The following is a 57671-nucleotide window of genomic DNA, read 5'->3' on the forward strand; positions in this document are numbered from 1 at the left end:
GGAATTAGTGACGCAGGCGGTGGACTCTATAACGAAAAAGGATTGAACATAGCGGAATTGATTGACCAAAAAGATTCGTTTGGCATGGTCACGCCCGCTTACCAAAACGTACTTAGCAACGAAGATTTTTTACTTCAACCTTGTGATGTTTTAATTCCTGCTGCACTTGAAAACCAAATTCACTCAGGTAATGCAGACCAAATCAAAGCTTCGATTATTGTCGAAGCGGCCAACGGACCGACTACTCCGAAAGCTGACGAAATTCTCATGCACAAAGGTGTTTTACTGATTCCAGACGTACTTGCCAATGCGGGTGGTGTGACAGTTTCCTATTTTGAATGGGTACAGAATAACCAAGGATGGTATTGGACAGAAGAAGAGGTTAATCAGCGAATGGAAGATTTGATGGTCAAATCTGTACACAATATCCTCCAGACAGCTGAACGATACCGTGTATCCACTCGTCTAGCAGCGTATATGGTTGGTATGCGTCCCTATGCAGAAGCCATGCGCTGGCGTGGTTGGATGTAATCCGGCTTAATCCGGCTGGTTTTTTGAAACTCAAATTGACTGCTATTTGCTAATATAAAAGTCTGCTGCCGAAACGACGTTCGGACAGCAGGCTTTTGTCATGCTCCTCTACATAAATTTAAACATAGTGTTCAGGAGCTTTACGCCAATGTTCTAATCTGTCTTTATCTTGGCTGGATAAAATCCCTAATTCTACCGCTGCAGAAATCAATTGAGAATAATGAACCAACGCCACATAAGGAATGCGGGTTTCCTGTGACTTTTCCGTGATTTGCTCAAAATCATAAGAAAAGATACTGACAATACCTATCGTCTCCATTTGTTCAACCTGCAAAGCTTTAGCAGCCGAAAAAGCGGATCGGCCAGTAGATAACGTGTCTTCAATCACCACTGCTTTTAAGCCTGGTTGTACACGTCCCTCGACTTGCCGCCCCATCCCATGCTCTTTCGCACTCGAGCGAACATAAGCCATGGGCAGGCGCAAATTGGCTGATAAACGAGCTGTGTGAGGAATTCCCGCAGTCGCTGTACCTGCAATTACATCAACCGCAGGAAAAAACGTGCGAATCATTTTTTCCATAGCCAAAATAACGCTATCCCAAAAAAGGGGATACGCTAGAATTTTTCGGTTGTCACAATAGATAGGAGATTTCCACCCGGATGACCAAGTAAACGGTTGATCGGGACGTAACTGTACAGCTTCAATCTGCAGGAGACCGCGCGCCAATTCATTTGCTTCTTCAGTCGATAACATCATCTGAGATTCTCTCACCGCAAACTCTCCTTTGTTTCATTCTCTTTCGATTTTCAATGAAATGTTGAAACGGTCAGCAAAGATTCCCAAACTTCCTGTAAGGCGCGCGCCGGATACGGAGCACTCCGAATCGCGCGGCCTATTACCAAATATGAGGCACCTGCTTGGTAAGCAGCGACAGGCGTCATCACACGTACTTGATCTTCCATCTGATTGCGATTCAACCGGATTCCTGGAATTACTGTCAGAAAATCTTTCGGTAAATGTTCATAGATTTTCGTCAGTTCATGCGCAGAAGCTACAACCCCATCCAATCCACAATCATAGCAAGTTTTGGCTAAATGCAAGGTCCAATCGGACACAGTTTGTCTGACCCCAAGCCATTCCACATCTTCTGTTGCGAGACTGGTTAGAGCAGTGACTCCAATGAGTTTGATTTTTGTTTGAGCGGGCAAAGCCTCACGGGCCGCTTCCATCATGCGGCGCCCGCCTGATGCGTGTATATTGATGATGGAAACTGGCAAATGAGCTAGAGCACGAATTGCACCTGCAACCGTATTGGGAATATCATGAAGTTTCACATCGAGAAAGATTTGCTTGCCAAGCTTCCCCATTTGCTCTAACCATTGGGGTCCTTCTGCCATCAATAGTTCAAGACCAACCTTATAATGAGTGACACCCGGTCCCATGCTTTCCACAAAAGATGCCGCTGCCGATCCGTTGGGAAAATCAAGCGCTACGTATACTTTATCGCGCACTCTTTCATACTTTGTATCCTGCAGAATTTCAGCTTCCTGATACAAATACAGAAACCTCCCCTATTTAACGATGTAACTTGTATGCCTCTATTGGATTGGATTGAAAGCGCAATGTCTCCAAAACTTCTAGCAAAGCGCGTACCGTATCTAATGAGGTTAAACAGGGGACACCGTGTTCAACAGCCGTTCTCCGGATGCGAAAACCGTCTCTCTCTGGTTTTAGGCCTCGAGTCAAAGTGTTGAAAACCAATTGTATTTTGCCCTCTTGAATATCATTGGCCAAGTTGGGGGTTCCTTGAGCGAGCTTGTTGACTACGCGTACAGACAAGCCGTTTTCTTTCAGATACCGAGCCGTTCCTTCGGTAGCTGCCAAATGAAAGCCAAGCAGAGAAAATCGTTTCAGCAAAGGATAGGCTTCTTCTTTGTCTTTATCAGCAATCGTAGCCAAAATCGTTCCATGGTCAGGTATTTGCATACCTGTGGCCAGCATTCCTTTATAAAGCGCCTTAGCATACGTTGCCTCGCGTCCCATGACTTCACCCGTCGATTTCATTTCTGGACCAAGACTGATATCTACACCACGCAGTTTGGCAAACGAGAAGACAGGGACTTTTACCGATACCTGATGGGGCTCAGGAAGTAAACCCGATTCATATCCAAGTTGGGTCAAGGGTGCACCCAGTACTGCGTGCATAGCAAGCTCGACCATAGGAACACCCGTAACTTTGGACAAAAACGGCACTGTACGAGAACTGCGTGGATTGACTTCAATGACATACACCTGTCCATTTTGAATGACAAACTGGATATTAACCAATCCCTTAACATGCAATCCGCGGGCTAAGCGTGTTGTATAGTCTACCAACAGCGCCTTTACTTCAGTCGTTAAATGCTGAGGCGGAAAAACAGCCGTGGAATCTCCTGAATGCACGCCAGCTCGCTCAATGTGTTCCATAATGCCGGGAATTACTACCGTATCGCCGTCCGATATAGCATCGACTTCCACTTCCACACCTTGTAGATAGCGATCAATGAGAACAGGATGGCGCGGCGATACATCGACCGCTTCACGCATGTATAGATGTAAATCCGCATCACTGTCAATGATTTGCATAGCCCGCCCGCCCAAAACATAGGACGGACGCACGACTACAGGATATCCAAGCGTCTTGGCCGCCTCCACAGCCTCTTCCAACGAAGTGACGGTTCGTCCCTCTGGACGATCAATTCCTAATTCATTCAAGAGCGCGTCAAAACGCTCGCGATCTTCAGCGGTGTCGATATCTACCAGGGCTGTTCCTACAATCCGCACACCCGCTCGCGCCAACCCATCCGCCAAATTGATGGCCGTCTGTCCACCAAATTGAACGATAACTCCCTCAGGCTGCTCTCGTTCAATCACATGCAAAACATCTTCCAAATGAAGCGGTTCGAAATAAAGACGATCGGATGTATTAAAATCTGTGGAAACCGTTTCAGGATTGTTGTTGACAATGACCGCCTCGTAACCTGCTTTTCGAATCGCCCAAACTGCATGAACCGAACAGTAGTCAAACTCAATTCCCTGGCCAATTCGAATAGGTCCTGAGCCGAGCACCAAGAGTTTTTTCTTGCCGCTCTCGACAACTTCATCTTCTTGATCATAACTGCTGTAATAATAAGGCGTACTAGCAGCAAATTCACCAGCGCATGTATCCACCATCTTATAGACAGGCAACAATCCTATGGATTTACGATAAGCAAAGAGTTCTTCCTGAGCCACACCAGTGCACCTGGAAATAGCTGAGTCTGGAAATCCCATTCGTTTGGCATCCGCAAGCAATTCTGCCGACGTAGCGTCTAATTGCGCTAAATCAAGCGGCCCATGTTCTTGAAGACGCCTTTCCATCTTGACCAAATGCTCTACGCGTTCCAAAAACCAACGGTCGATATTAGACCGTTGATGAATGTTCTCTAGCGACATGCCACGCCGATACGCCTCGGCAATCACAAACAAACGTTCATCATCAGGTACTCTGAGCCGCGTTTCTAGTTCGCTCTCTGTCCACATACTGGCCTGCGGATGTTGAAGAGAATCAAGACCCACTTCTAAAGAGCGAACTGCCTTCATCAAAGACTCTTCAAAAGTTCGGCCAATTGCCATCACTTCGCCAGTCGCTTTCATTTGCGTACCCAGTTTGCGATTTGCACTGTGAAATTTGTCAAACGGCCAACGAGGAATTTTTGTGACTACATAATCAAGCGCTGGTTCAAAAGAAGCGTATGTCTCACCCGTCACAGGATTGAGAATTTCGTCCAAATGATAACCGACTGCAATTTTAGCAGCTACCTTGGCAATGGGATAGCCAGTTGCTTTAGAAGCCAATGCGCTCGATCGCGATACGCGTGGATTGACTTCAATTACGTAATATTGTGAACTGAGCGGATCGAGGGCAAATTGTACATTGCATCCACCTTCAATACCGAGAGCACGAATAATTTTCAAACTGGCACTGCGCAACATCTGATAATCTTCATCTGACAGTGTTTGGCTTGGGGCAGCTACTATAGAATCGCCCGTATGCACTCCGACCGGATCAAAGTTTTCCATATTACAAACGACAATCGCCGTATCATTTGCATCCCGCATTACTTCATATTCAATTTCTTTCATACCTGCAATACTTTGCTCGACAAGAACTTGCGAGATGGGCGACATGGTCAGGCCGAGTTCGACAATTTCCCTATATTCCTGCCAGTTGGAAGCAATGCCGCCCCCTGTGCCGCCAAGTGTATAAGCTGGACGAATAATGATGGGAAAACCTATCTGTTCAGCAAAAACTGCCGCTTCTTCATAAGAGTGCACGATTGCACTCTCGGGAACTGGTTGCTCGAGTCTGCGCATGAGGGAGCGAAATTTCTCACGATCTTCCGCTTCCTGGATAGCCGTAAGTTGGGTCCCCAGAAGCATGACCCCTTCTTCTTCAAGAATGCCGGATTCTGCTAGACGTACTGCCATATTGAGACCTGTTTGGCCTCCAAGCGTTGGTAGCAATCCATCTGGCTTTTCCTTACGAATGATTTGCGAGACAAATTCAAGGGTAATCGGTTCCACATAAACTTTATCAGCCATATCCGGATCCGTCATAATGGTAGCTGGATTGGAGTTGACAAGGACTACTTCGTAACCTTCTTCACGCAAAGCCTGGCAAGCTTGAGTACCAGCATAGTCAAATTCAGCTGCCTGGCCAATTACAATAGGACCACTGCCAATGACAAGAATTTTTTTCAAGTCTGCGCGTTTAGGCATGCGCTGTCCACCTTCCTTCTCCAACCTCGTCCATCATGCGCATAAATTCATCAAACAGTTCATCCGAATCATCCGGACCCGGGCGCGCTTCAGGATGGTATTGCACACAGAAGACAGGACGATGACGATGCATCATTCCTTCTACCGTGCGATCATTTACGTTCAAGTGTGTCAAAATTAAATCCGTTCCACGCAGAGAATCTTCAGAAACCATATAACCATGGTTTTGGGAAGTGATATAAACCTTTCCTGTGCGCAAATCTTTTACTGGATGATTCACGCCCCGATGACCAAAACGCATTTTTTCAGTACGTGCTCCAGAAGCTAAGCCAATTAACTGATGCCCTAAACAAATACCAAAAACAGGAACTCCATATTGAATCAATTCTTTGACAGTTGCAATGGCGTAAGGAGCGTCTAACGGATCGCCCGGGCCATTGGAAAGCATGACACCTTCTGGCTTCCAGGCAAGAATTTCCTTTGTGCTCGCTGTCGCTGGAACAACAATCACATCACAGCGTCGCGCCAACAGACTGCGAACTACTCCTGATTTCATACCATAGTCGATTGCGACCACTCGCCTGCCTTCACCTGGGCAGCGATACGTCTGTGGTGTTGTGACTCGCAAGATTTGGTCGGTCATCAAGGGTTGAGCCAGTTTGTCAAGCAGAACACTGACGGGTGTATTCTCAGTCGTCAGTACTGCTTTCATCGTACCGTCGCTGCGAATGGCTTTAGTTAACTGGCGCGTGTCGATCTCGCTAATGCCTAAGATACCGTGTTGACGCAGATAGTCATCCAGATTGCCCAGACTTTTGAAATGGCTTGGCTCTGCAGCCAATCTACGTACGACGAAACCATGAACGTACGGCTGACGAGACTCGATATTGTCTACATTAACACCGTAATTACCAATGAGTGGATAAGTCATGGTCACAATTTGACCGCAATAGGAAGGATCCGTAAGCACTTCCTGATAACCGGTCATGCCAGTGTTAAATACCACTTCGCCGACCCTTTCACCAGTCGCACCAAAGTGTTGACCTGTGAATTCCAAACCGTTTTCAAGTACGAGACGGGCAGAACGATTGGACATCAGCACTGTACCTCCTTTTGCCTTGCATCAAAGACCATCTTGCCGTCAACCATAGTCATTACTGGCCATCCGCGTACCATCCAGCCTGTAAACGGCGTATTTCGTCCTTTAGAGTAGAAACGATTGGGCTCAATTCGACGCTCTGTCTGTAAATCCACTGCTGTCAAATCAGCAAGTGCGCCGGGACGCAAACCAGATGCGGGCAAGTTGAACGCTTGAGCGGGAACGAGTGACATACGCTTGACCAGTTCAGACAGTGACATCAAGCCACGACTAACCAGATGCGTATAAAGCAGAGGGAAAACAATCTCAATCCCCACCATGCCAAAGGGAGCTGAAAGCCATCCAACTGCTTTTTCCTCTTCAGTATGCGGCGCATGATCGGTGGCTATCATGTCAATTGTGCCGTCAAGAAAAGCCCGTAAACAAGCTTTACGGTCATCTTCCGAACGTAAAGGTGGATTCACTTTGTAAAACGTGTTCTCTTCGTCAATGGATTCCTCAGAGAGGAGCAGGTGATGCGGCGTAACTTCTGCAGTCACTCGAAGTCCACGTGATTTGGCCCAGGCAAGCAAACTGACGGCAGACTCTAAAGAGACATGGCACAGATGTAAACGCGCTCCAGTTTCTTCAGCCAACAACAAGTCACGGGCAATCATGGCGCTTTCTGATGAGCCAGGTTGTTCTGGTACGGAGAATTTTTTGGCGGCCGCCGGATGCAAAACGCCCTTACCGGCAATGGTTTCATCCTCTGCATGAATCGCCACCGTCAGTCCTGAGGCCGCAGCGGCAAACAGTGCCTGGCGCATCAACCCTCCATGCTGAACACCTTTACCATCATCCGAAAGTCCAGCAACCCCTGCTGATTGAAGGGCTGCAAAATCGGTCAATTGCTCTCCCTTTTGCTCACGAGTAATACAACCCATGGGCCAAACTCGACATGCTCCTGCTTCTGCTGATTTTTGCAGCACATATTCCACACGCTCAGGTGTATCTATTGGTGGATTGGTATTCGGCATGCAAAGAACGCTACCAAATCCTCCAGCCACAGCAGCTTTAGCTCCACTAGCAATCGTCTCTTTATGTTCAAATCCTGGTTCACGAAAGTGGACATGGGGATCGACAAACGCAGGCAAAAGCGTCAAACCAGCCACGTCTATCGTCTGTTCCGCTTCAGGTAAATCTTTTCCAATCGAAAGAATTCGTCCATGTTCGCTTTCTATTAAAATGTCTGCTTGTTCCTGTGAATTATCTAATAAATCAAGCAGGCAGCCACCTTGCAATTTAATTTTCAGCGCAATACACCTCCAAGTATTTCATCGAGAAGCGCCATGCGAATGAAAAGTCCATTTTGTACCTGACGAAAATAGGCAGCTCTCTCGTCTGTGTCCACATCTGGATCTATTTCATTTACACGTGGCAAAGGGTGAAGTATTCTGGAACGAGAAGGCAAGCGTTCCAGTGTTTGAGCAGAAATTCTATAGTCTTCCGTTGCATAGGATAAATGTATTTCCGCCGGCAACCTTTCCCGTTGGATGCGCGTTTGATAAATGACGTCGACTTCGCCAATGACATCATCCAACCGTTCTTTCGTTTCTACGGATAGTCCACGTCCCTTGATTTCCTCTAAAAGTAGATCATCGAGCGCCAATTCCGGAGGAGAAACAAGCGTAACCTGAATTCCCTGAAAAAAGCTGAGCACTCGTAACAAGGAGTGAACCGTTCGGCCAAAACGCAAATCACCTACCATACATACGGAGAGTCCATCGACCTCACCAAATTCTTTCCAAAGTGTGTATATATCGAGCAAACTTTGCGTAGGATGTTCGCCGCTTCCCGCGCCCGCATTGATAATCGGCACTGGACTGTATGGAAGGGCCAAGGCCATTTCTTTTTCATCTTGGTGACGGATGACAATGGCGTCTGCATACGCCCCGACAACTCGAAAAACATCAGCCAAACTCTCGCCTTTTTTGGCAGAAGAATTTTCTCGGGCATTTTCTGCTCCCACAATATTTCCACCCAGACGAGTAACCGCTGCCTCAAATGAAAGTCGCGTACGTGTACTCGGTTCATAAAAAAGTGTTGCAACGAGCGTACCCTGTAGCCTAGCACGTAAGATATGGCGAGGGGTTGTCCGAAAAGTTTCTGCCATCTGAATCAGACGTTCTATCAGCGGGCGATTCAAATCGTCCGTGCTCACCGCATGATACATACTCTCTCCCTCTTTCCCAAAACCATCCTAACGAACTGTCGTTTCTCCAAAATCCAGGTAAAATTTTACGGTTTAGCCAACCATATACCGTCTTCGCCGTCGACTTCTTGAAGTTTTACAGATATTCGTTCATCTAACGAGGTTGGTAAATTCTTCCCAACAAAATCAGGCCGAATCGGCAACTCGCGATGACCGCGATCGACCAGAACAGCAAGTTGTACTTGTTGCGCCCGCCCTTTTGTCATTAAAGCATCAAGTGCTGCGCGCACAGTGCGGCCTGTAAACAACACATCATCCACCAGTACAACTTTTTTATCTTGAATTACAGTCTCTGGCGTACTGTGAAGCGTTGCTTGCTGAAATGATAAATGCTCTAAATCGTCGCGGAAAGGGCGGACATCCAGAGCAAAGGCATGCGGTCGCTGTTCTTTTTCAATTTCAGCTAACTTATCGGCCAAACGATCGGCCAGCACCCAGCCGCGCGTCAAAATGCCCGCCAAGACCAGTTGACTCAACGTACGATTGCGTTCAAGGATTTCATGAGCAATACGAGTTAAAGAACGATTGACCTGTAGACCGTCCATTAGTTGAATTTGTTGGGCCAAAATTGTCTCTCCTTTCCATAATCGGGTAGAAGGGGGTGACTAACCCCCGTTCTCCCACACCACCGTACGTACCGTTCGGTATACGGCGGTTCATGTCGTGGAACGAAGGGCATCGTATCGTTCAACTAGGCTCACGAGTCCTTGGTCTCGCCAGTAGGCGAGGCCAAGGGCTTTGTTCATTTGCGGAGTCAATGCCAGACGCCAGTATCCCTTGCGAGAACCGCTAATATTTCTAGCCCATTCCTCGGGGATGCCGAGAGAAACCAGTTTCTTTCGCTTCGTTTTAGGTTGCTTCCACTGTTTTAGCAAGCACATCCGAAGCCTCCGGCGTATCCATTCATCCAGTTCCACAAACACACTTCTCGTCTCTGCCCTTCGGTAATATCCACTCCATCCATGCAGATACTTGTTGAGTATATCGAGACGTTCTGCCATGGATTGACCCCGGCTACGCTTCGTTGTAATTCGGACTTTGTCCTTGAAGCGTTTAAGGGATTTTGGAGATACTCGAACTTTGGGTTGTCGGTGGTGGGTGAAAGAAAATCCAAGGAACTTGCGTTTCCACGGCCTGTCAACGGCACTTTTCTCCCTGTTTACCTTGAGCTTTAGTCGTCCTTCTACAAATTGGGTAACACTCTCCATGACTCGTTCTCCAGCTCGTTTACTTCGAACGTAGACGTTACAGTCATCAGCGTATCTGACGAATCGGTGGCCTCGTTTCATCAGTTCTCTGTCTAGGTCATCCAACATAATGTTGGAGAGTAACGGACTCAACGAACCTCCCTGTGGAACCCCCTCTTCGGAGACCACACATACACCGCCAGTCATCACGCCTGCCTGTAGGTACTTTCTGATGAGCTTGAGGACTCGTTTGTCCTTGACCTTCCGGGCGATTCGTGCCATCAACATGTCATGATTCACTCGATCAAAGAATTGCGCTAAGTCAACGTCTACTACCCAACGGTATCCCTGCGCGATATAGTTCCGCGCTTGCTGTACTGCATTGTGCTGACTATATCCGGCTCGGAATCCGTAGCTATGTGGTGAAAATTCCGGGTCAAAGATGGGTGTTAGAACTTGTTGAAGGGCCTGCTGAATCAGGCGATCGAGCACCGTGGGTACTCCTAGCAAACGAACGCCACCGTCTGGTTTCGGGATTTCGACTCGGCGGACAGGCGTCGGTTGGTAGGTACCCTGTAGGAGTTCGCTTCGGATGTTAGCCCATTGTTGCACTAAGAACGGGCGAAGTTCTGTGACTTCCATCCCGTCTACGCCGGGCTTACCCTTGTTCTCCTCTACCCGGCGCAAGGCCCCGAGCACGTTTTCGCGCTCTACTACCTGTTCCATCAGGTTGATACAAGCTTCTTCGCGGGTTCGCTCATTGATTCGTGCCGGAGAGAAACTCGGCACTTCCTCAGTCCCCCGTGGATTCACCACTTCTTCCTGAGGATAGCTCCCTGTCGGGATTTTCGGCTGTCTGTGTTTCTCTCTCGAACTTGCCGTAAACAACCCTCACAATCATGTTCGGTCCTTCCCTGCTTAGACGTCTCTTTGCAGGTACTATGACCTCTGCTGACTTCTGCCGTTCAGCATCGCCTTGCGACGATGGTTACCAGCCTTGCTGGCGTGCCGGCAGACCTCCCCGGGTAAGAGCACTGTCTTTCCCTTCATATACCCGCTCCATTTACTTTCAACAGCCTTCGGTAGCAAGGGCTTTGTCTTGTTCTGCAGACTCACCCAACTGTTGCTAGCCTCAATTGGAGTTCGTGACCCTCGGGCCGAAGGTTTGCCGCCGCCTTCCTTCAGATTCCACCTTACGGAGGACACCCTTGGCTTAAGCTAATGGCTACTGCTACCTTCACCATTCCGGACTTTCACCGTATAGACAGCGCCCATGCCGGGCGCACATAAAAGGCTACCCTCCCTGAGGAGGGTAGCCCGGAAATTTTCCACACAGCCGACATTCAAAACTGTGCAGTCCATAAGCTCTCTTGACGAACCCTTCCCAACCTCACAGGATTGGCTTAAAGGCTATAAACATTTCTACCATCGTATCAATCTATACGTGATTCGTCAAGTATTGGGTTTTACCAAACTCTGCTTCACTTTACAAGTCCGTCTGACTGAAAAAACTGAAAATAAAAGATCTTAGTCTTTATTCAGATTTTTTAACAAACTCAACTTCGATGTTTAATTTAATTGTGTCGCCAATTAATACGCCGCCAGTCTCCAAAGCAGCGTTGTAAGTAAGACCAAAATCTGAACGATTCAGAGAACCGCTACCGACCACACCAATAACTTCATTTCCCCATGGATTTTTAGCTGGGCCGGAAATTTCAACATCCAATGTCAGCGGCTTTGTAACACCAACAATCGTAATTTCACCTTGCAGTTCATGTTTCTCGCCACCCTTATGTTGCAGGTTATGAGCGCGAAATACTATTTCTGGATATTCGTTTACTTTAAAAAAGTCGGCAGAACGCAAATGTTCGTCTCTTTGCGAATTTCTCGTATCAATGCTGTTAGGGTTAATGGTGACAACTATATCTGCGGTTGACAAATCTTCCCCTCAGTATGGACTGTTGCGTCAAAATCGTTAAATACACCACGTACATTGGATACCATCATATGACGAACACTGAATCCCACATAACTATGTGCTTTATCTAATTCCCAAACTGTTTTTGCCAATCTTCTCTACCTCCTGATCGGAACTTTAATTGAATGGATTTGCCTATCTGCATATATACTATAATATTTATAGTAACAAAAAACAAGTTAGAATATAATTTTTTTGCAATTTCTGACCAGAAATGATGAGACAAACCGTTTGCAAGTTTTATTTCTGTCTGTTATGTCTGTAAACCAAGACGTAATTCCATCAATAAACGTTCCATATCCGACGGCAATGGGGATTCAAAACGCATATGTTCACCGCTAGCAGGATGTATAAAGCCTAACTCCTTGGCATGCAGCGCCTGTCCATCAATAGGCAGCGTATGACGCGGACCATAAAGTGGATCTCCAGCTAAGGGATGCCCAATATAAGCCATGTGCACACGAATTTGATGCGTACGCCCGGTTTCCAGACGACAATCCAAGAACGTATACTGTTCGAACCGTTCTTTCACAAAGAAATGCGTAATGGCTGGTTTACCCCCAGCCACTACTGCCAGTCTCTGACGCTGTTTTGGGTCACGACCAATCGGAGCATCAATCGTTCCCTCCTGGTGTGGCAAGACACCGTGCGCAATTGCAGCGTAACTGCGCAACATGGAGTGTGCCTGTAGCTGCAAGGAAAGTTTATGATAAGCCAAATCCGATTTAGCTAAAACCAAAAGACCTGAGGTGTCTTTGTCGATCCGATGAACAACACCTGGCCGCGCTGTACCACCCAGGGCAGAGAGACGAACCCCGAGATAAAGCAAGCCATTGACCAAGGTACCGCGCGGATGCCCGGCTGCTGGGTGGACCACCAATCCACGTTGCTTATCCACAACAACCAGATGTTCATCTTCATAAACTATTTGAATGGATACAGGGTCTGGTTGCAATTCGACTGGTTCCGGCTCTGGCAATTTGATCTGATAGATATGGCCTGTTTCTACAGGATCGCTCGCTTTTACACGACTTTTGCGAGTAGTTTCGCTGATGCAGTCATGTTTGATCCACTCCTGAATTTGTGAACGAGAAATATCCATTTCTTCATCTTGCAAAACCTGTACCAGCCACTTGTCGAGACGCAAACCTTCACTCTCTGACTCAACCTGAAAATACAAAACACGATCTTCCATTACTTATCATCCTCGTGGTTAGACAGATTCTCCTTTTTCCCTTGCCAAAAAGTCCGTATAATGAGAAGAATCACACCTGCGTCAATGCAGACATCAGCCAAATTAAAAATAGGAAAATGGATGAACTGCAAATAAACATAGTCGGTTACCTTACCAATAAAAATCCTATCCGACATATTGCCAAGCGCCCCGCCAAGTACGAGGCCCAGCGCAATTCTTATGGAAGGGGAAGGCTTGTACCTAATATCAACATAAATTACGGCTGCAATGACGACAAACGCAACAAGAATAAAAAGCCAAGTGTGATGAGGGAGAATGCTAAAAGCTCCGCCTGGGTTTTGTATATAATCGAGATCGACCCAGGGAGGTAGAACGGGTACCAATTGACCAGGAGTCATATGGGAGCGAACCATCCATTTAATGAGCTGATCGAGGGCAAAAACTAACAAGGCAATTCCGTACAGCATCTGCATCATCCTCTCTGCCGCGCATGTACGGCATCAGCAAGATAGACGCCTCCTTTGGCGAATGTCAAGACCCTTTTTTATGATTTTTGCATAGTTTGAATTATCATGTCGCAGGAGGTCAGTCCACGTGATTTTATCAGAGAAGCGAGCATTTGCTCAAATCATTCAATCCCCCATCCCCAACAGAAAAGAAAAACCTCGCACGGAAGGCCTGACCATGGTCATCGACAAAGGAATGGGCACGCGGGAATTTACCGACTTGATGGAAGTCGCCTCCGCTCATTTAGATATTCTTAAATTTGGCTTTGGTTCCTCCACGCTTTATCCAGAGTCAGTTCTTCGTCAAAAATTGGATATTGCCAAACTCTACAGTGTCTTCACATGTCCAGGCGGCACTCTTGCCGAAATTGCCTATCATCAGAACGCCTTCAAAGAATATCTCCATTACTGTGTAAAACTCGGTTTCACGGCTATGGAAATTTCCGATGGCACGCTTGATATTCCTAGTGAGGACAGGTTGCGCATGATTGAGCAAGCCAAGTCCCAATTGTCGCTCGTTTTGAGCGAGGTAGGAAAAAAACTTACACACGGTGTCGATCCGATTGCACTCGCCAAACAAGTCAAATTAGATCTTTTGGCTGGAGCAGATTATGTGGTTGTTGAAGGACGTGAAAGTGGCGAAAATGCTGGAATGTATGATGGCAGTGGCCATTTGGACGAACTTGTTTTCCAAGAGTTTTTAGCTTGTTTAGATACTTCTGAGCAACAGCGACTGATGTTTGAAGCACCTAAAAAATCACAACAGATCGATTTTATTGAACGGTTTGGAACTCAAGTCAATCTAGGTAACATTGCCCCAGCGGAAACCATTGCTCTGGAATGTCTGCGCCGCGGTCTGCGCAGCGATACATTCGCTTTTGTCAGCTTGCCGAGTGAAGTCAGCGGCTAAGTGTATCACGCCATTCTTCATTAGTTATACCATCTGTCAGCTCTGGACCGATACCTTCCAGCCAGGTCTCGTAGCCAATCGATTCTGGATCGTTGGCGCTTGGCCTGGCATTCATCTGTCCAACTGCTTGCCAACTATCTTCTCCGTCGAATCCCGTTGTGTCTTTATCATCACCTATCAAGCTACCAAAACTATGCGGAAAAACTTCTTCTTCAATTGGATGCGTCCGCCGATGATCGAGATGGTCAATTCGTTCCTGACATTGTATACATGTCAGTGCAAGCGGATACGCTTCTAAACGTTCTTCTGGAATCTCTTGCTGACAAATTGCACATTGGCCATATTCACCATTTTCTATCGCATGTAATGCCCTCTCTATTTGCAACGCATATTCAGAATTGGCTGCCCGCATACCAAGCGCCATTTCTCTATCCAATAGTTCTGTTGCTGCATCAGCTGGATGATTGTCGATCATCGATAATTCAGAAGTTTCATCCCGCTGACTGTCATTCAGACGATTTTGATTTGGATATTCCGCTCGTCCTTCCAGACTTTCTTTCAGAGCTAACAAACGTTGTCTTGCCTTCTCACGATCCATACTGCCTTCCTCCTCCAGAACAGAGTTTACAGCCAAAAGACACCTTACTCCCGCCTTCCATGCTGCCTACAGCGTGTAGTGTGGGATTCTGACGAAGAAGTATACGTATCCCATAACAGCTTTTTCATGAGCGCCCAGGTTTTTAAATTGATGACCTATAAAAAAGGCTGTCCCTCAAGTCATCAACGATGACTTTTGGGACAGCTTTTTTATAGATTGGTTTGATTTCCAGTTCTTCCCGAACACACAATATAAACGGATACTCTTTAAGACGTAGCTTCGCGAATTTCTAAATCCACCTTCGTCGCGTCTTTGTCAAAATCGCGCCACTCATTGGATTCCAGTAATTCCAACTGAGCTTGAATCAAAGAACGAAATCGAGCTCGAAAAATAGCAGCATGACGTTGAATCTCTTCTACTTCCATGGCCATCTTGCGCGACTTCTGGAGAGCTTCGCTAATGATTCGATCAGCGTTTTTCTCCGACTCTTTAATAATCAACTGCGCCTCTTTTTTAGCGTTGTTTTTTACTTCCTCAGCTGTTTCCTGGGCGATGATAATGGACTTGCTCAAACTTTCCTCAATATTCGTAAAATGCTGCAGACGCTCATTCAATTGCTCTATTTTTTCTTCCAATTCCTTGTTAGTGCGAATCAATCCTTCATAATCTTGTATGATTCGTTCAAGAAAATCGTCTACTTCATCTTCATCATACCCACGAAAAGAACGACTAAACTCTTTATTGTGAATATCTAATGGCGACAACGGCATGATAACACCCCCGAAAACTGCATCTAATCATCAAAACACTGGAAAATTTAGCGAAACAAACATGACAGGTTATCGATTGAGTCCGCTTGTCTGTTTCGACACCAACCCACAATCTCCTTCCAAAAACGACAAATTCAACGATTTAACTTTTTAAGCCTTGTCACGCAATGTAGCAACGGACAGCCAAAGACGATTACTTTTGCTCTTCCCCGTCACCTCTCCTATTTGAATTCTGCCAAAACCTCGCACAGAAACGCGATCGCCCGCTTCCAACAGTTCTTCAGGCTTGTAGGCTACCAAACTATTGACGAATATTTGTTGACTCAAAATGGCTTCTTTTGTCTTGTTTCGTGACCAATGACACACCTCGGACACTACTGCATCGAGACGACAGGAATTGACGCTAATGGATTTCCACTCGTAACTATCGCGCTCGATAAGTGGAGTTTGATACAAAAGCATTACGTCTACATTTTGCGGTCCAACCTTGTGAAGATGTTGATAGGCATACTCTGCCATGGAGGATGTCAACACAGCCGCATATCCAGTATGATCTTTCAATGAAACTACGTCACCTAATACTTTGCGCTCTATACCAAGACCAAGCAAAGAACCCAGCACAGAACGGTGTGTCAAACGTTCCTGCGGAGATATGGGACGGATGGTCAACCAGCGCAAAGAAAAATCCTCTTCCGTAGGATACCAATTTTCCGGCATGATACACGCTCGCTGCCGTTCAGCATCAGGAAAACCTCCCGAAAATTCCACCCATGCAGCTTGGCGATTGACGACACTTTGCAAAAGAAATTGCTCGCGAGGACTGAGGAAATCTGTTAACCACATCATACGCCTGTTCAATGAGCGAGATACCCACTCTTCAGCTTGACGGACAAAAGGGCGTTCACTGGGTCTAGCCCACTCTGTATCCACTTTCCCTTCTGTCATTTAAACAAGTCCTCCTAGCATATTTGACAATGCTGAAAAAATGACTGACTGAATGACAAAATAGACAATAACAGCTACAATACTCGACCAATCCAGCAGAATACCTCCTACCTGTATAGGTCGTAATAATCTTTGAAAAGGGGCGTAATACGGCTGACTTAATTGCTGCAAAATATTAACGAGTCGATTGGCTTGAAGTTCTGGAAACCAACTGGCTACAGCGCTCGCAATCAGGACGATGAAATAAGCGGAAAATAAAAAATGAACCATTTGAACCAGCAAAGTCACCTGGATTCGCCACCCTCTGGAGTGTCTTCTAGAGAAACCAATTGTCGTCCTATTCTTAAATGTGTAGCTCCTTCTGCAATTGCCAACTCGTAATCATTCGACATGCCCATGGAAAGATATTGTAAATTTCCCCAAGACAATCTTTCTCTTTCCTCCCCTAGAAGATTGGCTAAGCCACGGAAAGTGCGGCGAATTTCAATAGAATCCCTCGTCAACGGGGCCATCGTCATGAGACCCACAACGCGAAGAAATTTATAGTTTTGTAACTTTTGCAGCAAAAGGTGCAAGTTTTCTGGATGCACCCCATGTTTCTGAGGCTCTCCCGATACATTGACTTGCACAAACGCCTCCATATGCTTTCCGAGAGAAGTAAGTATTTGCTCAAATTGTTCTGCATGTTCTGCATCTTCAAGTGCATGTACAACTGAAAATGCTGATGCGATCGATTTGATTTTATTCGATTGAAGAGGACCTATAAAATGCCATCTTACTCTGGCCGCAAAAGGATGGACAAGTTTTTCACGAGCAACTTGCCAACGATTTTCCGCCATATCCTGGATGCCCAACGTTAGCAAGTGTTCAGCGAGAACTGGTGAAGCTGTTTTGGTGACCGCAATTAATCGAATATCTTCTGGATTTCTCCCAGCTGATTCAGCCGTTTTAGCAATGCGTTCACGTATGGCTGTCAAACGATTGTTCAACTCTAGGTGCTGACTTTGAGAGAAATGTAAGCGCTCATGATCGTTTTGCACCAACCGACTGCCACTCCTAAATATCCAGAATATAATTCTCAATGACAGAATAACCACTATTAGGATGATTGAGCTGATTGAATTGCAATAGCAGCCAACATTCGCCCCGTTTGTCCACGTTCTGCCCGATACGAAAAAAGAACATCTGTCCGACATGCTGTACAAACACCTGTATCTTGGATTCTCTCTGCTCGTACACCATATTTCAATAGGCTATAGCGAATGGCATGTTGCAAAGAAAGCATATAGTGACCTGGACGCTGGCTGGGAGAAAAAATTGTATCTGGAAAGGTCGGCGAGAACGCGTTACGTACACGCTCATCCACCTCATAACAGCAACGTCGTATGGAAGGTCCTAGAACAGCGTACACTTGCTGAGCTTGCGTGGCAAAATGTTGTTGCATGACTGCCAGTGTACATTGAACAATTTGTTCTGCAGTGCCTTTCCATCCTGAGTGAACCGCTGCAATCACACCAGAAATCGGATCAAACAGAAGCACAGGAACGCAGTCAGCTACTAATATGGCAAGTGCCAAATCTTTTTCAGCGGTAACTAATGCATCCGCCCCCGTTACTGCTGTATCCTGGCCAAAAGCGCCACTCCCTGCATCTTTTGCCCCCACCACCTCAACACGATGGCCATGTACTTGCTCGGCAAATACAAACTTTTCAAGAGGAATGCCAAACCTTTGCGCTACCAAACGACGATTCTCCACAACGTGATCGGGAGAGTCAGACACATGTAAACCCATATTGAGACTCTCAAAAGGCGGATGGGATACCCCACCTAAGCGAAAAGTAAAGGCAGCTTTCACGATTGCAGGAAAGATATCGGGAAAAATCCAGAACTGATGATTTCGTTGATACCAGTGACGATACATGTCTTGTCCTCCTGACAATATCATAACAAAAAACCGGCGCCTTGACTTCTCAGTCAATAGCCACCGGTTGAACGACGTACTGAATCGTGCGGAAGATAATAAGCTGTCTCATGTGCGGGACGTAAATCCACTAAAATAACGTCAGAGCCGATTTTAACAATTTGATTCCAGGGAATCACATAATCCTGGCCACCACCGACCATTCCAAAAAAGCGGCCAGCTACGGGAATAATGATGCTGTGAATTAATCCACTTTCTGGATCAATATCCAAATCGCCAATCGTCCCAAGACGTTTTCCGTCTCCTACATTGACGACATCTTTCGACTGCAAATCGGAAATACGCATTCCCGGTCGCCGCCTTCCCCTCTCTTCAAACCTTGCTTATTCATATATATGAGGGGGACTGTCAATATTACGACTGGACATGTTTATTCATTCGATGTATTGCGTTTTTTTCCAAACGAGAAACTTGAGCCTGAGAAATCCCTATTTCATCCGCCACTTCCATTTGTGTTTTTCCCTCGTAAAATCGCATGGCGAGAATTTTTTGCTCGCGTTCGGAAAGCTTATTTAACGCTTCACGCACCGCAATTTCCTCTACCCAGGAAGAATCTTTGTTTTTTTCATCATGAATCTGATCCATGACGTATATCGGATCGCCACCATCATGATAAATCGGTTCAAACATAGATACCGGGTCTTGAATAGCGTCTAATGCAAAGACTACGTCTTCTTTCGCCACCTCCATTTTTTCCGCAATTTCCTGAATGGTAGGTTCACGCAAATTCGCGTTCGTGAGGGCATCACGTACTTGCAGAGCCTTATACGCTATGTCTCTGAGCGATCGCGATACACGAATAGGATTATTGTCCCGCAAATAACGCCGAATTTCGCCAACAATCATGGGTACAGCGTAAGTTGAAAAACGCACATTTTGACTGAGATCAAAATTGTCTATCGCTTTCATGAGTCCGATACAACCTACTTGAAACAAATCATCCACATATTCGCCACGGTTGTTGAAGCGTTGAATCACTGAGAGCACCAAACGCAAGTTGCCATTAACCAGTATTTCTCTTGCTGTCAGTTCGCCGTTCTGCAAACGCGTGAACAATTCCCGCATCTCTGCATTACTAAGAACGGGCAACTGTGAAGTGTTGACTCCGCAGATTTCCACTTTGTTGCGCTTCAACCCAGTCTCCCCCTAAGATGCAATCCAAGCTACGTCCGGTTCGGGTTCGTTGATGCTGCCAACGTGATTTCAGTATTTCCCGGACCTGCAAATGTATGCACTGAAGGGTTGGACTGGCAGAACTGAAAGTCTAATTTTCCTTACATCATGCGGTTAAATTCTTTTTGCAATCGTTTTAAAATTCTTTTTTCCAACCGAGAAATATACGACTGCGAAATGCCCAGCAAGTCAGCGACATCTTTTTGAGTCATTTCTTTACCGGTTTTTAAACCAAATCGAAGTTCCATGATTTTCTTTTCGCGTTCATTCAATTTTTCCAGAGCGTCATAAAGTAACTCACGATCAACCTCGTCTTCCAGATTGCGAGTAATGGTATCACTCTCTGTTCCCAGCACATCGGAAAGTAATAATTCATTGCCATCCCAATCCACATTGAGCGGTTCGTCAAAAGAAACTTCTGAACGTAATTTGTTGTTACGACGCAAAAACATTAATATTTCATTTTCGATACAACGAGAAGCGTAAGTTGCGAGTTTGATTTTTTTGAGCGGATCAAACGTATTCACAGCTTTGATGAGACCAATGGTTCCAATCGATACTAAATCTTCAATATTCACGCCTGTATTTTCAAATTTGCGCGCAATGTAAACAACCAGTCGCAAATTTCTTTCAATCAGTAAAGAACGGGCTGCACTGTCACCTGATGGCAAGCGCAAAAGCAAAACTTCTTCTTCTTCGCGTGTAAGCGGCGGTGGTAAAGCTTCACTGCCTCCTACATAGTAAACTTCATCCGCTGTGCCGAGCAGACGGATTTTGATGCGCGTCCACAAAAGACGCAGGCGAATGCGCAAGCGCAGCAGTTCCGAACGTGTTAGAAACCATCTCTTCAATGCGTTCATCTCCTGATAAAATTTGCGGATTCAAAATCGCTTGAAACGTTCCTTCACGGCTGAGTTCTGCAACCGAGAGCGCCAACCACGGAATCTGCGGAACAGATAATTTCTCCCCGTTACAAACGACATACAATGCGTCCGGACGCAGACAAAGTGCAAGATTAGATTGACCACCAGCCACACGATAGGGAACTAACGCAAACGCGAGAGTACCCGCTTCATGGTCGCCAAGCGCTGCTAGCGCGTTGACAGGGTCTTGTCCGGCTTGTAAGGCTGCTGAAAGAGGGGAAGGCAATACAGATTGCAAGAGTTTGTAGTCCATAAAACAAACAGGTTGACGAGTAACTGGATCGGACAAGTGATTTCCTGTGTCAAGCAAAGCTTGAAAGGAAAAATCTTGTCCCTGAACAGTAACTTGCATACTCAGCACATGCATGCTTGCCAATTTCCAAGTACGAATTCGTTGAATCGTATGTTGCACAAGTCCAATAGACACTGGCACCGCTACGAGCAAGGCAAGAATGGTTCCACTAGTGCCAAATGCTATTCCACGGTTGGTGATGACGGTACCCGATGCCAGCGAGACACCCGGAACTGCAAAATGCAACGCAAGCGCAGCACCAGCCATCAAAAAAGTGACAAAATACAGTCCCAAACAACTACGAGCTAAGTCAAACCAGTTACGCCTGCCAATTCCAATCCAAACCATCAGCAGTGAAGCTAAAACTTTACCCAACAACGATGTTGTAAACGATAGAGAAGGAATAAACAGGAACAGTGAATAAAATGCGCCAAACAACGCGCCAAGGAGCAGCCGTTTCCAACGCACCGGTCGTCGGATGACAAATAACGTCATCCATAAAAGGACGCCATCCATCACAAAGTTCAATAGCCAAACTATGTCTAGATAAATGACAGGAATGGCCACATCCGTCACCTCGACTTGTGATGTGACCCAGTATACTTTAGGTCTATTAAAAAAAATGTCGGAACATGATTGAAGAAAGAGAGAAAGTTTTGTCGAATGGATGAGGATATTTAGAATTGAAAAAGACCGCCGTTTGGCGGTCATGCGAAGTTGGATAAGAAAACTTACTTAAAGGTAAACAAAATGAGAGTGGACATTGAGGACCCATTAACGGTCCCGACCTATTTTACCTTCACGACGGCGAATAAAAGCTGGTACATCCCAACCGTTGCTCGATGGAGGAATATTGCTGCTTGTAGCAGCAATGTCGGAAAGCGCACTCGAGGGACGGGGAGAATTCTCACGCAGTTGATGAGAGGTTTGAGCACTAGCTTGATTTTCAAAACCTGTGGCAATCACCGTAACAATAATTTCGTCATCTAATTCCGGATCAATAGCCGCACCAAAAATCATATTGACATCAGGATCAGCTGTTGTAGAAACAATATCTGCCGCTTCATTAACTTCCCAGAGACTGAGATTCGTACCACCAGCTACGTGCATGAGTACTCCTCGAGCACCATCAATTGAGGTTTCTAAAAGCGGACTGGAAATTGCTTTTTTGGCAGCCTCTGTTGCCCTATTTTCCCCAGAAGCAATTCCTATTCCCATCAAAGCAGAACCACGCTCCGTCATAATGGCTTTGACATCGGCAAAGTCGACATTGATGAGCGCAGGAGTAGCAATCAAATCAGAAATACCGGATACACCTTGACGCAACACGTTATCTGCTTCTCGGAAAGCTTCCAGTACCGGCGTATTGCGATCTACAATTTCCAAAAGACGATCGTTCGGAATGACAATAAGCGTATCTACTTTTTCTTTTAACTGCGAAACACCTTGCTCTGCCTGCATCATACGTTTTTTTTGCTCAAAGCGGAAAGGCTTTGTTACCACGCCAACGGTAAGAGCCCCCAGTTCTTTAGCAATCTCGGCAATAACAGGCGCGGCGCCAGTTCCGGTACCGCCTCCCATACCTGCGGTAACAAACACCATATCCGCCCCACGTAAAGCGTTAGCCAAATGCTCTCTGCTTTCTTCTGCAGCTTTCTTTCCAATTTCTGGATTAGCACCCGCACCGAGGCCGCGCGTCAATTTTTCTCCAATCTGCAATCGCGTTTCTGCCTTAGCAAGCTTTAGCGCCTGAGCATCCGTGTTGACGACAATAAATTCTACACCTTTCACACCTGACTCAATCATTCGATTTACAGCATTGCAACCGCCACCGCCAACACCAATGACTTTAATATTGGCAAGCGTATCCGTCTCAAAATCAAATTCCAGCATGCCTGCTCCTCCTCGCTCCGGAGTCCATCTCCTCAGGAGACCAGACCCCTCGCTTCGCGTTGTAGAAAGTCATCTACTTTCTACGCCATAGTTTTGATAATCTTGGTATTTTAAAAAGCATTGAATTGAATGAATAGCTCATTAAATAAAATCGCGCCACCAATCTTTAATACGCGCCATTAAACCACCGCCTGTCCGAACCGGACGGGAAGCAGTGCCCGCTTCCGCAGGTTGTGAACGAAAATGCGAACGCATAGCATAAGAAAGAATACCTACCCCGTTGATAAACGACGGATCGCGCACACCAAGATACTCAGGCACAGCTACACGAACAGGAGCATTCAACTCTTCTGACGCTAATTTTTCCGCACCTGGCATGGCCATAACTCCACCATGGAAAACATACCCGCCTGGCAATTCATGGCTGTATCCTAATTTTTCAACTTCCTTGCGAACCAATGCAAAAATTTCCTGCATACGCGGCTCTATAATGGTTGCCAAATCGTACTGTGTAAACTGCACTTCCTGATTGCTACCCATGCGTGGAACGCGAAATTGTTCATGATCGGAAGCCTCTGCAACCAATGCGCATGCATGCTGCAATTTGACCTGCTCGGCGGCTGTAGTCTGTGTGCGCAACCCAATGGCAATGTCATGTGTGACATAATCGCCACCCATTGGAATAATGCTGGTTCCTGCCAAAATACCATTATCAAAAATAGACACTGTTGTTGCCCCAGCTCCTACATCTACCAGTGCTACACCGAGCTTTCGCTCATCAGATGTCAGAGCTACATGACTGGCCGCCAAAGGCAGTAGAACAAGATTTGCTACCTCGATACCAGCGCGCTCCACACATCGAACGACATTATGGATAGCCGTACGGCTACCTGTAATCAGATAGGCGTCTACCTCCAGACGTACACCAAGCATACCACGCGGATCGACAATTCCTCGCAAACCATCGACAATATATTCTTTAGCTACAACATCGATAATTTCCCGTTCTGGCGGCAATGCAATAACACGCGCCTGTTGCAATACCCGTTCAATATCCTCTTCACCAATTTCTCGATCTACAGAGGACACAGCAACAACGCCATGACTGGATTGCAACTGGATATGATTACCAGAAACTCCAACATACGCCGCTGCAATATGGATGCCAACCATGCGCTCCGCATGTTCGACCGCTTCGCGAATGGACTCAACTGTCAAATCTATATCAACAATGGAACCGTGGCGAATCCCTTCGCCTTCTGCGGAACCGACTCCTATTACATTCAAGCTGTTTCCATTCGACTCTCCTATAATCGCGCGAACTTTTGAAGTGCCAATATCTAAACTAACAATATAATCTCCTTTGGCCAAACGTGGCACCTCCTGAGAGCCGTAGACTGCATCTCATTTCTCATTCAACATATTTTCCGACAATCCTCTATCATTGAAAAACTTTTTCAATGGTTTCTTCAGCAATATTAGGTAATTTACCTAATCATACCATCTTTAAGTTGTACGTTCATGATGTCGTATTGAACCGCCGCCGACGTTTGGCGCGAATTTGCGTAACCACCAAACGGCGAATGACAGCGATATTTTGAAAAAGTCGAACACCAAAAGCTACAACTGCGGCCAGATATAAATCTACGCCCAGTTGCACACCAATGAAAGCAAGCAATGCTGCCACAAAGATATTGGTAAAAAATCCGGTGAGAAAAACAACATCGTCAAACGTTTTCTCTAAGTTCGCACGAATACCTCCGAATACGGTGTCGAGAGCAGCAAGAATGGCAATGGACAAATAACTGGAATACTCTACAGGAATTGTCCAATTGGACACCAGTCCAACCGCGGCTCCAATCAACAAACCTAAAATCGGCAACCAAATCATGAGCCTGTAACCTCCTTCGCCCAAGTTCCTGGGAGCGGTCCGGTATAAGCTGGTACTGTCAAAGCGTTTTTTCCTGTATACGCCTTGACAATAAACGCCTCACCCATCGCCTCCATATATGCCTGCAAATTGTATACAGACAAAGTGGCTTTCATATCGTCCACATTACCAATCGCAGTAATGACATATGGCATAGCAACAGGATGCGTGTTGATTTGCAGACCCCCCAGACCATCAAGTCCAATGACCAAACGAATGGAGGAGGTAGTCACCAGTCTCTGTCCATTAATAGAAATTGCACTAGCACCATTGGAGAAAAGATAGTTGACAATCAACTGAATCCACTGATCGGATTCTTTATAGAAGTCTCCTGCAAACTGTGGATCAAAGGGCAAGTTTGGATCGTTTTCAATCGTAATCGTAATACCTGGACCCGAAAAAGGGGCCGTCCCTGCTTCTTCCGCCAATGTATGGGCGTCTGCCGCCAACGCCGCTTTCATTTCTTGCTTGCTGCCTTCTGCTGCCCTGTATTCAGCAATCTGCGCAGCTTCTTTAGAAATCTCCTCTTCCAAAATCCGATGCTCTTGCGCCTGTTCGGTGAGTTGAGTCTGGACGCTCACATAATTATTCGAAGATGATTTGGACGATCCCGATAGATTTGAAGTAATCTGAACCGTCAGGGCAAATCCCAACAAAGCTGCGACGCCAGTGCTTGTCCAAGTCATGGTAGAAATCTTCACAATTGAAACTCCCTCATGTACCGTTATTGGAAAGGCTGGGAATAGCTTCATTTAGACTATAGGTAGGACTTCCAGGTAAAGAACCTGTGTACGCTGACATGACAATCTTCTGTTTGATTTGCGGAACGGTCACGTTTAACCCTTGCATACGCAGCACATCCAGAATACCGCCTTGAATATCAAGTGCTGATTTAAGCGTCTCCGGATCGCCAATCGCCTCAATCGTGAAAGGCGCTCCTAAGCGATGATTGTTCACACGTACAACAGGCCCGCTGCAAAAAACACCGCTCGTAGCCACCACACGATAACCGTTAATAGAAACGGCTTCCGCACCAGCTGTAAATAACTCATTGATAACACTGCGCACATTCCAATCATGAGTCAAAATTTGCTCGACATCTGAACCATTTGAAGCTCCATCGGAGAGCGTGACACTGATGCCGGGCCCCTCCACTGCTGTAATGCCAGCTAAAATGCGTTCGTCGGTCAGGCGCTGTTGAAAGGCTGTCATGGCTTTATCCGATCCCGATGAAACCCGTTCAAACTGATTCAATTCGTCATTCAGCTGTGTCAATTCCTGTTCTGCGGCTTGGTTGCTTGCTTTCAGATTCTTGAGTTCCGTCAGCGTGTGTGTATCTACCGTTCCTCGCAAATAACCTAACCCGAGCGCCGCTGTGGCGGACGTTTGGCGATATTGCACACCAATCATCAAACCGAGCACCGTGGAAACGGCTGTCAGAGAAAGAGCTAATTTTGCACGAGTATGCATACTTTCATCCTTTCGGATCGCTCTTTAAGGCTGGTGAAGAGAAAACGGAGTGTATTGATAGGGCGGTGGACCCGTCAAATTCACAATTCCCGGAGCAAATCCTTTACTTGAAAAATAGGCAACAGCCTCGCGAATCTTTGGCAATATCGAAGTGAATTGAGAGATATCCGTCATTGCCACATAACCATTGTCAAAATACACTTGTAATGTGCCGTCAGAAGAAACATGGAGTTCTGAAATGTCCACCAATTGATTTACAGATACACCGGACAGTTGCCGACAAAGCTCTGAAACTTGAGGCGAAATGTATTGCCCGATTTGAGGCAAACGATTCTCTTCCGTTACAAGTGGAAAAGCAGTAGCCTCAGAGGAATTTGTGGATTGGTAAACCACACCATCATTAAGTAAATTATAGAAATGGCCATTTGCCATGTAAACAGCCACCACATGTTTTTCAGTAAGATTGAGTGTTGCTGTACCTGTCCACCAGTCCATATGCAGATTGACATTTTGAACTAAATCCAATTTCCTGATAATGTTCTTTTTTACGCTGGACGCACTTACATTCCACAGCGAAATTCCCTTTGTTAAATCGGAAGCAGCAATGACTTCATGGGTTGGAATCCCACGATTTCCTACAACAACAATCTTACGTAAACGCGTGATGGGGGACTCTAGCACCACAATCAGACCTAAAAAAACAAAGAAAGCAAAAACAATTTTTCGATTGCGAGACTTGCGACGCAACCGCAGCGTTTGATCGGACAATCGAGTATGCGGACGCCCCAAAAGCTTGTCCCTCCATTGGAAAGGCGGCCACAGGCCGCCTGTTGCCTAACAATTGAGCTCAAGACGCTCAATGGACGCTCCCAGTTGCGCCAATTGTTGATGCAAAGATTCATAACCGCGATCGATATGACGAAGACCCCGAATCTCTGTTTCACCTTCCGCTGCCAAAGCAGCTACCACAAGCGCAGCACCACCGCGCAAATCACTTGCTTCCACAGTAGCTCCACTCAATCGGGATACGCCACGAATGACTGCCGTACGCATATCGACACGGATATCCGCGCCCATTCTCAATAGTTCATCCACATGTTTAAATCGAGCTTCAAAAACATTTTCCCGCAAAATACTAGTTCCCTTGGCCAATGTGAGCATACTCATGAATGGCGCTTGTAAATCCGTAGGAAAACCAGGATAGGGTTCAGTGCGCATATCGACAGGACGGATAGCGTCTGCACGCTTGCAGGTTATTATATCATGCTTGGAATACACACGTAACCCAGACTCCTGTAATTTTCCTAAAACAGCCAACAGGTGATTAGCATCCGCATTTCGCAATACAACCTCTCCACCCGTAATGGCGGCAGCCATAAGCAGTGTGCCTGTTACGATTCGATCGGGAATCACCGTATGTTCTCCATCATGCAGATGATGAACGCCAGAGATAACGATCCGATGTTCACCAGCTCCGCGGATTTTCGCTCCACAGGCATTCAAAAAACGAGCGAGATCGACAATTTCTGGTTCTCTGGCAGCATTTTCAATAATGGTTTCTCCATCTGCGAGTGCTGCAGCCATCATAAGATTTTCTGTTGCCCCTACACTAGGAAAATCGAGAGACAATAGATTACCGTATAGGCGATGGGATGTGCAGCGAATAAAACCATGTTGTTCTTCTACTTTGGCTCCAAGCTGGCGAATTCCCCGCAAATGATAATCGATGGGGCGCTGGCCAATGACGCATCCCCCGGGCTTGGAAAGTCGAACATCACCAAATCTGGCCAGCAACGGACCCATTAAAAAAATAGAGGAGCGCATGCGTTGCATTAAGTCTTCAGGAACGTCGGTTGAAGAGACATTTGTTGCATCGATTTCCACCGTCCCCGGCTCTATCCATTCAGCGCGCGCACCTAAACGTTGTAAAATTTCCAGCATGACCTGTACATCCTGCAAATTTGGCACATCATGCAGTCTAGTCACACCACGAACCATCAGCGAAGCTGCTAATATGGGCAAGGCGGCGTTTTTGGCGCCATAAATGCGCGTCTCACCCTGTAATACTCTGCCACCTTGAATACGATACACGTCCATGGCTGTCACCTCCCTGAGGTGTGTTCTCCCATAATGCGCACCTCAGTTTCCAACTGAATTCCATATCTTTTAGCCACAGTCTCTTTTGCATGGTCAATCAGCCAGAGGACATCTACAGCTCGAGCACTGCCGAGATTGACAATAAAGTTGGCGTGTTTCTCAGAAATTTGAGCATCATGGTGGCGTAATCCTTTTAAACCAGCTGCTTCTAAAAGACGTGCCGAGTAGTCACCCTCCGGGTTGCGAAAAACGGACCCACAGTTAGGCTGGGATAATGGCTGGGTGGCAGCGCGCTTTTGCGACCATTTTTTAATGCGTTGGGATATTTCTTCCTTGTCTCCCCTGTTTAACGCAAAACCAGCACGTACTACAATGCCCGGACAGTCTTTCAGAATACTGTATCGGTAGGAAAAACGAAGCGCGTCCTTGTTGTATCGACGCAATTCACCATTTTCGTCAAGCACGTCGGCAAATTCTAAAATATTGGCTACTTCGCTACCATGAGCTCCAGCGTTCATCATGACCGCGCCGCCTACCGTTCCTGGTATTCCAGTGGCAAATTCCAGGCCAGCCAAACCGTGCTTAACAGCAATACCTGCAGCAGAAACAATAGAACGTCCAGCAAGTGCAGTCAGTCGTTCTTCATGTACGGAGATATCACTGAATTTATCGTGCATTTTGATGACCAAACCGCGAATGCCACCATCAAGAACGAGCAAATTTGACCCCCGACCAATCACTGTCACTGGCAATTCAAGACGCCGGGCAGTTCTGACCAGTTCTTGCAGTTCCATCAAGCTTTCTGGTTCCGCAAAAAAATCGGCAGGCCCGCCAATTCTCCATGTCGTATGGCGAATGAGTGGTTCATCCGCACGAATTTGTGAAATCCCAACTTTCTTCAACTCGGCGAGCAACCCTTCTCTGTTCATGACAACCTCCACCTGCTAACGACTATTGCCCATGCAAAAGTTCGTATCGCATCCTATGCAGTCCCTATGAAAGGGTGAAAAAAAACTGCCCAGATATCGGGCAGCCTTGAATGATCCGATTCGCGCCCAATTCATTGCAGAGTATACTCTGCAAAACGGGCATCTGTAAATGAACGAAGAATCGCTAACTGAATCTAGTTATGATTGTGAGTAGGCGGTTTCCTGAACAACCTGCACCAGTTTTTCTACTGCATCTGGAATTGCACAGGAAAGCAACGCCTCATGCGCTCGTTGCCAAGGTTCAGATTTTAGATAAGATTGAATGGCAAGCCACAGCTTGGCAGATGTCAATTCTTTTTCCAACAGAATTGTCCCTCCACCGCGATCTGTCAAAAAACGTGCGTTAACCTCTTGATGATTGGCAGTGACATAGGGAGATGGTATAAACACTGCCGGAATACCGAGAGAAGCAATTTCAGCCACCGTTCCCGCACCAGCGCGAGTGACAACCACATCCATTTGCGGTAATAGGGCCGGCATATCATCGACAAAAGGAACGAGCAACAAGTTATCTGGCTGATTTTCCATTTTCACAAAGTTGTGCTCACCCGTTACCACAATCATTTGCAAATTAGGCTTGCCAGCCAAAAATTCACGCGCCATCTCAAGGACTACACGATTGACCGTTTCAGCACCGCGACTACCGCAAAAAACGAGAATGTGTTTATAGCCAGGTCTTAGTTGGTAGCGCTTGCGGGCTGCTTCTTTGGCTGCTTCATCCGCCTGGCGAATTTCACTGGCTCGTGGATGGCCAGTCCAAACTACCCGTCTGGCTCGAGGAAATTTTTTTATGGTTTCTTCCATGGCCACAGCCACAACATCTGCCCGCCTGGCGCAAAGCAAATTTGTCAATCCCGGAAATGCATTACCTTCCCAAACAACACTTGGCTTACGCAATCGATGAGCGGCAAAAATCACTGGCAGAGTGACATATCCACCAGTGCCCAATACTACATCCGGTTTAAATCGACGTATCACTTGCAGAGATTCTCTATACCCACGCCATGTGATCCAGGCAGTTTGAAGTGCCGCAGCTGAAATTTCTCGTTTGAGACCCGCTGCCTGTATGACAGTAAAGGGTAGCCCCGCATGAGCAACGATGTTTTTTTCCAGCCCTTTTTCGGTACCTATATACAGCACCTCATCCAGTTCACCGCGTCGCTCCAGCTCACGAGCAATAGAAATCGCCGGATAGATATGTCCACCTGTCCCTCCACCTGTCAACAGCAAGCGCAAATCTGACACGCCCCCCACCTTGAAATTCATCGATACTAGTTATACTTATTCATTTGGCATCATTCATCTTAATTTTTGCAGGATAAACAGCTTGTCTGGAAATATTTAATAATATGCCTATTCCGGTCAACATCAGTGTCAATGACGAGCCTCCATAAGAAAGCAGAGGAAGCGTTATGCCTGTTGCCGGAATACTGCCTGTAACTACACCGATGTTAATCAATACTTGTACAGCAACCATACTGGTAATTCCAGTTGCAAGCAAGGTGCCAAATATGTCTGTCGCATATAAAGCGATACGAAATCCTCGCCAAACTAATACACCAAACAAAAACAGCACCGTAAGCGCTCCAAGAAAACCTAACTCTTCACCCAGGATAGAAAAAATAAAATCTGTTTGCGGTTCTGGCAGATAAAGAAATTTTTGATGACTATTCCCGAGTCCAAGTCCCAATAATCCTCCCGAACCAATAGCATAGAGCGACTGAATAATTTGATATCCTTCTTTCAAAGGATATTTCCATGGATCCAAGAAAGCCGTCACCCTGTCCAATCGATACGGAGCGGCAGCCACCAAACCAGCAAACGCTGCTAACCCTGCTCCACCTAGCATGCCTAGATGACGCATACGAGCACCAGCCACAAAAAGCATGAGAATCGCTGTTCCCATAATAACAACCGATTGACCGAGATCAGGCTCTAGCATAATTAATCCTACAGCCATGAGCGCGATTAGCAATGGAGGTAATAATCCACGACGAAACGATGACATCCGATCGCCATAATCCGTCAGCAAATGGGCAAGAAAGAGTATCAAGGCTAGTTTAGCAAACTCAGAAGGCTGAATACCGAACGAACCAATACCCAGCCACGCCCGAGAACCTCCACGTACCGCACCAATCCCGGGGATAAGCACAGCACCAAGAAACACAAAAGAAAGAACGGCAATTTTGGGCGCAAGGGAACGAAGTCGATGATAGTCAAAATCAGATAGCCAAAACATAGCTGCAATTCCTAAAAGCGCCCAGAGAAGCTGTCTCTTGGCATAGAAGAATGGATCGTGAAACTTTGCTGCTGACACAACAGATGAGGCACTATGTACCATCATAATCCCGAGACTCAAAAGAAGCAGCGTGACCAGAACGATGGTACGGTCCAGACTGTCTGATGTACGTTCTACCGAGTGAACTTGAGCTTGCAACACAGGCCATTTCCCCTCACTCCCGACGGGTACAAACACAATGACTCACTTTGTACCTGTCCTTCTGTGAAAGCCGTGCCAGTCAATGAAATACTGGCTGCACAGCTGTCCAAACATGACCCTATAATTTATGCACAAGCTCTTTGAACATGCTTCCCCGTTCCTCGAAAGACGAGAACATATCCCAGGAAGCCGCGGCTGGTGACAACAATACGACTTCACCCGGCTTGGCATGCGTTGCCGCCGTTTCTAATGCCTGCTCCAAATTTTCTACCAAATTGCAGACTATTTGATGCTCGTGCAAAAAATCGTAAAGTCGTTGTCCGCATTCCCCATAAATGACAGCCATGCGAACTGTGCCTTGCAAAAATGGCTGCAGTGGAGAAAAGTCATCCATTCGCTCTAATCCGCCAGCTATCCAGACTACCGACTTGCCCATACTCTGGAAAGCCATCAAAGACGCTTTAGCGGCTTGCGGATTGGTCGATTTTGAATCGTTATAATAATGGACACCGGAAACATCCCGTACCCATTCCAAGCGATGTTCAACACCTCGAAAACTTCGCAACACGCTAGCCATGACCGTTGGAGTGACACCAAATTGTGCTGCAGCGGCAATGGCTGCCAAGGCATTCTCGCGATTGTGAAGGCCAGGCAGCAAAATATCATCTTCCGGTATAACCTGCGTGACTTGCCCTTCTTTGCGAATACAAATGACACCATGATCGAGATAAACTCCATCCTGTGCAAGCGGTAGTCGCGAAAAGGGGAAAATCTTTGCGGCCAGACGCACTGCTCCCGCACGTAATTCTGGTTGGTCAAAATTTAGAATCGCCACATCGTTTGCGTCCAGATTGCTAAACAATTTCCACTTTGCTGCCGCGTAAGCTTCCCGTGTCCCATGATAGTCGAGATGTGCACTGTACAAATTCAGAAAAACTGCCACATGGGGATGAAAGCGTTCCGTTCCAAGCAATTGAAAAGACGAAACTTCAAGTACCAGCGGCTGTTGAGGACATACCGTATCTACTACACTCGCCACAGGAATGCCAATATTTCCTGCAACCACTGGCTGCAAACCTGCTTGCGAGAGCATTTCTCCAATCAGACTCGTGGTTGTTGTTTTTCCGTTGGATCCGGTCACGGCTACTATAGGCGACTGTATATACCATGAAGCGACTTCAATATCGGTGTAAATAGGAATTGACCGCTGTTCAGCTTCCGCTACAATTGGCACATGGTAAGGTATGCCTGGATTTTTCACAATAAAATCATAGTCGTTATCCAACAACGACAGAGGATGGTCGCCACAAACGACGCGACATCCCCTGTCTTCTAATTCTTGCACGATTGAACCACATTCTTCGCGTGACTTTTTTTCATTTAAAGTTACGTCGTAACCGTTATTGAGCAAAAGTCCAGCGACTGCTGCCCCGCTACGTGCCATGCCAAGGACCAGAACCTTGGGTTGGCTGCGCTTGTTTTGGGAGGTCTCCATGATCTGATTCAGCCACCTTTTAAGAATAAACCCGTTACCAATTTACTTGCTTAAAGACAGTTTATTCCCGCTCTTCATCCAAACAAACCTTATGCGCTTTGAAATGCCAACTCTCCTGTCTGCTTTTTCATATCTCGCATTTAAGACAGATGTGCATAAAGAGCAAGTGTTCCAAATGCTGTAAGAAAAGTAGCCAACCAAAAAGAGAGCACAACTTCCCACTCTGACCAGCCACTTAACTCAAAATGATGGTGCAATGGACTCATCCGAAAAATTCGTCGTCCGAATAACTTAAAAGAAGCAACCTGCAAAATGACAGACAACGTTTCCGCAACAAACACTAAACCAAACAGTACAAGTCCCAGTTCTGTATGTGTCAACACACCTACCATCGCCAATGCGCCGCCAATAGCTAAACTGCCTGTATCGCCCATGAACACTTTCGCCGGATGGCGGTTATGAACCAGAAAACCGGCAAGTGCGCCTACCATTGCAGCGCAGAAAATAGCTATATTGTATTCTGTGTGCCACATGGCAAAGACTGCATAAGCCATAAAAACAATCGCCGCACATCCTGCCAAAAGACCATCTAAACCATCCGTCAGATTGACTGCGTTGGATGTACCCACTAAAACAAAAAACAAAAAGAGAACATAGAAAACTCCCAGACTAATAGCAATGGAAGTAAACGGAATAGAAACCTGAAAATCATCAAATGAATGTCCGCGCACATACCACATGGCTGCAAATATCACCAAGGTAGCCAGCGTCTGCCAGAAAAGTTTCTGCTTGGCGCGCAAACCGAGATTTCGTTTTTTCACTACTTTAATAAAATCGTCAGCAAAACCTATGAGTCCAAAAGTCACTGTTGCAAAAAGAAGAATCAGCGTATCGATATTAGTCACAGCAAAACGCAATGTGGTCAAGAGAACGGCAACAATAATCAAAATGCCACCCATGGTAGGGGTTCCTGATTTTTTTTGATGATGTTTAGGACCTTCATCGCGAATGCTCTGGCCGAACTTCAGGCGATGCAAAAGCGGGATACAAATGGGTCCGAGCAAAGCTGCTATGGCAAATGCCGCGAGTGCTGTCAAGAGAAGCGCCTGATAGTCCATGCCGAGTTCACTCCCTCGTTTCTAATAGGCGTTGGATAGCCTCTCGCGCAACTTCGCGATCGTCAAAATGGATTTTTTTACGGCCGAGAATTTGGTAGTCTTCATGTCCTTTACCAGCAATTAAGATGACATCGCCCGCTTCTGCCATAGCCACCGCGCGTTCAATTGCCGTCCGTCGATCGACCACGCGTTCATAAGACTGACGCTCTTCTTTTGGAATCCCCCGCTCCATATCATCAAGAATGCTTTCTGGATCTTCCGTTCGCGGATTGTCGCTGGTCAAGATGGTGTAATCGCCTTTTTGTACCGCGATGCCAGCCATCAAAGGGCGTTTTGTACGATCGCGATCACCCCCACAACCCACAACGGTAATGATTCTTTTCTGGGCGAACTCTTGAATGGTAGAAAGTGCATTTTCTAAAGAGTCTGGGGTATGAGCGTAATCTACTAAAACGGTAAACGGCTGCCCAGCTACTACAGGTTCTAACCGGCCAGGAACTCCCGCAACGGAAGAAAGCGCTTGGGCTGCTTCTTCTAGTGACACGCCTTCCACACAAGCAACAGTAAGCGCGGCGAGTGCGTTGTAAACATTAAAACGTCCCGTGATGGAAAGAACGACTTCGGAATGGCCAAAGATGGATGATTCGACACGAAAGCGTGCCCCTTCCGGCAATATACGCAGATGAGTGGCGCGAATGTCGGCATTTTTCTCAATACCGTATGTAATGACTTCTTGCACTGTATCTCGAGCGTATATCTCACTGGAGGCATCGTCAGCGTTTAATATAGCGTAAGCAGATTGCAAACGGGATGAAGAGAAAGTGTTTCCTAAGCGTGAGAACAATTTGCCTTTGGCTGCCCGATAAGCCTCCATCGTCTGATGATAATCAAGATGATCTTGCGTGAGATTGGTAAATACAGCCATGTGATAGGGAATCCCAGCCACGCGCCCTTCTTCAAGAGCGTGCGAAGAAACTTCCATAATGACATAGCGACAATCTGCCGCGGCCATATCAAAGAGAATTTTTTGCAAACTGATGGCATCCGGGGTAGTGTTGCTGGTCTCTAGTTGCTGATGGCCAATGCGAATACCAATGGTTCCAATAACGCCAACTTTCCAACCAACAGTTTCCAAAATGCGAGCAATCAGTTGCGTAGTGGTTGTTTTCCCGTTGGTTCCTGTTACCCCAATCACAGAAATTCGCTCTCCGGGATGATTGTATACCAAGGTCGCCAAAATCGCGCTATACCGTCTTGTATCCGGAACAACAATTTGTGGAACGGTTAATTCACCTTGAACTTCCTCAACCAAAACGGCTGCCGCACCACGTTGTATCGCTTGTTCAATAAATTGGTGACCATCTACAGTAAAGCCGCGAATAGCAACAAACAAATCACCCGGTTGTACGCTTCGGGAATCTGCCATGACTCTTAGAATGTCTGGATTCCCTTCGCCAATGATTTGCACATTCACAAGCGGCTGTATCAATTCCAGCAATTTCATGCTAGAGCCTCCTCCAAAGTGCCTCAGTAAAAGCAAACACTTCTCTCATTTTATCCTGTTTTGTCAATGGCGCCAGCAGGAGGTGTATCTCCCAGTATCAGACGCACTGTCGAACCTTCAGCCACCGAAGTACCGCCAGCTGGAGCTTGCGCTACAATATATTGACCTTGACCATTGACTTGTGTACGAATTTGCGCCGTACTCTGCAAAGCTAAATCCCGCGCCTGCTTCATGGTTAATCCCACAAAGTTAGGCAACGTGACTGTGAGCGGATCGCCCCAACGTATCTTTTTGGCCAGACCTTGGTTACTCTTAGGAACACCAAGTTCAGCTAAACTATCCGCTAAAATTCTGCCTACTATAGGGGCCGCAATGACACCACCAAAAACAGGTTGATTTTTCGGACGAGGGTAATCAATCGCAATATAGGCTACAAGCACCGGGTTATTGGCTGGGGCCATTCCAATAAAGGAGACAATATAGTGTCCTGATTCGTAACGTCCATTTTTGGCCACCTGCGCTGTGCCTGTTTTACCCGCTACCCGATAACCTTGAATATAGGCGCCTCCGCCCGATCCGTTGGCTACGACACTTTCCAGAGCACTGCGGACCTCAGCCGCGACTGACGGTGAGATGACTTGACGCACAACAGTAGGTTCAGTCGATTCAATGACCTGCCCTGTGACAGGATTGATAATACTCTGTACAACATAAGGTTTCATCAGTTTACCGCCATTGGCTACGGCTGAAAGAGCCATCACCTGCTGAATGGGGGTCACAGATACGCCTTGACCAAAGGCGGTGGTAGCTAATTCCAACGGCCCAACCTTTTTCAGATTAAAAAGAATGCCTGTACCTTCTCCCGGCAAATCAATGCCTGTTTTTTGACCAAAACCAAATCTCTTAATATAGGAGAACAATGTGTTTTTTCCAAGTTTTTCTCCCAATGCAATAAAGCCGGGATTACAAGAATTTTCCACAACATTCAAATAGCTTTGCGAACCATGCCCACCCGCTTTCCAACATCGAATGCGATGGCCTGCTACTTCATAGTAGCCAGGATCGTAAAAACGATCATTTAAATTGACTTTGTTTTCCTGCAAGGCAGCGGAGAGGGTTACAACCTTAAACGTACTGCCTGGTTCAAACGTCTGCCATATAGCCAAGTTGTGATTGTATGTGGAAGGAGGATAGTTACGCCAATCTGCTGGATTAAATGTGGGATAATTGGCCATAGCCAAGATAGCTCCCGTTTTAGGGTTGGCAACAATAGCCGTAACGTGATCAGGATTATATTCTGCAACTGCCCGCTCTATCTCCCGTTGAACGTACTCCTGTATCGACTTGTTTATGGTTAATTCAACATCGTCTCCATTCACGGGAGGCAAAAAGTCATCTCCCTCTCCTGGCATGCGCTCTCCTTTATTGTTTGCGTAGTAAAGGATGGCTCCCGGCTTTCCAGCCAGCACGCTGTCATACTCTTTTTCCACACCCGTCAGCCCTTGTCCGTCTCCGCCGGTAATCCCAAGCACAGAAGCAGCCAAATCTCCATAAGGATAGACTCTGCGGCCCTCTTCCGTTAAATATATGCCAGCCAAATGTAAAGAACGGATTTTTTCTGCTACTTGTTCACTCAGACGACGCCCGCCGGGATTTAAATAGGTAGACAATTGCCGACGCTGTAATTTTTTCAGTATGACATTCTCAGGCATCTGTAAGATAGGTGCTAACGCTTTGGCCGTCGCCACCTTATCCTTGATTTGTGATGGAATAGCAAGAATAGAAAGCGCCGTTGCAGTATAGGCAAGTGGCTGACCGCTGCTATCGAGAATACTCCCCCGCACGCCTTGCACAGGAATATTACGACTCCAAAGCTGCTTGGCTTTCCCGCTCAACCACGGCGACTGTACAGTTTGAATATAAAAAACCCGACCTATTAGCCCGGCTATGGCTGCTAACAGACACATCAACAAAATAACCAGTCTGCGCCGGATAAGGCGTGGTGTCACTCGCATTTGGCTTCCATCCCCCAGCCTGTCTTATCGCAATGATTCTATGCGGACAGGTTGGGGAATATCTCTCACAAACATAAAACCCAGAAAATTCGTCAGGCTTTAAAAATTTTCCAGGTTTTTACACTGTTAAAATGAGGAGGAAAGTTTAAATGGAGCCAATATTAGCCTTGAGAAGAATTCGCAGAAATTTGAATTGGATTAGCATGTACCATATGCAACTTATTGAGGGCAGTGCTGAGGATACGCGATGGCCGTTCCAAACTGTCCACTTCAGCATTGAGCGAGGCGTTTTCGGCTGCCATTTGACTGATTTCCGTTTGCAGTTGCACATTGCTGTATGTCTGGCTGTATGCGGCTGCCCCTCGATTAGCAAGAAACCACATAGCGCCTACAGCAATGGCTGCACAAAGCGCCATATTGGCCATGTTGCCAATCGCCTCCCGCCAAGGCGCACGAGTTTTAGAAATTGGTTTTGCTTCGCTCTGTCTTGAACGTGAGTGTTCAACTGGTACTGCCATCTGTCGAACTGCTGACATTCTGTAACCTCCTCAACACTCTCAATTTTGCTGATCTCGCTCTTGGATTTCTCAGTAGCTCTTCATCCGACGGAACAAGCGCCTTACGCGTTACCACTTCGGCTTGCGCTTGTCGTCCGCATTGACAAATAGGGAAATCAGGAGGGCAGATACACCCCTGCGACATTTTTTGGAAAAATTGTTTGACCATTCGATCTTCTAGAGAATGAAAGGTAATAACCGCTAAACGTCCATCTACTTTCAATAATTGAAACGCCGCCTCTAATCCTTCCTGCAGAGCCTGCAACTCATCGTTGAGAGCAATACGGATGGCTTGAAATGTTCGCTTGGCTGGATGTCCTCCTGTTCTTCTTGCTGCAGCAGGAATCGCTTCACGAACAAGTTCGGCAAGCTGAAGGGTGCTTTGCAATTGGTTAGCTGCTAATGCTTCCACCATTTTTTTAGCAATCCGCCTTGCATAACGCTCTTCCCCGTACTCAAACAGAATTTGAGCAATTTGGCGCTCATCGAGGCGTTGCAGAAACTGCAGAGCTGTTTCTTTCTGGGAGCGATCCATACGCATGTCAAGCGGCGCATCATTTCGATAACTAAATCCTCTCTCCGCATCATCAAATTGTGGCGAAGAAACACCGAGATCGAACAAAATTCCGTCGACCGGATAGAAATTCAGACGCTCGGCAACAGTGTGCAATTGGCGAAAATTACTATGAATAAGTTGCAATCTGTGTAAATCATTGGCCAATCTTATTTTCGCAGCATTCAATGCGCTCTCATCTTGGTCTAGTCCAAGCACTTGACCATCCGGCTGGGTAAGTTGCAGAAGCCGCTCCGTGTGACCACCGCCGCCCACCGTACAGTCAATATAGCGACCGCCTGCACGAGGATGGAGTGCTCCCACTGTTTCTTTCAGTAGAACGGTTTCGTGAACAAACATGCGCGTACCCTCTTTTCCTGTCTACAAACGAAAAAGGAAAGCAGCTTCTCTTCTTTAGAAGTCGAGATCTACAAGCTTCTCCGCAAGTTCTGCGAATTCTCCTGAAGCATTTGTAGAGTAGTCTGCCCAGCGTTTCTGACTCCAAATCTCCAACCGATTAGAAACTCCAAGCACTACGCAATCTTTTTCCAAATTCGCATGTTCCCGAAGCACGGAAGGCACAAGCACACGTCCCTGCTTGTCCAATTCACATTCACTAGCTCCTGAAAAAAACAGGCGGACAAAAGAACGTGCATCCGCTCTAGTCATGGGAAGCGATTTTAATTTGGACTCCAAGACATTCCATTCGGACATGGGATAGACAAAAATGCATCCATCCAATCCTCGAGTCATGACGAATTGCTCTCCAAGTGGGTCGCGAAATTTACCAGGAATGGTGAGACGGCCTTTGTCATCCAAAGCATGCTGAAATTCACCCATGAACATTCAGCATCACACCCCGCCATCTCGCCCCACTTTTACCCACTTTCCACCACTATAATAGTGCTTTTCTGTTTTCTTTTTCAATCTCCTGCTGACTGAACAAAAAATCAAAAAAAAATATGGCCCAATGGCCATAGAAAAACATTTGCTCAAAAATTAAATTTGCTTTGCAACATAGACTCTGTCCAGGATTATATCTCAATATGATATAAAGGCGACTCATCCTCATACTGCCCCCAGGCAGGAAGTTGCTTTAACAATTCTTTCCCGTACATGGACCAAAGATTCATTAGAGATAAGCGACGTTCCTGCAACTGTCCATCAGGATATAACCAATTCCTGGCCAAACGCCGATGACGTATTTCAATTTCGCCCTGCAATTCGATGAGCCGAGATATTTTCAATTCCAAACGATGCAATTCCGCTTCCTGACGCACAGCCGACCTTTGTAATAGCGTAGGCAACTGCGGACCTAACAGAGGCAACTGTTCCTCTAGACGCAACAATTGCTGACTCCACTCCGCCTGCATTTTCGCTATCTGTTCACGCGCCAGAAGTAATCCATTGGATAAGAGATAGTTCCTCTCTAGCTGGTCGATCTCGTTGCGCTCTTGCCAAGTGATTCCCCACGCTTCCAACAAGGATGCAACGGACTGTGGAACCATTTGCATTCGCTGACGCAACAACAGGGGAGGCAATTTCTTCCCAAAAGCATGAAATACGCCGCGCGCCAATGGATAGTAAGCTATTTCCGAAGGTCCGCCAAGATAGACAAGAGTGGGAAGCAATTCATCTTGAATGAGCGGTCTCAATAATACGTTAGAACTGAAGGCGTTGGGATTGTGGGTGACTAAAACGCGCAAATCATTGAGAGAAAATTCGCGGTTCAAGCCACGTGATCGGAATAAATCGCGATCGACACGCTCTAATACGTAGCGTTTGCCATCTTCGACCCAAAATACATTGCTGTTGCTTTTGTCCTCCATTACCTCAGGTGTAAAACCACGACTGCGAATCTCGTCATAGCAACGATTCAGTTCATGACGTATTTCTTCACTGGCTTCCAGCGCTTTCGAGAAGGCGTTCGCTACCAGAGCACGCAATCTTGGAAGACAAGGATCAAGCAAGACTAAACCACGCTCACCTAGCAAGTGGGCCATAATTCGCGCAAACCAATGAGACAAACTGTCTCCAGGATGCCAAAACGAGCGAATCTCTTCAATCATCCGCCATTTATACTCAGCCTTCGGCAAAAGTTGCTGCAAACTGTCTAAAGCACTTTCCACTGCAGATACTTCAAGAGGCGTATGATAAACCATGCTGTGCAAATCCGGACGCATAGCCAGTGAAACGCGCTTTGTTCGTCCTTCCTCGGTAAGAATATAAGCATGATTGACTTCATCCCAATCGTGATCTTCCGAAGCCACCCAAAACACGGGGACGACAGGCTGTTGCAAGTCCTGCGATAATTGTTCGGCTACGCCAATGGCTGTCAAAGCCTTGGCCAACGCATAGATTGGTCCTGTAAAAAGTCCGGCTTGCTGACCAGTGACGACGGCTACTGTACGAACGTCAGCTAATCGACGGGCATTATCCACACTAGCCTCAGGAGCGCCCAGTTGGCGCAAATGTTCTACCAATGCAGACGCCAACTCCTGTCTGTGCGCTGCAGAAAATTGCTCGGTTAATTGTTTCGATCGTTGTTGATAGGTTTGTAAATCTCGTGGATTCTGACCATCGTATAAATCAGCAACTTCATGAAAAGATTGTAAAAAGGTATCCGTCAAGCGGTTACCTGTTGCACTGCGATGAAGCTGACACTCCAAGACAAACCGCTCCTTTTCATAGACAACGCGGACAACGCGCAAGCAGAACTTGACCCTTACTCCACTCCAAACATCTAAGGAAACTAAGATAAACCAACTCAAACGTATTCATCATACCGATTTTATGCACTGAAGTAAAATAAGCAAGATGCATAAAGAAATCCCCGCGCCACTTTAAATGGGGCAACGCGGGGAAAGAATTCCTGCATTTCATAAGCAACTTCCCTAACTCATGGATTATACCGGATAAACCGCGTGTTTCTTGATGGGTCGATCTCGATGTTTGGAACGATAGACTGACAGGCGGGACACCAACTCGTCACGCAAATGATTGGGCTCAACAATATCATCCACAATCATCTCCGAGGCCAATTTGAAAATATCAATATCAGAACGGTACTCTTCCCTCTTTTGTTCGACAAAAGCAGCACGTTCTGTTTCTGGAAGTTCGGCAATTTTATTGCTGTAGACTGCATTGACTGCTGCTTCAGGTCCCATAACTGCTATTTGCGCAGTAGGTAAAGCGAGACAAACATCCGGCTCAAAAGCGGGTCCTGCCATGGCGTACAAACCAGCACCATAAGCCTTGCGTACGACAACGCTTAGCTTAGGAACCGTCGCTTCTGACATAGCAGCAATCAACTTTGCGCCGTGACGAATAATCCCAGCCCGTTCCACCTTCGTACCAATCATAAATCCAGGGACGTCTGCCAGGAAAATGAGCGGAATTGAAAAGGCGTCACAAAGTGAAATGAAGCGAGCCGCTTTGTCAGCAGAATCGACAAAAAGAACCCCGCCTTTCACCCGCGGTTGGTTGGCAACAATACCAACAGGATGTCCATCCAAACGTGCCAATCCGGTAATGATTTCTTGTGCAAACAGCGCTTTGATTTCAAGCCAGCTATCTTTATCAATTACTCTGCGAATTAAATCATGCATATTGAAGGGAGCATTTTGGTTTTGAGGCAGAATGTCAGCCAGCGTTTTTTCAAACGCTTCCGCTTCTTGTCCCTCCATAACAGGCAGTGCTTTGGACATATGCGATGGCATATAACTTAGATATTGACGGGCAAAAGCCAATGCTTCCTGTTCTGTTTTGACCAATACATCACCGCAGCCACTGACACTGCAATGCATCCGTGCTCCGCCCATCTCTTCCAGAGTCACTTTTTCACCAATGACCATTTCTGCCATGCGTGGTGAGCCAAGATACATACTGGCGTTGCCTTCCACCATCACCACTATGTCACAAAAAGCAGGAATATAGGCCCCGCCAGCGGCTGATGGCCCAAAGAGCAAACAAATTTGCGGAATCTGGCCAGAAAGTCGCACTTGATTGTGGAAAATGCGTCCAGCTCCGCGCCGCCCTGGAAACATCTCAACCTGATCGGTAATCCGTGCACCAGCAGAATCCACAAGATAGATGAGGGGGATTTGCATGGTTTCCGCTGTCTCCTGGATACGCAAGATTTTCTCAACCGTACGCGAGCCCCAGCTTCCTGCTTTCACAGTGCTATCATTGGCCATAAACGCAACTGGTCGACCATCAATTTTTCCAACGCCAGTAATGACTCCATCCGCTGGCAAATCTTCAGACAAAGCATTGGCAAACAAACCATCTTCCAATAAAAAATCGCCATCCAACAACAAGCGCAATCTTTCACGCACAAACAACTTGCCTGTGGATGCGTTTTTCTCATGATATTTGCGCTCGCCACCGCTCATAATCCGTTCTTTTTCCTGCTGCAAACGATTATCCTCCATATGAAGTGCACCTCTTTACTGTCCTGTATATTGGGGTGGACGTTTTTCTGCAAAAGCAGCTAAACCCTCCAGCCTATCCTGACTGCCAAGCACTCGCTCGTAAGCTTGCCACTCAAGATGCAACCCCTCTGCAAGCGATTTATCTATACCTTCCTCTATCGACCATTTTGCTGATTGTACGGCAATCGGACCATTTTTAGCGATTTCTTTCGCCAATTGGAGTGTTTGAGTCCAAAGTTCATTAACCTTGACCACTTGGTTGACCAATCCTAAACGATACGCTTCTTGCGCGTCTATTCGACGAGCTGTAAAAATCAGCTCTTTAGCTTTTGCCAAGCCAATCAGTCGTGGTAAACGTTGTGTGCCACCTGCACCAGGTACAATTGCCAAACCTGTTTCTGTCAGACCCATTTGCACATGTTCTGCAGCTACTCGCAAATCGGCTGCCAAAGCGATTTCCAATCCACCACCAAAGGCTACACCATTCAGCATAGCGATTGTCGGCATCGGCAGTTGAGCCACAGCCTGTGTGACCCGACCAATCCGTTTCACAGCTGCACGCACTTGTTGAATATCCATTCCCTTGCGTTCCTTTAAATCTGCCCCTGCACAAAATGCTTTTTGTCCCGATCCGGTCAACACAACAACGCGAGCCTGACTGCTTGCTAATTCTTCCAATACTTGCAGGAGAGCATCGCATAAATCTTGAGAAAGCGCATTAGCGGCTTCCTCGCGATGCAGCGTAACTACCACTACATCATCTTCCTGTCGCACTTGAACCCATTCGTTGTTCATTGTGGCTCACTCTCCCCTTCTGCCCATGTCATAGCATGGGCGACTTGACTATCATGACTAAAAAGCGTTTTTTGCAAACGTTGCGAGAGCCAGCGAGCAGCATCGCGAAGTTTATCCAGATGAGTATTGGTTGTAACGCCCATACTTTCAAACAGATAGCGCAAGTCTTCCGTTGACACATTGCCAGACGCTCCTGGCGCATAAGGACATCCACCCATACCACCAATCGAGCCATCAAAAATTCGCACCCCTGCTTGATAGCCTGCATAAGCATTAGCTACAGCAGTACCCCGTGTATCATGAAAATGCAGGGCAATTCTTTCTAGCGGAATTCCTTGTTTCTCCATTTCAGCAAGTAGAGCCTCAACTTGAGTTGGCACAGCTACGCCAATTGTGTCACCTATCGACAATTCATCAATGCCCATCCCAAAAAGGCGCATACTCACTTCTATCACTTCTGTTATGGCTACCTCCCCTTCGTAAGGACAGCCAAAAGCTGTAGAAACATAACCACGCACAGACTTCTTAGCTGCTTTAGCCGCTGTCACAACCGGTGCTAGCACAGGATAGGTGTCTACACGGGTTTTGTTGATGTTTTTCAAATTATGCGTCTCACTGGCTGACATAAAAACGGCTACAGCATCGACTTGGCAGGCAAGCGCCCGCTCCAGCCCTTTTTCATTCGGAACAAGCGCACTCAGTTCTACTCCAGGTCTGCGTTGAACTTGACGAAAGACTTCCTCTGCATCAGCTAACTGTGGAATCCAGCGAGGTGAAACAAACGAACTCACTTCAATACGGGTAAGACCCGCATCCATTAACTGTTCCACCAAAAACACCTTATCTTCACTGCTTAAAAGGACCGATTCATTTTGTAATCCATCACGCGGGCCAACTTCAAACAGGGTTACGCCAGCCATCAGACATCACTCCAAGACCAAGAGCACATCATCTTCATTGACAAACGTGCCCACCTCAACGCGCAATTCTTTCACAACGCCAGAAAATTCACTGGCAATGGGTACCTCCATCTTCATAGATTCAAGAACAACCACGTCATCACCAGCATTAACCTGATCACCAACAGATACGAGTAATTGAAAAACTGTACCTGCCATATTCGAACGAACCTCTGCCATAAATATCCCCCTTATGAGTTCAAACTCAAACCAGTCAAAAAGCTTGTATCGGTTAGACCTTGCAAAAATCGCTCATCTTTTGCAATAGCTTGCAATTGCGGAAGATTTGACTTAATCCCGGTAATCTGACAAGTATTAAGTGCTTTTTGCAAAAGCTGAATAGCTTCAGCGCGCGTTGAAGCCGTCACCACCAATTTGCCGATGAGAGGATCGTAAAATGGCGTAATCGTATCCCCCGACTGAAAGCCAAAATCAAGCCGCACGCCTTCCATCCCTTCTGGCAGATCAAGAACTTGCAATTTTCCTGGCGACGGGAATCCACGCACTGGATCTTCAGCATAAACACGTGCTTCGATACTGTGACCGTGGAAATGGACGTCCTGCTGTTGAAAGGTCAGCGACTCTCCTGAAGCAACCCGCAACTGCCACTCCACTAGGTCCAATCCAGTAATCTGTTCGGTCACAGGATGCTCAACTTGGAGTCGCGTATTCATCTCCAGAAAATAATAATTTCCTGATTCATCAGCCAAAAATTCAAAAGTACCCACACCTTCATAACCAAGAGAAAGAGCCGCTTGAACAGCCTTACTCCCCATTTCCTGCCGTAAAGCAGCACTTAATAACGGTGACGGAGCTTCTTCTACCACTTTTTGATGACGACGCTGAATGGAACATTCGCGATCACCCAAATGGACCCCATTGCCCTGCCTGTCTAGAAGAACTTGAATTTCGACATGGTGTGGTTTTTCAATATATTTCTCTAAAAATAAATCTCCATTGCCAAAGTAGGAAGCAGCGCGAGCCTGGCTGCCCGCAAACGCTTTCTTTAACTCTTCCGCATCGCGAATGATTTGCATACCGATTCCACCACCGCCACTCGAAGCTTTGAGCATGACTGGATACCCTATCCGCTCTGCAGCTTCAATGGCCTCTTCTAAACTCGCAAGCGCATTTTCCGTTCCCGGTACAATTGGCAGACCAGTAGCACTCATTCTTCGGCGCGCCTCGACTTTACTGCCCATTGCAGCAATCGCCGCCTCTGGAGGTCCAACAAAAATGAGACCTTGCTGGCGAACTCGCTTGGCAAAATCCGCATGTTCACTTAATAAACCATACCCCGGATGAATTGCATCGGCACCTGTTTGTTGAGCAGCTTCTAAAATAGCATCGATTTTTAGATAACTCTCTGCTACAGGGGGTGGACCAATTCTTACTCGCTCATCGGCCTCCTTGACAAACAAAGCGCTTTCATCCGCATCAGAATAAACTGCTACAGTTGAAATTCCCATACGTTTGCAGGTACGGATAATGCGTCGGGCAATTTCACCACGGTTGGCGATTAGCAGTTTCGTAATCACAGACCTTCCTCCTCGCTTCGCGGGCTGCTGATATTCCTCTGCAAAAGACTTAGCTCCTCACTTCAATTTTCTACCCGCAACACCAACACCGAGACTAGGTTAACAGGTCAAGCGCGCTATTGCAAAGGTTCAGTGACAACTGTCCTTGATTCGCATAAACTGGTAAGGTAGGACGCGGTTTGGGAGGATATTCATGAAAAAAGCAAAGAGCCTCTCATGCAAAGAAAGATTTTTGCATGAACAGGTAGCGATTATCTCTGGAGCATCGGGCGGCATCGGCGGCACCATCGCCGTAACATTGGCTTGCCAGGGAGCTCATGTCATTCTGCAATACTATGCCAACAAAAATGCGGCTGAGCAGGTGGCTTTAAGATGTAGAGAACATGGAGTAGAGGCAATTACTTTTCAGGCTGATTTGAGACAAGAAGATGACGCCAATCGTTTCATTGAAAAAGCCGCCGAACTAGGCAGACCTGCTATTCTAGTCAATAACGCCGGCATATCTATATCACAGTTGCTGATCGATACTCCTATGGAGTCGTACAGAAATCTTATGGATACTAATTTCACCAGCGCTTTTCTTTGTACTCGCGCCGTTTTACCGTATATGCTTTCGTCAGCATACGGCCGTATCGTAAATATAGCCTCTGTTTTTGGCATCACAGGCGCGGCTATGGAAAGTATATATTCCGCAAGCAAAGGCGCCCTCATTACTTTCAGCAAAGCATTAGCCAGAGAAGTCGCAGGCAGCGGTATAACGGTCAATTGTGTTGCACCAGGCGCCATTGAGACCCGTATGTTGGAAAATCTGGATACAGAAGATCGTTCGCAACTGATAGCCGAGATTCCCATGGGGCGAATTGGGCGAACAGAAGATGTGGCTCATGCCTGCCTCTACCTGGTTCATCCCAAATCGGATTATGTGACAGGGCAAGTCTTGACACCAAGTGGGGGATGGATGATTTAAGCGTATTTCTTTTTCCAGGAGGAGGGCTACCCTTGGCCAAGGCCAAAACAAAACAAAAAGGTAGGTTGTCGCCTGGCGTTTCCCAGAGGTTACGCAAAGAAGCGGCACACTACCATTTGACATCCGAACAGTTCATACGTCTCTGCCTGCGTCTATCAGAACTCATGCGCCAGGGTCTTGGCAATCAAACAGTGGATTTGTCTACTCTCATGCCATTTTTGGACTCGCCATTACTTAGCATGATGATGCGTCCATTGCTCCAGTCTTTTCTTGAGAACGACTCTAGCACCGAAAATGACCCATCTACTCCAGAGAAAAACTCTGAACATCCATGGACACAGCAAAATCCGCAATCTGGCGCCCCCGGTGCAACAAATGGACAGCCCTATAGCCAACGTCCTTTGCCACCTATGTATTCACCAGAAGCTCATCTGTACCCATATCCCTTTCCTGAAATGCCACAGTCCGGCGGATGGCCGCATCCTCCAACCCAACCTTTTCCTCTCCAACAGCCACAACAGCATCCCCACCCACTGGCAGGACAAACAGGACTATTTTTTCCATAATTCGCATACCATCGCTTGACAATAGAATGACTTATCTATTTTCCACAGGTTCCATTTGAATGCCAAATCGTCGTATATACAATTGACTGTCCACTTGAATACGCGCATGGCGAAGATTTTTTTCCCATGGATACTGATTAAACGCCTGATCCGTCAAAAATTGCGGCCGAATGTATCGTGAAACAGGGATACAGTCACTACCATCCCGAATGAGAAGCCGTTCCAAAAGACTTTGACATTCCGTATCCAATTGTTTATCCAAAAAACTTTCCAAGTGTCTTTGACCGCTATAGCTTAAATAATTCCGTCCACTTTGGATGTTGATGACATCTGCATCCATGGGCAAGGAAACGCGAATGAAAACCGGATTCCCTAGCTTGATATGATAGCTTGGCGGACGTTCAGTATGCAAAGTGATACCGATATCCTGAAATTTTCCCGATTTATCTGTAAAGTCAAATTTCGCGTTGCGCAACCCACCATGCAGTAACTGATAGAGAATCGCTTGGCGAGCGTCCAGAAAATCCACCACTTTGTCACCGCGAAATACTGCTGCTCCAGCAAAATCTACTGGATTTCCACCGGTACGGGCAATTTCTCCAGCCGCAAAACTCATTTTTTTCTTACCTAAAGGCGGAGTTAATTTTTCTTGACTCTTATTGGTCCCTGAAAATGAATCTTTTTCTCCCCCGTTCGATTCCCGGGAAGAGGAAGCATCGGATTTCTCTGTAATTTTGTTCACCCCGTAGAGCGGGGTGAGTATATCTTCATGTGGAGATTGAATAGCGCTGCTCAAATCATGTAGATATGTGACGGGAAATAACCCTGTACGTCGACCGACACCAGCCACACTATCGCCAATACGTCCTGCCGACTGCTCGAGCATGGGTTTAAAATTTTGAATGACATCGCGGGCAGTTGAGTTGCTAACAACAACAGTTACTGTTTGTCGAAATTCTCGAAATCGTAAAAGGGGCTGCAGATAAGGTAAAATCCCATCTTGAGCCAGCGTTTTGCCAAAAATAATGGTGCCAAGATGAGAAAACGTAGCATTTCTTTCGAGAGAAGTATTGGCAATTAACATCGCTTCATTGACAGAACGAGCTCTTATCGTAATAGGTCCATTGGAGCGGTCGTCTTCTTGACCTGGTCCACTGGCGCTGCTAGGGTTTTTAGGAACTGCCACGCGAAAAGTGCAGTCCACCATTCCATCTGGAGCTTTATCGAGACCCAATGTAGTGATAAATGCTTGTTGTTCTAGCTCTTGTCTATCATAGCAACCAGACATGCTCAAAGAAGCTGCGCACATCCAAAAAACTGCCAAGCCGCGCTTGATCTTATTTTTCCACACATGGCTCACCATCCTGCTTCTTAGGGTGGCAAGTTTGTGCAATCCATATACAAAAAACCAAGTAAGAGATTACCCCTTACTTGGCTTTTTTTTATTCCGCTTGTTCTAAATCTGGGTTGGCCAGCAATCGTTCCAAATTGCCGTTCTCATCTATTCGATATAGAAAACCATCCGCGGAAAGTGGACTGTCTTCATTTTTGAGTGTCGCCTTTCTAGCACGATCGACAATCTGCACCAACACTCGATAGTCATCGGAGATACTGTCGAATTCCTGACGCAAAGAACGATGTTCCTCGTTTAATCGGCGATGTTCTTTTTCTAATTCCAAGAAACGTTGTTTCCACTCATTGCACTGACGCTCAGCAGATCGCCAACGAGATGCCCATTCAGCAGCAGTATTCTTCTCCTGACGCAAAAAACGCAATACCTGCGCCCAACTCATCAACGTGGCAGTTGGATGATCGACATCGCCACCTTCCAATTGAGCTTGCACACGTTCTGCCTTTCGATCTTTACGTTCTTCCTTGGCAATTTCAATAATATTTTTTTGTTGTTTGCGTACACACGCATTCCAGCGAAAACCACAGGCTGCAGCCGTTCTGCCAAGCTTCCTGCTGGCTTCGTTAAACCCCGCCAACTGAGTGCTACCTTCTCGGATATGACGCAAAACAATTTCTGCTAGTAATGCATCGTCTTCTGAAGTCCATGCGTCCTGACGCATGGTTCGTATCGTTTGTCGCATTGGAAACCCCCCGCGAATGCCTGCCATCTCTCTGAATTTGAGACGCGGCTACATCTAAGTCATCCTAATCTCTTTATGTCCAGATTCTGAAGACTTTAAACGGAGAGTCGATAGTGAAAAGAAAAGATCTCCAAAAAAATTATGGCTTTTTTTCTTGACCCGTTTTTCTCCAACCATAACGTTTCCAAAGAATCGGATCGCCCGCTTTAACAACACGCCATTGAAATCGGTTCCTGATCCCCAAACGACTTTTGATATAACCGCTTATCTTTCTTTCTGCCACAGGCAGGACAAAACGGACAAAAATGGGCGTAACCCACCTGCTTGTCCGCTTCCAAAACCGATAGGTCTTACGTGCTCTCTTCCATATTCCCACGGTTATTCACCTCAAACGTCGGACAGTTGAATCCTGTACCTCAACGTTTAATGTGCATCAAACTTGCCTGTTTTAATCGATAGAACATATGGAACGTTTCTCTGTCGTAGCAAGCGCGTCTTTGAGCAAATCTTCTATGGAAAGATGAGCTTCGGCACGTTGTATTTCAAAAAGACTGGGACGAGTTTTGGGATTTTTGGGCGCAAAGAGCGTACAGCAATCATCATAAGGAAGAATCGAGGTTTCATACGTTCCAATCTTTCGCGCCTCATCAATGATTTGTACTTTATCCATCATGATCAACGGTCTAAATATAGGCATGTGCAACACTTCATCTTGCGCGTAAAGTGCTTCGAGAGTCTGTGAAGCTACTTGCCCAAGTGAATCGCCACTCACCAACGCTAAACATTGTTCCTCACGACAGACGGCTTCGGCCAACCGCAACATCATGCGTCGTAAAAGTATTGTATGTAACATGGACGGACATTCACGGCGAATGGCAGCCTGTATTTCCGTTACAGACAGAGTATAGAGCGTAGTCTCTGCGCCAAAAGCAGCCAATTTACCAGCAAGCGTCCATACTTTCTGCAAGGCACGCTCACTTGTAAACGGTTGACTATGAAAGTGGATGGGCAATATCTCAAGTCCACGTTTTAAAGCATACCAGCCAGCCAGCGGACTATCGATACCGCCGGATAAAAGCAATCCTGCTCGTCCGCTCATCCCTGTTGGCAATCCACCCAGTCCTGGAATTGAATGGTGATATAAAAAGGCTTCGTTTTCCCGCAATTCTACATGAAACTCTATATCTGGATGATGCACATCCACTTGAAGTCGAGAGTTGGCTCTGAGCATTTCGCCGCCAATCTGGCGGGCTAACTCTTGACTTTGCACTGGGAATTGTTTATTAGCTCTTTTAACTTCGACTTTAAAAGTCGTAAAACGATCCCCAGACAATTCCTCAATCGCATACTCCCGACTTGCTTGCAAAATGGTTTGATATTGCAATGGTACAGAGATGGCTCTAGCCATCCCCACAATACCAAACACTTTATGAAGTTCCCTTTCGATCTTCGGCAAATCTTGTCTGGAACAACGCACCACCATTCTTCCAGAAAGCCGACTCACTCGCACATTGGCGAATTCAAATAATTGAGTTTGAATTCTTTGCTGTAAAAGTCGCTCAAATTGACTGCGATTATTGCCTTTGTTGGCAATCTCTCCATAACGGATTAGCAACACAACCTCATTCATCGGGGTCCTCCTGCCATTTTTTTTACCCAAGAAGTATGTTCCATGACAATACGAACGAGATCATCCACAGAAAACTCATCTTCTGGCGAGAAGGAAAAACGAATAGCCCCGGCCATTTCAGCTTTGGTCCACCCCATAGCACGTAATACCTGACTGCCTTTTTGAGTGTCTCGCGAAGAACAAGCACTGCTCGTAGAAACAAACAATCCATCCCGTTCAAAGGCATGCACAAGAGCTTCAGCAGGCAGCCCAGGCATTGACGCCATTAAAATATAGGGCGACTTATGTTTTGGCAGAGCTATTTTCCATCCTGCAACTGCTAATGATTCTGCAAGTTGCTGATGCATCTGCCAAGCACGTTTCATACAGTCTTCCCGTGCCAGGCGTTTAGCACGTTTAGCTGCGGCACCAAGCGAAACAATCCCCGGCACATTTTCTGTACCCGAACGCAACCCCTGCTGTTGACCTCCACCCAACACCATAGGGCGAAGCAAACGCTTCCTCGTTACCCACAATCCACCAATTCCTTTAAAAGCTCCTATTTTATGTCCCGATATGGTGAGCAGATGGGCTTGAAACGATTGAAAATGATTATCTGGCAACTTGCCAAAGGATTGGCTTGCGTCCACATGTAAAGTAATTTTCTCCCTCGACCGAATGGCTTCTGCCATCTCAGCCACTGGCAACATTGCTCCTGTTTCGTTATTGACATGCATAAGAGTAACCAGCCTCGTCTGCGGTGTCAGTGCCGCAAGCAACGAATCGATCTCCACATCTCCGTCGGCATTCGGGGGCACAAATGTAATCTGCCATCCAGCCGCTTCTAATTGGCGCAGCGGCTGGATCACAGAGGGATGTTCTATAGCCGTACTGACAATGTGCCCTCCCTTTTCCTGCCATGATTGAACCGTACCAAAAATAGCAAGATTATTGGATTCTGTCCCATTCCCAGTAAAAATCCAATCCCCGGCTGACCAACCCAGCAACTGGCTAACTTCTTTTTTCGATCCGTTAAGTAACTCTTCAGCCTCTAAGCCATATCGATGCAAACTCGAAGGGTTCCCAAATTTATCTAAAGATGTAATGACCGCATCTAATACATCTTTGGCAACTGGCGTAGTGGCCGCTTTGTCCAAATAGAATGTCGACAAAGATGATAACCTCCGTCAAGGTCCTTAGTTTCGCTTCTAAAATTAAGAAGCCAAGCGCAGAAAGGACATGCATTGAAGCATGCCCTTCTATTGTACCATTCCCTGCGATTCTATCCTTGACGCGCAACCTTTCGACCCAGCCATCAAGATAAGACTGGCAACACCTCTGCACCCCTTAAAAAACCATCCCCCCGCCGTACACGCTCGACCTCGGCGCGGGAAGCCCCTCCCATAAACAGAGCCGTTTCAACCATCCTGCAGGCGTATGCCCACTCGTTATCATACCAGGCTAATACCTTGACCATATTACCCGCCAAAATTTTTGTCATTCCTGCATCAACTATAGATGATCGGCTGTCTCCATTAAAATCAATGGAAACCAGCGGATCTTCTGTATAGCCAAGAATACCTCGCAGCGAACCGAGTGACGATTCCTCAAGCACACGATGCACATCATTCTCTGTCACTGCCGAATCGAGCGTAGCAACGAGATCAACCAAAGAAACATTGGGAACTGGTACGCGCACGGAAATTCCATCCATTCGCCCCTGCAGTTCTGGCAGAATCAAACCTATAGCTTTGGCAGCACCTGTTGTTGTTGGAATTAAGGATTCATAACTTGCGCGAGCACGACGCAAATCTTTATGCGGATTATCTAAATTGTTTTGATCGTTCGTTACAGCGTGAATGGTTGTTAAGAGACCGTGGCGAATGCCAAACGCATCATGCAGAACTTTGGCAAGTGGTCCTAAAGCATTGGTTGTGCAAGAAGCACCCGATACAACGCGATGACGGTCAGGGTGATACATATGCTCATTGACTCCAAGAACCAGTGTCATGTCCGCTCCTGGCGTTCCTTTAGCAGGAGCTGTAATCAATACGCGGCGCGCTCCTTGTTCAATATGTTGTACCGCGCCTGCGTAGTGGCGAAAAGCGCCTGTAGCCTCAATGACTATATCTATCCCTAAATCTCCCCAAGGAAGGTCTTGAATCGATCTCGTTGAAAAAATCTGTGTTTTTTTGCCGGCTACTGTCCATCCATCTTCTTGAACTTGAAGCGGTTGCTTCCATGTTCCGTGTACAGAATCGTATTTTAGCAAATGGGCCAAATCTTCCGAATCAGCCGTGCCGTTGACAGCCACCACATGAAATGCTTCGGTTTCCATTGCGCGACGATACACCATTCGCCCAATTCTGCCGAAACCATTGATAGCAACCCGCAAAGTCATGGTTGAAACGCTCCTTTACGCATCAAATTGAGCCCTCAACCTTATTATATATCATATCTCGCTCCTTTTGTGACATATTAAATAGATGATCCATAAAAATTGTGACACGTTTATGTGTATTTTTTTATGGGTTCAATCGTCATGACACTGAATCGTTCGCCCATATCTCCTGGCCAAAGTAATCGCTTAGCTTCATTTCGCATCTGATAAGCACTGAATTCCGACAAATTTTTTTGCTGCATTTCAATAATTTCTAATAATCCGCCCTCTAGAAGAAATTCTGCCTGTGTCTGCATGCGACTGGCAAAACCCAATCTGCGTACCAAATGATTGACATAATCCCAATGAACATCTGCTGTCCAATCTCCCTGGAAAGATGAATCCTTGCTTATATCTACTAATTGATGCTGACGATAGCCGCGCAACGTACCTTCAGGATAAGCACCAGAAGCCCAATCCCTAGAAGTGATACCGTAGTCAAAAAGAAGACAGCGTCCTTGATGCGCCAAGTGACACATTTGCGCAAGCAATGTACACAATTCCGGGCAAAATTCCCCGTAAGCGCCTACCGGGATAGGGAGCCAACGTTCACAAAGTATAGCGAGCCAACCAGGCGCTTTTCGCCAGTCAATATCGACGGCTGGTTGTTCATTGGACAAATTCACATAAGCCCTGTACCATCCATCTGAACTTTTCTTGACTCTCTCAACTGGTAAAGCATCTAGTACTTCATTAGCCAATACCAATGTTGATCGATTTTTTAATACTTCAAAGGGAGTAGAAAATGAAATATAGACATTTCCCCTGCCTTGCAGAGGACGAAGGCGTTCTTCCTGGTGTTGGCGTAAACGTGGCGAAGGTTCAACGCATTGATAGTAAAGAGGAATGTGCTGCAGGCGCTCTGCCCAGTTGGATATGAGGTAATAAGCTAAATATCCCTCGCCGGGACCAAATTCAACGATTTGAAAATCTTTTAACTTTTCTTCAGTTACCCATTGTTCGCAAAAACGGAAAATCACTTCGGCAAACAACACGGAGTGGCTGGCGGTAAAAAAATCCGCCGCCACTCCACCAATTTTGGCATAATGACGATAATATCCGTGAGACCAGCCCAAAAGTTGATGACGCATCCAGGCCGCATAGGACACTTGACTCATTTACGCACAACCACTTCGTCAATCAATCCGTATGCTTTAGCTTCTTCAGCACTTAAAAAATTGTCCCTATCTGTATCTTTCTCAATAACAGACAGAGGTTGACCAGTCCGTTCGGCCAAAATTTGATTGAGACGCTGTCTTGTTTTAAGAATATGTTCTGCGTGAATTTTGATATCCGAAGCTTGACCACGGGCTCCGCCGAGCGGTTGGTGAATCATCACCTCAGAATTGGGCAGGGCGTATCGTTTGCCTTTTGCACCTGCTGCCAAAAGAACTGCCCCCATACTGGCCGCCATCCCCACACACATAGTGGAGACGTCCGGTTTAATATGCTGCATGGTATCAAATATAGCTAGTCCAGCCGTCACAGAACCACCTGGACTGTTAATGTACATATGAATGTCTTTTTCCGGATCGTCCGCCGCTAAAAAGAGCAGTTGAGCGACAATGGAATTAGCAACATCCGCATCAATGGGGCTCCCGAGCAATATAATACGGTCTTTTAGCAGCCGAGAATAGATATCGTAACTTCGCTCACCCCGACTGGTCTGTTCAATGACGTATGGAATTAGGCTCATGACTCGAACCTCCTTAGGTCCTCACTGAATTTTAGCTTCGACTTTTTTCTTGCTCGGCATTCAGTATGACAGGAAAATTGTTTTTCGTCAAGGTCAGTCAAAGTCAAAAAATCTTTAAACGATGACATGCCTATTAGCTATCCAAATCAATCCAATTTTTCAAAACGCTTTATTGATAGATCGTCCACAAAAAGAGCACATTACAAAAGGACAAAATTCAATTGTGTGGAGGGACGACTATGCAGCAGAATCTATCCATACCCAGCCGTTACTCGCGTATGGTGGCTGGAATCATTACTCTGGCCACAGCATCTGGTGGACGCAAAAGAGGAATGATGAGTACTGTAGCAGCTTCGATTGGGGCAATGAAGGTTGCGGAAGGCGTGCTGGGCTGGTGCCCTTTGATGCACGTTGCCGATCGCTTGTTTCAAGAGCCGTCTCAGTCAGCCAATGCTCAAGCTACAACCTCCAGCCAAGCACAAAATACCGATAAAGGCAACCAACAACATCAAGAAACAAAACAAAATCGCGATCGCACTCAATATCAAAATGCTTCTCATTCTCGGGAAGACCATCAACATCAAGGAACATATAGTGAAACTTGGCTTTCCTAAACTGAATGAGGATTTTGAGGAACATTGACCTGAAAAATCTCCTCCAACCTGATGACTAAAAGTTGGAGGTTTTTTCACGTTCCACAATAGATTATGATTGCCAACTGATATCAAACAAAAGAGCGGGTTAGTTCGAGAGTCATTCGGTTAGACTCTTCGAATACCCGCTCAGTTTTCCAGGAAGGAAATCGTGGTACTGCCATTGCAAAGACAGCCTTAAAAGGTTGCGCCTTCTTCGCGAAATCGGACACCGTATTTACCACGCTTCGTTTGATAAACTTGAACTTCGCCGGGCTGCTTTGTACCACGAATGCGCTCATCGGCTTCTACCCACATCACTGCGCAATACGCTTCAAACTTTGAATCGTAAAGCCCAGCAAAATAGACCCAGTCCCTCACGGCCTCTCCCTCCTGCAGGTAGTATGACCGCCTTAGCGCTACTTTTCTCTGGCGATTCATGGATATGGTGGATATTCCAAACGGAATTCAGAAGAATCTGATTTCCAATTTTTCTTCTCTCTTCTTTATTCCGCGACTTTTTGTTAGAATAAAGACCACCCAATCTACATGCATACGTCGTTTGCCCAGCAATGGGATGAGTCTGAATCATACAATAAAAAAATGTCACAGCGACTTCTGTTGTAAGGAGTGATTGATATGATTCCTCAAGACGAGTTGCTCCAGCTAAAATCAAAATTGTTGCCAAACGGCGCTGAACCCGTGGTGGATATACTCAGTCAATACTTTCAACAGATAGAAC

60 protein-coding genes (2 of these 60 cut by a window edge) are annotated in these 57671 nt (G+C 46.5%); 6 read left to right on the forward strand and 54 right to left on the reverse strand.

The window, feature by feature from the left end; translation table 11 throughout:
* Positions 1-531, forward strand: the final stretch of a protein-coding gene (locus tag FY534_RS09135) for a Glu/Leu/Phe/Val family dehydrogenase (RefSeq protein ID WP_238413750.1). The gene continues 717 nt to the left of window position 1, outside the view; 531 of the gene's 1248 nt are visible here — the last part of the coding sequence; its start codon lies beyond the left edge, outside the window; its stop codon occupies positions 529-531.
* A 118-nt stretch (positions 532-649) separates the two neighbouring features.
* Here FY534_RS09135 and pyrE read toward each other — a convergent pair whose 3' ends face one another.
* From pyrE to lspA, 12 genes are all read right to left on the reverse strand, one after another.
* A complete protein-coding gene (gene pyrE / locus FY534_RS09140) occupies positions 650-1303 on the reverse strand; it encodes an orotate phosphoribosyltransferase (protein ID WP_370541525.1) in 654 nt (217 codons plus the stop codon).
* 35 nt (positions 1304-1338) lie between these two features.
* Positions 1339-2088, reverse strand: coding sequence for an orotidine-5'-phosphate decarboxylase (gene pyrF, locus FY534_RS09145; RefSeq protein WP_203114368.1), 750 nt, complete (start codon positions 2086-2088; stop codon positions 1339-1341).
* A 19-nt stretch (positions 2089-2107) separates the two neighbouring features.
* The gene (gene carB, locus FY534_RS09150; protein WP_203114369.1) at positions 2108-5332 is read right to left on the reverse strand and encodes a carbamoyl-phosphate synthase large subunit; all 3225 of its coding nucleotides are present in this window, start codon (positions 5330-5332) and stop codon (positions 2108-2110) included.
* Positions 5325-6428: a carbamoyl phosphate synthase small subunit gene (locus FY534_RS09155; protein ID WP_203114370.1), complete on the reverse strand. Its 1104-nt coding sequence runs from the start codon at positions 6426-6428 to the stop codon at positions 5325-5327. Before FY534_RS09155 ends, carB begins: the two co-directional genes overlap by 8 nt.
* Positions 6428-7711 carry a dihydroorotase gene (locus FY534_RS09160; protein ID WP_129583541.1) on the reverse strand — a complete coding sequence of 428 codons (1284 nt, stop codon included), beginning with the start codon at positions 7709-7711 and terminating at the stop codon, positions 6428-6430. Before FY534_RS09160 ends, FY534_RS09155 begins: the two co-directional genes overlap by 1 nt.
* Before the next feature lie 8 nt (positions 7712-7719).
* Positions 7720-8643 (reverse strand): aspartate carbamoyltransferase, encoded by a 924-nt coding sequence (gene pyrB / locus FY534_RS09165; RefSeq protein ID WP_203114371.1) that lies wholly within the window; start codon positions 8641-8643, stop codon positions 7720-7722.
* A gap of 65 nt (positions 8644-8708) precedes the next feature.
* Positions 8709-9248, reverse strand: coding sequence for a bifunctional pyr operon transcriptional regulator/uracil phosphoribosyltransferase PyrR (gene pyrR, locus FY534_RS09170; protein ID WP_072873791.1), 540 nt, complete (start codon positions 9246-9248; stop codon positions 8709-8711).
* 90 nt (positions 9249-9338) lie between these two features.
* The gene (gene ltrA, locus FY534_RS09175) at positions 9339-10595 is read right to left on the reverse strand and encodes a group II intron reverse transcriptase/maturase (protein WP_203115581.1); all 1257 of its coding nucleotides are present in this window, start codon (positions 10593-10595) and stop codon (positions 9339-9341) included.
* An 808-nt stretch (positions 10596-11403) separates the two neighbouring features.
* Positions 11404-11808 carry a YceI family protein gene (locus FY534_RS09180; RefSeq protein WP_370541526.1) on the reverse strand — a complete coding sequence of 135 codons (405 nt, stop codon included), beginning with the start codon at positions 11806-11808 and terminating at the stop codon, positions 11404-11406.
* Positions 11790-11939, reverse strand: a complete 150-nt coding sequence (locus FY534_RS15030; protein WP_370541527.1) for a YceI family protein — start codon at positions 11937-11939, stop codon at positions 11790-11792. The genes FY534_RS09180 and FY534_RS15030 overlap by 19 nt, the downstream gene beginning before the upstream one ends.
* A gap of 161 nt (positions 11940-12100) precedes the next feature.
* Positions 12101-13042, reverse strand: coding sequence for an RluA family pseudouridine synthase (locus FY534_RS09185; RefSeq protein ID WP_203114372.1), 942 nt, complete (start codon positions 13040-13042; stop codon positions 12101-12103).
* On the reverse strand, positions 13042-13509 hold the full coding sequence (gene lspA / locus FY534_RS09190; RefSeq protein ID WP_072873788.1) for a signal peptidase II: 468 nt from the start codon (positions 13507-13509) through the stop codon (positions 13042-13044). Before lspA ends, FY534_RS09185 begins: the two co-directional genes overlap by 1 nt.
* Before the next feature lie 127 nt (positions 13510-13636).
* Between lspA and FY534_RS09195 the strand changes: the two genes are divergently transcribed.
* Positions 13637-14458 carry a phosphosulfolactate synthase gene (locus FY534_RS09195; RefSeq protein ID WP_203114373.1) on the forward strand — a complete coding sequence of 274 codons (822 nt, stop codon included), beginning with the start codon at positions 13637-13639 and terminating at the stop codon, positions 14456-14458.
* Here FY534_RS09195 and FY534_RS09200 read toward each other — a convergent pair.
* The 33 genes from FY534_RS09200 to FY534_RS09360 all read right to left on the reverse strand — a co-directional run bounded on the left by FY534_RS09200 (position 14448) and on the right by FY534_RS09360 (position 46926).
* The gene (locus FY534_RS09200; protein ID WP_203114374.1) at positions 14448-15056 is read right to left on the reverse strand and encodes a TraR/DksA C4-type zinc finger protein; all 609 of its coding nucleotides are present in this window, start codon (positions 15054-15056) and stop codon (positions 14448-14450) included. The genes FY534_RS09195 and FY534_RS09200 overlap by 11 nt on opposite strands.
* A 266-nt stretch (positions 15057-15322) precedes the next feature.
* Positions 15323-15826 (reverse strand): DivIVA domain-containing protein, encoded by a 504-nt coding sequence (locus FY534_RS09205; RefSeq protein WP_203114375.1) that lies wholly within the window; start codon positions 15824-15826, stop codon positions 15323-15325.
* A 150-nt stretch (positions 15827-15976) separates the two neighbouring features.
* On the reverse strand, positions 15977-16771 hold the full coding sequence (locus tag FY534_RS09210) for a YlmH family RNA-binding protein (protein ID WP_203114376.1): 795 nt from the start codon (positions 16769-16771) through the stop codon (positions 15977-15979).
* A complete protein-coding gene (locus FY534_RS09215) occupies positions 16772-17059 on the reverse strand; it encodes a YggT family protein (protein WP_203114377.1) in 288 nt (95 codons plus the stop codon).
* On the reverse strand, positions 17056-17811 hold the full coding sequence (locus FY534_RS09220; RefSeq protein ID WP_238413751.1) for a YggS family pyridoxal phosphate-dependent enzyme: 756 nt from the start codon (positions 17809-17811) through the stop codon (positions 17056-17058). Before FY534_RS09220 ends, FY534_RS09215 begins: the two co-directional genes overlap by 4 nt.
* A gap of 59 nt (positions 17812-17870) precedes the next feature.
* A complete protein-coding gene (gene pgeF, locus FY534_RS09225) occupies positions 17871-18692 on the reverse strand; it encodes a peptidoglycan editing factor PgeF (protein ID WP_203114379.1) in 822 nt (273 codons plus the stop codon).
* A gap of 53 nt (positions 18693-18745) precedes the next feature.
* Positions 18746-19039 carry a YlmC/YmxH family sporulation protein gene (locus FY534_RS09230; RefSeq protein WP_072873781.1) on the reverse strand — a complete coding sequence of 98 codons (294 nt, stop codon included), beginning with the start codon at positions 19037-19039 and terminating at the stop codon, positions 18746-18748.
* A gap of 67 nt (positions 19040-19106) precedes the next feature.
* Positions 19107-19886, reverse strand: coding sequence for an RNA polymerase sporulation sigma factor SigG (sigG, locus tag FY534_RS09235; protein ID WP_203114380.1), 780 nt, complete (start codon positions 19884-19886; stop codon positions 19107-19109).
* Between the two features lie 140 nt (positions 19887-20026).
* On the reverse strand, positions 20027-20746 hold the full coding sequence (gene sigE, locus FY534_RS09240) for an RNA polymerase sporulation sigma factor SigE (protein WP_238413752.1): 720 nt from the start codon (positions 20744-20746) through the stop codon (positions 20027-20029).
* Entirely contained in the window at positions 20673-21707 is a 1035-nt protein-coding gene (gene spoIIGA / locus FY534_RS09245) for a sigma-E processing peptidase SpoIIGA (protein ID WP_072873778.1), read from the reverse strand. The genes sigE and spoIIGA overlap by 74 nt, the downstream gene beginning before the upstream one ends.
* A gap of 207 nt (positions 21708-21914) precedes the next feature.
* Positions 21915-23033 (reverse strand): cell division protein FtsZ, encoded by a 1119-nt coding sequence (gene ftsZ, locus FY534_RS09250; RefSeq protein ID WP_203114381.1) that lies wholly within the window; start codon positions 23031-23033, stop codon positions 21915-21917.
* 141 nt (positions 23034-23174) lie between these two features.
* On the reverse strand, positions 23175-24404 hold the full coding sequence (gene ftsA, locus FY534_RS09255; protein WP_203114382.1) for a cell division protein FtsA: 1230 nt from the start codon (positions 24402-24404) through the stop codon (positions 23175-23177).
* Between the two features lie 148 nt (positions 24405-24552).
* The gene (locus FY534_RS09260; RefSeq protein WP_072873850.1) at positions 24553-24921 is read right to left on the reverse strand and encodes a small basic family protein; all 369 of its coding nucleotides are present in this window, start codon (positions 24919-24921) and stop codon (positions 24553-24555) included.
* Entirely contained in the window at positions 24921-25664 is a 744-nt protein-coding gene (locus FY534_RS09265) for a DUF881 domain-containing protein (RefSeq protein ID WP_238413477.1), read from the reverse strand. The genes FY534_RS09260 and FY534_RS09265 overlap by 1 nt, the downstream gene beginning before the upstream one ends.
* 13 nt (positions 25665-25677) lie before the next feature.
* A complete protein-coding gene (locus FY534_RS09270) occupies positions 25678-26433 on the reverse strand; it encodes a DUF881 domain-containing protein (protein ID WP_072873775.1) in 756 nt (251 codons plus the stop codon).
* 24 nt (positions 26434-26457) lie between these two features.
* Entirely contained in the window at positions 26458-27222 is a 765-nt protein-coding gene (locus tag FY534_RS09275) for a cell division protein FtsQ/DivIB (protein WP_072873774.1), read from the reverse strand.
* Positions 27223-27267: 45 nt separating this feature from the next.
* Positions 27268-28530 (reverse strand): UDP-N-acetylglucosamine 1-carboxyvinyltransferase, encoded by a 1263-nt coding sequence (gene murA / locus FY534_RS09280; protein WP_203114383.1) that lies wholly within the window; start codon positions 28528-28530, stop codon positions 27268-27270.
* 5 nt (positions 28531-28535) lie between these two features.
* Positions 28536-29459: a UDP-N-acetylmuramate dehydrogenase gene (murB, locus tag FY534_RS09285; RefSeq protein ID WP_203114384.1), complete on the reverse strand. Its 924-nt coding sequence runs from the start codon at positions 29457-29459 to the stop codon at positions 28536-28538.
* 198 nt (positions 29460-29657) lie between these two features.
* On the reverse strand, positions 29658-30764 hold the full coding sequence (gene murG, locus FY534_RS09290; RefSeq protein ID WP_238413478.1) for an undecaprenyldiphospho-muramoylpentapeptide beta-N-acetylglucosaminyltransferase: 1107 nt from the start codon (positions 30762-30764) through the stop codon (positions 29658-29660).
* Between the two features lie 40 nt (positions 30765-30804).
* The gene (spoVE, locus tag FY534_RS09295) at positions 30805-31959 is read right to left on the reverse strand and encodes a stage V sporulation protein E (RefSeq protein WP_072873771.1); all 1155 of its coding nucleotides are present in this window, start codon (positions 31957-31959) and stop codon (positions 30805-30807) included.
* A gap of 118 nt (positions 31960-32077) precedes the next feature.
* Positions 32078-33454: a UDP-N-acetylmuramoyl-L-alanine--D-glutamate ligase gene (gene murD / locus FY534_RS09300; RefSeq protein WP_203114385.1), complete on the reverse strand. Its 1377-nt coding sequence runs from the start codon at positions 33452-33454 to the stop codon at positions 32078-32080.
* Between the two features lie 140 nt (positions 33455-33594).
* Positions 33595-34572, reverse strand: coding sequence for a phospho-N-acetylmuramoyl-pentapeptide-transferase (gene mraY / locus FY534_RS09305; RefSeq protein WP_072873769.1), 978 nt, complete (start codon positions 34570-34572; stop codon positions 33595-33597).
* A gap of 7 nt (positions 34573-34579) precedes the next feature.
* Positions 34580-36076 carry a UDP-N-acetylmuramoyl-L-alanyl-D-glutamate--2,6-diaminopimelate ligase gene (locus tag FY534_RS09310; RefSeq protein ID WP_203114386.1) on the reverse strand — a complete coding sequence of 499 codons (1497 nt, stop codon included), beginning with the start codon at positions 36074-36076 and terminating at the stop codon, positions 34580-34582.
* Between the two features lie 50 nt (positions 36077-36126).
* A complete protein-coding gene (locus FY534_RS09315; RefSeq protein ID WP_203114387.1) occupies positions 36127-38091 on the reverse strand; it encodes a stage V sporulation protein D in 1965 nt (654 codons plus the stop codon).
* A gap of 161 nt (positions 38092-38252) precedes the next feature.
* On the reverse strand, positions 38253-38627 hold the full coding sequence (locus FY534_RS09320) for a septum formation initiator family protein (protein ID WP_203114388.1): 375 nt from the start codon (positions 38625-38627) through the stop codon (positions 38253-38255).
* The gene (gene rsmH / locus FY534_RS09325) at positions 38593-39561 is read right to left on the reverse strand and encodes a 16S rRNA (cytosine(1402)-N(4))-methyltransferase RsmH (RefSeq protein ID WP_203114389.1); all 969 of its coding nucleotides are present in this window, start codon (positions 39559-39561) and stop codon (positions 38593-38595) included. Before rsmH ends, FY534_RS09320 begins: the two co-directional genes overlap by 35 nt.
* Before the next feature lie 54 nt (positions 39562-39615).
* Positions 39616-40047, reverse strand: coding sequence for a division/cell wall cluster transcriptional repressor MraZ (mraZ, locus tag FY534_RS09330; RefSeq protein ID WP_072873765.1), 432 nt, complete (start codon positions 40045-40047; stop codon positions 39616-39618).
* Between the two features lie 188 nt (positions 40048-40235).
* Entirely contained in the window at positions 40236-41972 is a 1737-nt protein-coding gene (bshC, locus tag FY534_RS09335; protein ID WP_203114390.1) for a bacillithiol biosynthesis cysteine-adding enzyme BshC, read from the reverse strand.
* Between the two features lie 135 nt (positions 41973-42107).
* Entirely contained in the window at positions 42108-43634 is a 1527-nt protein-coding gene (locus FY534_RS09340; protein WP_203114391.1) for an acyl-CoA carboxylase subunit beta, read from the reverse strand.
* A gap of 15 nt (positions 43635-43649) precedes the next feature.
* The gene (locus FY534_RS09345) at positions 43650-44429 is read right to left on the reverse strand and encodes an enoyl-CoA hydratase-related protein (protein ID WP_203114392.1); all 780 of its coding nucleotides are present in this window, start codon (positions 44427-44429) and stop codon (positions 43650-43652) included.
* Positions 44426-45349, reverse strand: coding sequence for a hydroxymethylglutaryl-CoA lyase (locus tag FY534_RS09350; protein WP_203114393.1), 924 nt, complete (start codon positions 45347-45349; stop codon positions 44426-44428). The genes FY534_RS09345 and FY534_RS09350 overlap by 4 nt, the downstream gene beginning before the upstream one ends.
* Before the next feature lie 6 nt (positions 45350-45355).
* Positions 45356-45568 (reverse strand): acetyl-CoA carboxylase biotin carboxyl carrier protein subunit, encoded by a 213-nt coding sequence (locus FY534_RS09355; protein WP_072873761.1) that lies wholly within the window; start codon positions 45566-45568, stop codon positions 45356-45358.
* A gap of 11 nt (positions 45569-45579) precedes the next feature.
* Positions 45580-46926, reverse strand: coding sequence for an acetyl-CoA carboxylase biotin carboxylase subunit (locus FY534_RS09360; RefSeq protein WP_129583540.1), 1347 nt, complete (start codon positions 46924-46926; stop codon positions 45580-45582).
* Positions 46927-47119: 193 nt separating this feature from the next.
* Between FY534_RS09360 and ymfI the strand changes: the two genes are divergently transcribed.
* The gene (gene ymfI / locus FY534_RS09365) at positions 47120-47893 is read left to right on the forward strand and encodes an elongation factor P 5-aminopentanone reductase (RefSeq protein WP_203114394.1); all 774 of its coding nucleotides are present in this window, start codon (positions 47120-47122) and stop codon (positions 47891-47893) included.
* A gap of 32 nt (positions 47894-47925) precedes the next feature.
* Positions 47926-48459 carry a hypothetical protein gene (locus FY534_RS09370; protein ID WP_203114395.1) on the forward strand — a complete coding sequence of 178 codons (534 nt, stop codon included), beginning with the start codon at positions 47926-47928 and terminating at the stop codon, positions 48457-48459.
* 31 nt (positions 48460-48490) lie between these two features.
* Here the strand turns inward: FY534_RS09370 and FY534_RS09375 are convergent, their stop codons facing one another.
* The 8 genes from FY534_RS09375 to clpP form a co-directional block, all read right to left on the reverse strand.
* The gene (locus FY534_RS09375; protein ID WP_203114396.1) at positions 48491-49810 is read right to left on the reverse strand and encodes a Ger(x)C family spore germination protein; all 1320 of its coding nucleotides are present in this window, start codon (positions 49808-49810) and stop codon (positions 48491-48493) included.
* 91 nt (positions 49811-49901) lie between these two features.
* On the reverse strand, positions 49902-50552 hold the full coding sequence (locus FY534_RS09380) for an RsfA family transcriptional regulator (RefSeq protein ID WP_238413479.1): 651 nt from the start codon (positions 50550-50552) through the stop codon (positions 49902-49904).
* 139 nt (positions 50553-50691) lie between these two features.
* Positions 50692-50928: a hypothetical protein gene (locus FY534_RS09385; protein WP_203114397.1), complete on the reverse strand. Its 237-nt coding sequence runs from the start codon at positions 50926-50928 to the stop codon at positions 50692-50694.
* Between the two features lie 72 nt (positions 50929-51000).
* Positions 51001-52182, reverse strand: a complete 1182-nt coding sequence (thiI, locus tag FY534_RS09390; RefSeq protein WP_203114398.1) for a tRNA uracil 4-sulfurtransferase ThiI — start codon at positions 52180-52182, stop codon at positions 51001-51003.
* Positions 52179-53333, reverse strand: a complete 1155-nt coding sequence (locus tag FY534_RS09395; RefSeq protein WP_072873755.1) for a cysteine desulfurase family protein — start codon at positions 53331-53333, stop codon at positions 52179-52181. The genes thiI and FY534_RS09395 overlap by 4 nt, the downstream gene beginning before the upstream one ends.
* Before the next feature lie 143 nt (positions 53334-53476).
* Positions 53477-54562: a type I glyceraldehyde-3-phosphate dehydrogenase gene (gap, locus tag FY534_RS09400; RefSeq protein ID WP_203114399.1), complete on the reverse strand. Its 1086-nt coding sequence runs from the start codon at positions 54560-54562 to the stop codon at positions 53477-53479.
* A 110-nt stretch (positions 54563-54672) separates the two neighbouring features.
* Positions 54673-55719 (reverse strand): SAM-dependent methyltransferase, encoded by a 1047-nt coding sequence (locus FY534_RS09405; protein ID WP_203114400.1) that lies wholly within the window; start codon positions 55717-55719, stop codon positions 54673-54675.
* The gene (gene clpP, locus FY534_RS09410) at positions 55716-56297 is read right to left on the reverse strand and encodes an ATP-dependent Clp endopeptidase proteolytic subunit ClpP (RefSeq protein WP_072873752.1); all 582 of its coding nucleotides are present in this window, start codon (positions 56295-56297) and stop codon (positions 55716-55718) included. Before clpP ends, FY534_RS09405 begins: the two co-directional genes overlap by 4 nt.
* 239 nt (positions 56298-56536) lie before the next feature.
* Between clpP and FY534_RS09415 the strand changes: the two genes are divergently transcribed.
* Positions 56537-56911 carry a YgaP family membrane protein gene (locus FY534_RS09415; protein ID WP_203114401.1) on the forward strand — a complete coding sequence of 125 codons (375 nt, stop codon included), beginning with the start codon at positions 56537-56539 and terminating at the stop codon, positions 56909-56911.
* A 216-nt stretch (positions 56912-57127) separates the two neighbouring features.
* Here the strand turns inward: FY534_RS09415 and FY534_RS09420 are convergent, their stop codons facing one another.
* Entirely contained in the window at positions 57128-57310 is a 183-nt protein-coding gene (locus FY534_RS09420) for a hypothetical protein (RefSeq protein WP_203114402.1), read from the reverse strand.
* A 258-nt stretch (positions 57311-57568) separates the two neighbouring features.
* On the opposite strand from FY534_RS09420, the gene FY534_RS09425 reads away from it, so the two are divergent.
* Positions 57569-57671, forward strand: the 5' end (the start) of a protein-coding gene (locus FY534_RS09425; RefSeq protein ID WP_203114403.1) for an IDEAL domain-containing protein. Its footprint extends 380 nt past the window's final position; 103 of the gene's 483 nt are visible here — the first part of the coding sequence; it begins with the start codon at positions 57569-57571; its stop codon lies beyond the right edge, outside the window.

This window comes from Alicyclobacillus sp. TC (assembly GCF_016804365.1).
GTDB classification, from domain to species: domain Bacteria; phylum Bacillota; class Bacilli; order Alicyclobacillales; family Alicyclobacillaceae; genus Alicyclobacillus_I; species Alicyclobacillus_I tolerans.

Bases quoted from the DNA above. Each gene is read 5' to 3' on its own strand.
- FY534_RS09230 (WP_072873781.1), bottom strand. From the start codon at position 19,039: ATGCGTATTTCCGATTTGCAGTCGAAAGATGTCGTCAATGTAGGAGAC.
- FY534_RS09355 (WP_072873761.1), bottom strand. From the start codon at position 45,568: ATGGCAGAGGTTCGTTCGAATATGGCAGGTACAGTTTTTCAATTACTC.
- rsmH (WP_203114389.1), bottom strand. From the start codon at position 39,561: ATGTTTGTTCACGAAACCGTTCTACTGAAAGAAACAGTGGGAGCACTC.
- FY534_RS09345 (WP_203114392.1), bottom strand. From the start codon at position 44,429: ATGAACAACGAATGGGTTCAAGTGCGACAGGAAGATGATGTAGTGGTA.
- FY534_RS09205 (WP_203114375.1), bottom strand. From the start codon at position 15,826: ATGCCGTTGTCGCCATTAGATATTCACAATAAAGAGTTTAGTCGTTCT.
- FY534_RS09210 (WP_203114376.1), bottom strand. From the start codon at position 16,771: ATGACAGAAGGGAAAGTGGATACAGAGTGGGCTAGACCCAGTGAACGC.
- ymfI (WP_203114394.1), top strand. From the start codon at position 47,120: ATGAAAAAAGCAAAGAGCCTCTCATGCAAAGAAAGATTTTTGCATGAA.
- lspA (WP_072873788.1), bottom strand. From the start codon at position 13,509: ATGCTGTACGGAATTGCCTTGTTAGTTTTTGCCCTCGATCAGCTCATT.
- FY534_RS09155 (WP_203114370.1), bottom strand. From the start codon at position 6,428: ATGTCCAATCGTTCTGCCCGTCTCGTACTTGAAAACGGTTTGGAATTC.
- carB (WP_203114369.1), bottom strand. From the start codon at position 5,332: ATGCCTAAACGCGCAGACTTGAAAAAAATTCTTGTCATTGGCAGTGGT.
- FY534_RS09185 (WP_203114372.1), bottom strand. From the start codon at position 13,042: ATGGAAGATCGTGTTTTGTATTTTCAGGTTGAGTCAGAGAGTGAAGGT.
- FY534_RS09350 (WP_203114393.1), bottom strand. From the start codon at position 45,349: ATGGCTGGCGTAACCCTGTTTGAAGTTGGCCCGCGTGATGGATTACAA.
- gap (WP_203114399.1), bottom strand. From the start codon at position 54,562: ATGACTTTGCGGGTTGCTATCAATGGTTTCGGCAGAATTGGGCGAATG.
- mraY (WP_072873769.1), bottom strand. From the start codon at position 34,572: ATGGACTATCAGGCGCTTCTCTTGACAGCACTCGCGGCATTTGCCATA.
- thiI (WP_203114398.1), bottom strand. From the start codon at position 52,182: ATGAATGAGGTTGTGTTGCTAATCCGTTATGGAGAGATTGCCAACAAA.
- murB (WP_203114384.1), bottom strand. From the start codon at position 29,459: ATGAACAGAGAAGGGTTGCTCGCCGAGTTGAAGAAAGTTGGGATTTCA.
- ftsZ (WP_203114381.1), bottom strand. From the start codon at position 23,033: ATGCTGGAATTTGATTTTGAGACGGATACGCTTGCCAATATTAAAGTC.
- FY534_RS09315 (WP_203114387.1), bottom strand. From the start codon at position 38,091: ATGCGAGTGACACCACGCCTTATCCGGCGCAGACTGGTTATTTTGTTG.
- FY534_RS09415 (WP_203114401.1), top strand. From the start codon at position 56,537: ATGCAGCAGAATCTATCCATACCCAGCCGTTACTCGCGTATGGTGGCT.
- murD (WP_203114385.1), bottom strand. From the start codon at position 33,454: ATGGAGACCTCCCAAAACAAGCGCAGCCAACCCAAGGTTCTGGTCCTT.
- clpP (WP_072873752.1), bottom strand. From the start codon at position 56,297: ATGAGCCTAATTCCATACGTCATTGAACAGACCAGTCGGGGTGAGCGA.
- ltrA (WP_203115581.1), bottom strand. From the start codon at position 10,595: ATGGAACAGGTAGTAGAGCGCGAAAACGTGCTCGGGGCCTTGCGCCGG.
- pgeF (WP_203114379.1), bottom strand. From the start codon at position 18,692: ATGTATCGTCACTGGTATCAACGAAATCATCAGTTCTGGATTTTTCCC.
- mraZ (WP_072873765.1), bottom strand. From the start codon at position 40,047: ATGTTCATGGGTGAATTTCAGCATGCTTTGGATGACAAAGGCCGTCTC.
- FY534_RS09200 (WP_203114374.1), bottom strand. From the start codon at position 15,056: ATGGATCGTGAGAAGGCAAGACAACGTTTGTTAGCTCTGAAAGAAAGT.
- FY534_RS09270 (WP_072873775.1), bottom strand. From the start codon at position 26,433: ATGCATACTCGTGCAAAATTAGCTCTTTCTCTGACAGCCGTTTCCACG.
- pyrB (WP_203114371.1), bottom strand. From the start codon at position 8,643: ATGTATCATGCGGTGAGCACGGACGATTTGAATCGCCCGCTGATAGAA.
- FY534_RS09405 (WP_203114400.1), bottom strand. From the start codon at position 55,719: ATGAGTCAAGTGTCCTATGCGGCCTGGATGCGTCATCAACTTTTGGGC.
- FY534_RS09380 (WP_238413479.1), bottom strand. From the start codon at position 50,552: ATGCGACAAACGATACGAACCATGCGTCAGGACGCATGGACTTCAGAA.
- FY534_RS09310 (WP_203114386.1), bottom strand. From the start codon at position 36,076: ATGAAATTGCTGGAATTGATACAGCCGCTTGTGAATGTGCAAATCATT.
- murA (WP_203114383.1), bottom strand. From the start codon at position 28,530: ATGGACGTGTATCGTATTCAAGGTGGCAGAGTATTACAGGGTGAGACG.
- FY534_RS09340 (WP_203114391.1), bottom strand. From the start codon at position 43,634: ATGGAGGATAATCGTTTGCAGCAGGAAAAAGAACGGATTATGAGCGGT.
- FY534_RS09320 (WP_203114388.1), bottom strand. From the start codon at position 38,627: ATGTCAGCAGTTCGACAGATGGCAGTACCAGTTGAACACTCACGTTCA.